Origin of the sequence: Flavobacterium maritimum (genome assembly GCF_040049085.1) — a bacterium.
GTDB lineage: Bacteria > Bacteroidota > Bacteroidia > Flavobacteriales > Flavobacteriaceae > Flavobacterium > Flavobacterium maritimum.
The window spans coordinates 393594-451264 of record NZ_JBDLZY010000005.1; the positions used below are offsets into that span (position 1 = coordinate 393594).

Sequence of the window (57671 nt, forward strand, 5' to 3'; positions counted from 1 at the left end):
AAATTTCAAATTCTAATTTTTGATTTTTGGCAATATCCTGAAAAATAAAACTTTTGTCTTTATAATAAATAAATTGATGGTCATTAATAATAACTATCGAATCAAAATCGGGAAGTTTAGCTTTTGAAGTTATCTTTCCAAATATGTCACAAGAATACCAATGATTGTTTTGGTCTACCCAATAAAAGGAATTGAAGTCGGATTGGAATAATTTTATACTTTCGGGGAATGAAGTGGAAATGGATTTATAGCTGTTTTTTAAATAATCATAAAGACCAATTTGCTGTGTCAAACTATTATAAATCCATAATTGATTCTGCGACGCCATCCCTGTTGCAGTAACCACAATGGGGGTTGAATTCTCTGAAAAATTTATTTTTTGGGTTTCGTTTAGTTGATTGTCTAATAAAATAACGGTATTAAAGTCCTCGTAAAATAGAACGATTTTGAGTGGGCTTTGCAGATCGACCCTTGTTATTTTTCCCAAAGAAGGATTTTTGTATTCAAATGATTCAGAACCTTTAGTTTTGTACAAAACATTATTCTTTATGGAATAGAAATAGCCAAACTGATCGTATCCCAAAAAGTCATCTGCGGATAGCGTTATGGAATGATGCTCTGTAGCTATGAGTCTTTGGTTCTGTCCATAAGTTATAGCTAATGAGAGAATAAAGAAAGATAGTAATAGGTTTTTCATAAGTGCAGCAAATTACAAAAAAGAAATGTATTTTGTTTCTTACAAATGATAAAGGGCATAAAAAAAAACCATTCGTACTTGCCGAATGGTTTTTTTGTTTATGAATTTCGAGATAATTACAATCCAAAAGCTGCTTTTACCTGATCAACAAAATCTAGTTTTTCCCAAGTAAATAATTCAACTGTAACTGTTTTTTCATTTCCTCCTGGTGCAGAAAAAGTTTTTGTAACGGTTTCTGGCGTACGTCCCATGTGTCCGTAAGCAGCAGTTTCGCTATAGATTGGATTTCTTAATTTTAAACGTTGCTCAATAAAATAAGGACGCATGTCAAAAATAGCTTCTACTTTTTTAGCAATTTCTCCATTCGTTAAATTTACTTTTGATGTTCCATAAGTTTCGATAAAAATACCCATTGGTTTAGCTACACCAATAGCATAAGAAACCTGTACTAAAATCTCGTCTGCAACTCCTGCAGCAACTAAGTTTTTAGCGATATGACGCGTAGCATATGCAGCGCTTCGGTCTACTTTACTTGGGTCTTTTCCTGAGAATGCACCACCACCGTGAGCTCCTTTTCCACCGTAAGTGTCCACAATGATTTTTCTTCCTGTCAAACCAGTATCTCCGTGTGGTCCTCCAATTACGAATTTCCCGGTAGGGTTGATATGGTACTGAATTTTATCATTAAATAAATGAGCATGTGTTGGATTTTTTGCAATAATCCTTGGGATCAATATTTCGATGATGTCTTTTTTGATTTTGGCAAGCATCGCTGCTTCTTCGTCAAAATCATCATGTTGTGTTGAGATAACAATAGCATCAATGCGAGTTGGCTTGTTGTCATCACTGTATTCTAAAGTTACTTGAGATTTTGCATCCGGACGCAAATAAGTAATCTCTTTATTTTCACGTCTTAAAATAGCTAATTCCTGTAATAATTTATGCGATAAATCAAGTGCCAATGGCATATAATTTTCAGTTTCATTAGTAGCGTAACCAAACATCATTCCTTGGTCTCCAGCTCCTTGCTCTTCAGGGTTAGCTCTGTCAACTCCTTGATTAATATCGGCAGATTGTTCGTGAATAGCTGAAAGAATACCACAAGAATTGGCTTCAAACATGTATTCGCTTTTTGTATAACCAATTTTTTTGATTACGTCACGAGCAATTTGTTGCACGTCTAAATAGGTGTTTGATTTTACTTCACCAGCCAAAATTACTTGACCAGTTGTAACCAAAGTTTCGCAAGCTACTTTTGAGTCAGCATCAAATGCCAAAAAGTTATCAATTAATGCATCCGAAATTTGATCTGCAATTTTGTCTGGGTGCCCTTCACTTACAGATTCTGACGTAAATAAATATGCCATAATAATTTATTAGTTTAAAATTAATCGAGAAAAATCGGTTGCTAAAAAATACTAAAGGAGAGTTTCTGCTTTAGCATTTTTTCTACTGAAAAATTTTCAGCATCCATAATGAATTCGTTTCATTATGAAGAGGTTGCAATCAGTTCAAATTTTTCCTCTTGTATTCGGGTGCAAATGTATGAAACCATTTTGAATTGCAAATTAATCTTTTGTTTTTTTTAATTTATTTGGAAGTAATTTAACATATTCTACTAATTCTATAGAATTAACAAAAATAAATCGGTTTTTGTTTGGTAGAATAAAAATTAGTTTGCAAATTTGCCTCATCAAAATACCAGAAAAATGAATTTATTAGTTGGTAAGATGTCTTGTATGATGCCGGAAACTTCAGCAGAGTTCTCTATTGTGTAGTTTTAAACTTTTAAAATAAAACAATGAAGATCTCTGCAAACAGAAGGGTTTTTTGTTTCATTTCGGATTCATTTCGAGGAAGATAAAGAAAATAGTCAAATTAAAAAAAAGCTGAAAAATTAGGATCGGCAAAAATAAAAATGGTTAAAACAATAGAAAACAAAATGATAATGTGTTGTATGATGTATATGTGCATCCCAACTTGCTATTGCCAAAAGTGAAAGATTTAATCTTAGTTATAGTTCAACTATAAGCCCTTTTGGTAAACGTTCCAAAAGGGCTTTTTTTTCTCCTGTTTCTAGACGTCAGGATATTTCAAAATCTAAAAATCACTATTAAATAAAATTATAAAATTAAAAGATAACATTTAAAATCTAAAAAATCATGAGCACACAAAAATTTGCAACAAACGCATTACACGCAGGACACGACGTAACAAAAACAGCAGGAACAAGAGCTGTACCTATTTATCAAACCAGTTCTTATGTTTTTAATAATTCAGAACATGCTGCCAATTTATTTGGGTTGGCCGAAGCTGGATTTATTTACACAAGATTAAATAATCCTACTAATGATATTTTAGAACAGCGATTAGCAGCCTTGGAAGGAGGAATAGGTGCGGTGGTTACTGCATCGGGAACTGCGGCAATTGCCACAACATTACTGGTTTTGCTTAAAGCAGGCGATCATATTGTGGCTTCCAACAGTCTATATGGCGGAACTTATAATTTATTAAAAGTAACACTGCCAAGGTTAGGAATCACGACTACATTTGTCGATCCATCTGATCCTGAAAATTTCAATAGAGCAGCCAAAGATAACACAAGAGCTTTTTTTGTGGAATCTTTGGGGAATCCAAAATTAGATGTATTGGATTTAAAAGCTATTTCAGATCAAGCCAAAGTATTCAAGGTGCCCTTTATTGTTGATAATACGGTTGCATCCCCTTATTTATTGAACCCAATTCAGTACGGAGCTGACATTGTTATTCACTCTTTGACCAAATATATATCAGGGAATGGAACTTCTTTGGGTGGTGTTATTATTGATGCAGGAAACTTTGATTGGTCGAATGGAAAATTTCCAGAATTCACAGAACCTTCTGCAGGTTACCATGGATTGGTTTATCATGAAGTATTAGGAAATGCAGCTTTTATTGCCAAAGTTAGAATTGAAGGGCTACGTGATTTTGGTGCGGCATTAAGTCCTTTTAATGCATTTCAAATTATTCAAGGGTTAGAAACTTTACCTATCAGGATTCAACGACATAGTGAAAATGCTTTGGCTTTAGCACAGTGGTTAGAAAGCCAGGAAGAGGTGGCATGGGTAGATTACCCTGGATTAAAAACAAGTAAATACTATGTTTTGGCTCAAGAGTATTTGCCAAAAGGCCAAAGCGGTGTGGTTACTTTTGGATTGAAAGGCGGATTTGAAGCTGCTAAAAAAGTGGCCGATGGAACGAAGTTATTTTCGCTTTTGGCAAATATAGGAGATACTAAATCACTCATTATTCATCCCGCAAGCACAACACATCAACAGTTGACTGATGAGGAGCAGGTTGCAACGGGAGTTTTTAAAGATTTAATCCGACTTTCGGTAGGTTTGGAAGATGTTGAAGATTTGAAATCCGACCTGAAAGCAGTTTTTGAAAGTATAAAAACCAGTCAATTGGTATAAATTTTTGTTTTTTTGGTTAGTTAAGACTGTCTTTGGTGAATTGGTTAGGCCAAAGGCAGTTTTCTAAAAACAATCAAAATCTAAATTTTAATCAATTCAATCTTAAAATTATTTTAAATGGAAAATATAGAAAAAATTGATCTCTTTAATTTTGATTTAGAGATAGGCAAGCAAAAGGCTTACATTCCACTGTTTTATCAAACTTTTGGTCAGCCCCTCGGTAATTCCCCAATTATTTTAGTTAATCATTCATTAACTGGAAATTCCAATGTTTCTGGAGAAACTGGCTGGTGGAACGGAATGGTTGGAGCAAACAAACCCATCGATACAAACTATTTTACTGTAATTGTTTTTAATGTTCCAGGAAACGGGTATGATAGTGATATTGGGAATCTTATCGCTAATTACCGTGATTTCACTATTCGGGATATAGCAAGGATTTTTTGGGAAGGGCTGTTTTTTTTGAAAATTGAAAAGCTTTTTGCTGTTATTGGTGGAAGTATAGGGGGTGTAATTGCTTGGGAAATGGCAGCTTTACAACCTGATAAAATTGAAAATCTCATCCCAATTGCAGCTGATTGGAAAGCTACAGATTGGGTAATAGCAAATGTTTTGATTCAAGATCAGATTCTCAACAATTCAGATGATCCAATTGTCGATGCCCGATTACACGCTACCTTATTATATAGAACGCCCGAATATGTAAATCAAAGGTTTAAAAGAAATAAACTGGATGACTCATCCATTCTTCAAATCGAGAATTGGTTACTCGATCATGGGTTTAAATTGAAAAACAGGTATCGATTAGCTGCTTATAAATTGATGAATCATCTGTTGAAGACAAATGATATTACGCGCAATAGGAAAGATTTTTTGGCTGTAGCCAATAGTATTCAGGCTAATATCCATTTAGTTACAATCGATACGGACTGCTTATTTATTGCCGAAGAAACCCGCAAAACGTACCGAGAGTTGAAAAATGTAAAACAAAATGTTTTTTATCACCAAATCCAATCAATTCATGGACATGATGCTTTTTTAATAGAATTCAATCAATTATCAGACATTTTGAACCCGATCTTGAATAATCATAAACAACAAAATTATGTCAACGCTTAGAATAAATATAGTGCTTTTTGGGATAGGGAATATTGGAGGTGCCTTAATACAACAGGTTCTGGAAAGTCAGCAATTTTTTCTTGAAAAGAGGAATATTGAATTGCGTTTTCCTATAATCACCAATTCTACTTTAGCTTTTTTTGAAAAAGAAGGGGTAAAAAATACATGGGAAGCCAATTTTGCACAATCTGCAATACCTTTCAGAGTTGAGGATATCATTGAATATGCATCATACCAGGGTTTAGAAAATCTAATCGCCATTGACGCAACTGACAGTTCAGAATTAGTAAAATCCTATATTTCGTTAATTCAGAATGGGTTTCACATTGTATCGTCTAATAAAACCGCCAATACATTACATTATGATTTTTACAAAGAGATTCGTCGAAACCTAAAGAAGTTTGATAAAAATTATTTTTATGAAACAAGTATTAGTGCAGGTTTGCCGGTTATAAATACAATTAGGGAGTTGCATTTTTCGGGAGAAAAAATCACAAAAATACGGGGTGTTTTTTCGAGTTCCTTAAGTTATATTTTCAACCGATTTGGAAACGAAAATCTTCCATTTTCAAAAATACTGCAGGATGCTGAAAAATTGGGGTATACTAAGGCTGATTCCAGAGATGATTTATCGGGGAACGATGTGGCGGAGAAATTATTGATTTTAGCTAGAGAAATTGAATTGCAATTTGAGCTTTCAGATGTAAAAATCACTTCTTTACTGCTTCCGGAGCTAAATATTAAAAATACAAAATCGGAATATGCGCTCAATAAAGGTCTATTTGATTCCCCTTATAAAATTGCAAAACTGACTCAAAATGAAAATCACGTGCTAAGATATATAGGAGAGTTAGATGTGGAAAGTGGAAAATTAGAGGTTAAGTTAATTTCTGAACCAACGAATTCAGCTCTTGGTCAATTAAAGGAAAGGGATAATTTGATCGAAATTTATACCAAATCGAATGGTGTAAACCCAATCATAATTCAGGGTGCTGGTGCAGGAAAGCAAATTGCAGCACGTAGCGTACTCAACGATATTTTGAAAATATCAGATCGAATTAAACAAAAAGAGACCATTTGGGTATAATGTCAAAAGGAAATAATCATATTTTTTTAATTACCATTAGGAAAGTTTAAAAATAATTTGCATATTTGCTTCAACAAAAAAAAGAAAAAATGAAATTTAATGTGTGCAATATGTCTAAAGCCATTCAGGAAGTATCCTGCGGGTCGTCTATTGCTTAATTTAAATTAAAAAATATATAGCAAAAGCTTCCCGCAAAACGGGAGGCTTTTTTTTTGAATCATAATAATCACAATATTTAAAATAAAAAAATGAACAATTTAAAATCACAACAAATGAATAAGTGCAATGTCAAAACCATGATATGTGCCAAAGCCATTATGTGTTTTTGCGTCTGTTGATTCCGAAAGTATAAGTTTATAGCATAACTTAAAACCCTTTTGGATACGTGTCTAAAAGGGTTTTTTGTTTTTCTGTCCCGAAACGCTCGGAATTTCAGAATCTCAAAATCAAGAAAATATCAAGAAACTGAAACGAGTTCAGTTTAAACAAAATAAAAATCTAAAAAACTAAAATTATGAGTACTCAAAAATTTGCAACAAACGCATTACATGCAGGACACGATGTTACTAAAACAGCAGGAACCAGAGCGGTGCCAATTTATCAAACCAGTTCCTATGTTTTTAATAATTCGGAGCATGCGTCTAATCTGTTCAGTCTTGCAGAAGCGGGTTTCATTTACACACGATTAAATAATCCAACCAATGATATTTTAGAACAACGTTTGGCGGCACTCGAAGGAGGTATTGCTGCAGTTGTCACGGCATCTGGTACGGCAGCAATTGCAACGACACTTTTGGTACTGTTAAAATCAGGAGATCATATTGTAGCTTCGAACAGTTTATATGGAGGGACTTATAATTTATTGAGTGTCACTTTGCCAAGATTAGGGATTACAACCACGTTTGTAGATCCATCTGAGCCCGTCAATTTTGCGAAAGCGGCGAAAGAAAATACTAAAGTGTTTTTTGCAGAATCCTTAGGGAATCCAAAATTAGATGTATTGGATTTGGAAGCCATTTCTGCAGAAGCTAAAGCATTAAAAGTGCCTTTTATTGTTGATAACACGGTTCCATCGCCATATTTGCTAAATCCAATTGCCTTTGGAGCGAACATTGTCATTCATTCGCTGACCAAATATATTTCCGGAAACGGAACTTCATTGGGAGGAGCAATCATAGATGCCGGGACTTTTGACTGGAGCAGTGGAAAGTTTCCTGAATTTACTGAACCTTCTGCGGGTTATCATGGTTTAGTGTATCACGAAGCACTCGGAAATGCCGCTTTTATTGCCAAGGTTCGAATAGAAGGTTTACGGGATTATGGCGCCGCTTTGAGCCCGTTCAATGCTTTTCAGATTATCCAGGGACTGGAAACCTTGCCGATTCGTGTCCAGAAGCACAGTGAGAATGCTTTGGCACTGGCCCAATGGTTAGAAAATCAAGAGGCTGTGGCTTGGGTGAATTATCCGGGATTGAAGTCGAGTAAATATAATGATTTGGTAATCAAGTATTTACCTAAAGGACAGAGTGGAGTAGTAACTTTCGGATTGAAAGGTGGATTTGAAGCTGCTAAGAAAGTGGCTGATGAAACCAAGCTATTTTCACTATTGGCCAACATTGGAGATACTAAATCTTTAATTATTCATCCCGCAAGTACCACGCACCAGCAATTATCTGAAGCAGAACAGGCGGCAACGGGAGTTAGCAAAGATTTAATCCGACTTTCTGTAGGGATAGAAGATATTGAAGATTTGAAAGCCGATTTACAGGCCGTATTCGAAACACTAAAAAACTAAACGCATAGAATCTTAGGAAACTGGATTTTATGTGTTGAAAAATCAAAAGATTACAAAACAATTAAAATAACAACTAAAATTTAATATCATGAACACATCAAAATATATTTCAAGAGCAATTCAGTTTCTAAAAGATTCTATGGCGAAAAATAATAAAGAAATTCAATCAAAAAATGAATTGATTCATCCAAGATTTGAATTATCATCAACGAATGATTTGGAAAACACAAAAGTGCCAGATTCATTATTGTTTCTAATGTATTCAAAAGAAAACGAGACACTTTTTATTTAAAATAGTGAAAATAAAATTTGATTTTGAGTCTTTGGAATTAGTCATTTTGATTAAAGGGGAAGCCAAGTGAGTGGTTTCTCCTTTATTGAAATGAACTATGTAGTAGGGTATGTTTTGACCTGTTCGTTAAAGGAAAAATAAAAATCAAATTGTCTAAAAATTTGTTTGTTTGGGAAATTAGTAGTTAATTTGTGCCTTTAAGTTCAGAATCGTATTGAAATGTTATAAAGAAAGGTAGAGGGATTAGACCCGATGAAGCCTTAGCAACCCTTCGATAAATCGAAGAAGGTGCTGCATTCTACCACGTCCAGCGTGGAAAGATAACACAAAGAATTCTGCTAGTATACTTCTAGCTTTCTTTCTAATATTTCCAGACACAAATCAAAAATCATAAAAGATTTGAAATTGGAAAATAAACCAACTCATATTGCATTACAAAATTTCACCACCGAAAGTGGGGCTTTCTATGCTAGCATAAACTTAAGTTTTCAAGTTTTTGGCCAGGCATTACATACTGCTCCAATAGTTTTGGTAAATCATGCCCTGACCGGAAATTCACAAGTTGTGGGTGTTACGGGTTGGTGGAATGATTTAATTGGAGAAAATAAAACAATTGATACCCAAAAATATACCATTTTAGCCTTTAACGTTCCTGGAAATGGATTCGATGATTTTCTAATAGAAAAGTATACAGATTTTACTGCCAGAGATGTTGCCAGAATGTTTATCGACGGGATTAAGTTTCTTCAAATCAAGCAACTGTATGCTATAATTGGTGGTTCTGTGGGAGGTGGAATTGCATGGGAAATGGTCGCATTAGAACCTAAAATTACACAACATTTAATTCCGATTGCAACTGATTGGAAATCAACTGATTGGTTGATCGCCAATTGTTTTTTGCAAGAGCAAATCTTAAATAATTCGGCAAAACCTATTGAAGATGCCCGTATTCATGCGATGTTATGTTACAGAACACCGGAATCTTTTACAGAGAAATTTCAAAGAACCATTAATGAGGAATTGGCCATTTTTAATATTGAAAGTTGGTTAGATCATCATGGGAAAAAATTGCAAAAACGTTTTCAGCTTTCTTCTTATAAAATGATGAATCAGTTACTGAAAACAATTGATATTACCAGAAATAAAGGTTCTTTTGAAGAAATAGCATCAAAAATAGAAGCCGATATTCATATCATAGGAATTGATTCTGATTTGTTTTTTACACCAAGAGAAAATAGAGCAACCTATGAAGAATTAAAAAAATATAAAAAAAATGTTTCGTATCAGGAAATTGTATCCATTCATGGACATGATGCTTTTTTGATCGAATACAAACAATTAGATAATTTGCTGGCGTCCATTTTTTAGACCCAACAACGAAAAAACGAATAAAATGAAAGTATTAAAATTTGGAGGAAAATCGTTATCCAACGGAGAAGGAATAAATAAAGTCGTTGCTATAATTACCGATAAAGTAAACCAGGGAGAAAAAATTGCAGTTGTCGTATCCGCTAGAGGAAATGCTACAGATGAGTTAGAAGGAATTCTGGAAGTTGCATCTAAAAACGGAGATTACAAAACTTTATTTGAGAAATTTAAAGAAGAACAACAATCGGATTATACAGATGTCGATTTGTCTGCGGAATTCAATGTGCTAGATAAACTTTTCGAGGGAGTTAGTTTAATTGGAGATTACAGTAATAAAATAAAAGACCAAATTTTGTCGAAAGGTGAATTACTTTCTGCAAAATTGGTAACAGCTATTTTGATAAAAAATGGTGTTAATGCCCGTTTTGCCGATTCGAGAGAATTGATAAAAACCGATTCTAAATTTGGAGATGCGCAACCTTTGGAACAGGCCTCTAAGAAAAATGTTATTCAGTTTTTCAAACAAAATGATGAAACGGTAAATATTATTACTGGTTTTATCGGTTCAAATTCAAAAAATGACACCACAACTTTAGGAAGAAACGGCAGTAATTATACAGCTTCCTTGATTGCGAATTATCTGGATGCAGAAGAACTTCAGAACTATACGCATGTTGACGGAATTTATACGGCAAATCCTGATTTGGTTCCTGATGCCAAAAAAATTGATTATCTGACTTTTAATGAAGCCAATGAGTTAGCCAATTTTGGAGCAACAATATTACATGCCAAAACGATTATTCCTTTATTGGAAAAAAATATTCCGCTACGTATTTTAAATACATTCAATCACGAAAATAAAGGGACATTAATACGATCAACAGCCAGTAAAGAAGGAATTAAAACACTGTCTGTTTTAGAAAATGTGTCTTTAGTGAATTTGGAAGGAAGAGGATTGCTTGGAAAAACTGGTGTCGATGCCCGAATTTTTAGAGTGATGGGTGATAATGATATCAGCGTAAGTATTATTTCACAAGGTTCTTCAGAAAGAGGAATTGGGTTGGTGGTTGATGCCGATAAAGCGACCAAAGCAATGATTGAACTAGAGAAAGAATTCGAAAATGATTTTTATTCGAAAGACGTTAATAAAATTTCAGTAACTGATGATGTCTCCGTAATTTCGATCATTGGTCAGGACCTAAGTACGTTTCATAAGCCTTATACGGCATTGATAAAAAATAAAATTGTTCCAATTCTTTTCAATAATACCGTAACGGGTAAAAATGTGAGTTTGGTGGTTAATAAATCGCAGCTTCACAAAGCTTTGAATGTAATCCACGGAGAGATTTTCGGGGTTTCAAAGAAAATAAATATTGCAATTTTTGGACATGGATTAGTAGGAGGCACTTTGATTAATCAAATCTTGGAATCTGCTGCATCTATTGAAAAAAGAAAAGATGTCAAACTGAATGTTTTTGCTATCGCCAACTCAAAAAATGTGCTGTTGAACAAAAACGGAGTGACACCAAATTGGAGAAATGAAATTCAGAACAATGGTTTTTCATATACAATTGACGATATTATCGCTTACGCAAATGAGCATCATCTAGAGAATTTAATTGCCGTTGACAATACGGCTAGTGCTACTTTTGTAGAAAACTATGTTCCTTTGGTAGAAAGTAGTTTTGATTTGATTTCTTCTAATAAGGTGGCGAATACTTTGAGTTACAGTTTTTACAAAAAATTGAGAAAAGTATTAGCTGATAATCAAAAGACTTATTTGTATGAAACCAATGTTGGTGCAGGATTACCTCTAATTGATACCATCAAATTATTGCATCTTTCAGGTGAAAATATTACAAAGATAAAAGGGGTGTTTTCAGGAACACTGAGTTATTTGTTTAATAACTTTTCTGCCAAGGATGTTCCATTTAGCGAAGTATTAAAAGAAGCTATTGATAATGGTTATACAGAACCGGATCCAAGAGAAGATTTATGCGGGAATGATGTAGGCAGAAAATTATTAATTTTGGCTAGAGAACTGGATTTGCAAAACGAATTTGAAGAAATCGCTATTCAGAATTTAATTCCGGAACATCTACGAGAAGGAAGCGCTTCAGAATTTTTAACCAAATTAAAGGAATTTGATTCGGTTTATGCAAAAATCAAAAATGAACAAGAGCCTAATCACGTGTTGCGATACATTGGGGAATTGTCGGGAGATTTACAAGGAGACAAAGGAAATCTGGAAGTTAAACTGGTTTCTGTTCCTAAAGATACTGCCCTGGGAGGCTTAAAAGGATCGGATTCTTTCTTCGAAATTTACACTGAATCGTATGGCGACAGACCAATTGTAATTCAAGGAGCCGGTGCAGGATCAGCGGTTACAGCCAGAGGTGTTTTTGGAGATATTTTGAGATTGTCTGATAAAGGATAGTTTTAGTATTCAGTGTTCAGTTTTGAGTGTTCAGATATTAAAAAAAATAAAAATCCGCGTTTGAAATCCGTTTCATCCGCGTTGCATAAATAATAGTAAGATGAAAATAACATTAGACAGAGTAAACGAGAACTTCCATTTTGAATTAAAAAACGAGCGTGGTCACATTGTAAATGTAGATGCCAGACCCGATTTTGGAGGCAATGATATGGGGCCAAGCCCAATGGAATTAGTATTAATGGGTGTTGCAGGATGCAGCGGAATTGATATGATTTCAATTCTGAAAAAACAACGTCAGGAAATTACTTCTTTCAAAGCTGAAGTAGAGGGAGAACGAGTGCAAGTAGGGGAGGCAAAACCATTTAAGGAAATTAATGTTGTTTTCTTTTTGGAAGGACCAATTAATGAAGAAAAAGCGCTTAGAGCAGCACAACTTTCTTTCGAGAAATATTGCTCAGTTTCTAAAACAGTAGAGCCAACAGCAACAATTAATTATAAAGTAGTTTTAAATGGAGTGGAATTGGGTAAATAATCAATTCCAACACCTTTAAACCTTAAACTTTAAACTTTTTAAACAATTACAATGAACGAACAAGAATTTGGTTTTGAAACCCAAGCTATACGTACGCAAATAGAAAGATCACAATATTTAGAGCATTCTGTGCCTTTGTATTTATCCTCAAGTTTTGTATTCGAAGATGCAGAAGACATGCGCGCTTCTTTTACGGAAGAAAAAGACAGAAATATTTACAGTCGTTTCAGTAATCCAAACACTACTGAGTTTGTGGAGAAAATCTGCAAAATGGAAGGAGCTGAAGCAGGATATGCTTTTGCAACTGGTATGGCTGCAGTCTATTCGACTTTTGCTGCATTATTGAACGCTGGTGATCATATCGTTTCTGCAAGTAGCGTTTTTGGTTCTACACATGCTTTGTTTACGACTTATTTTCCAAAATGGAATATTGAAACTTCGTATTTCGATATCAATGAACCGGAAACAATTGAAAGTTTTATTAAACCAAATACTAAAATTCTGTATGCAGAATCGCCGACAAATCCTGCAGTAGATATTATTGATTTGCAGTTATTGGGAGATATTGCTAAAAAACACAACCTAATATTAATTATTGATAACTGTTTTGCAACACCTTATATCCAACAGCCTATTAAATTTGGAGCACACCTAGTGGTGCATTCTGCAACAAAATTAATTGATGGACAAGGAAGAGTTTTAGGAGGAGTTGCAGTAGGAAGTGAAGACCTAATCAGAAAAATTTATTTGTTCTCCAGAAATACAGGACCGGCTTTGTCACCATTCAATGCCTGGGTTTTATCCAAAAGTTTAGAAACTTTGGCTGTTCGTGTGGAGAAACACTGTGAAAATGCGTTGAAAGTAGCCGAATTTTTGGAAAATAATCCAAATGTAAACAGTGTGAAATATCCTTTCCTGAAATCACATCCGCAATATGAAATAGCCAAAAAGCAAATGAAATTGGGAGGAAATATTGTCGCTTTCGAAATCAAAGGTGGAATTGAAGCTGGAAGAGCATTTTTGGATAAAATACAATTGTGTTCGCTTTCGGCAAATTTAGGAGATACCAGAACGATAGTTACACATCCTGCTTCTACCACACATAGTAAATTATCTGTTGAAGAACGTTTGGCAGTTAGTATTACGGATGGTTTGGTACGTGTTTCTGTTGGTTTAGAAACAGTGAAAGATGTGATTGCTGATTTGGAACAGGCATTGTCATAAAAGTTTTAGAATGAAGAGTAACGATTTTTGACTCGCGTGAAGCATTACCAGATTTATGGTGCGTTCAAAATCGTTACTATTCAATCATTATTTTTCAAATTGATAGACTAATTTTAAAAAATGAAACCAAAATTAATTATCCTTTCCGATTTATGGGGTTTGAAAAATGGAGATTGGATGAAAGAGTATGTTGCAATTTTAGAATGCAATTTTGAAATTGTGGTGTACGATAGTTGTCTTTTGGGAGAAATTGATGCAACAAATTATTACGAAGTTAAATTACATGAGCAGTTTGTTAATGGAGGAATAGAAAGAGCAGTTGCCAATTTATTGATATCTGAAAAAGAGAAAATAAATATCCTTGCGTTCAGTGTCGGAGGAACTATAGCGTGGAAAGCAGCTTTGAAGGGGTTAAATGTTGAAAATCTCTTTGCCGTTTCATCAACAAGATTGCGGTATGAAAATGAAATTCCAAATAGTACAATAAAACTCTATTTTGGAGAAAATGACAACAACAAACCAACTGATGATTGGTTTGAAAAGATTTCAGTAGACTTTGAAATTATTAAAAATAGAGAACACGATTTTTATACAGAAATGGATTTTATAACATCAATCTGCGATGAAATTTTAAAATAATTTTATTTAAAGGAGATAACGAAAATTAAAGTTTGTAGTTTCGTGTAGAAATAGAGTTTTGTAATTCTGCAAAAAAAGTTAATCTTTATTTTATATTTTTGACTCTATTATCTCAAAGACTATCATTTATTATCTTTTCAAAAACATGCTCTCAAAAAAAACAAAATACGGAATAAAAGCACTGACCTTTTTGGCTCGCCAAGAAGATAATTCACCTGTACAAATTGCTGAGATAGCAAAGAGTGAAAATATTTCGATTAAGTTTTTGGAAAGTATTTTACTACTATTACGCCACTCCGGTTTTTTAGGAGCCAAAAAAGGAAAAGGCGGAGGATATTATTTGATTAAAGATCCAAAAGATATTAATATGGCCCATGTCTATCGAATTCTCGAAGGGCCAATCGCATTATTGCCTTGTGTGAGCCATAATTTTTACGAGAAATGTGATGACTGTATTGATGAAGCCAGTTGTTCTGTTCATAAATTAATGACAGAAGTGCGTGACAATACTTTGATGATTTTGGAGAATAACACCCTGGCAGACATCTCTTTTTAGCCAATAAAATTTTAATTAAGTTTTGTAGTTAATAAAAAAGTCTTATTTTTGTACTTTAATCCAGTATCCCGATAGGGTAATAGATTTAAAAAAAATTAATAATTGAATTTTAAAATCATGAGTAAAGAATCAAAAGATAATAATGTTACAATAAAAACGGAAACGACTTTCGCAGAACGTTTGTGGGTTCTAATTCCAGTTGTTTTGTTAATTGGATTATTCTCGACATTGGTATACAACCATTATGATGAATTTTCCTGGAATGGTTTTGTAGGAGGGTTTAACCAGGAATTTTTAATCTTTTTCTGTATTGGAATCTTTGCTCAGTTGGTAGACGGAACTTTAGGTATGGGGTACGGAGCCACGTCCACTTCTTTTTTATTGGCATATGGAATTCCACCAGCAATTAGTAGTACAGGAGTTCACGTTGCTGAAATGTTTACAACCGGTGCATCTGCCATTTCTCATCATAGATTTGGTAATATCAATAAAAAATTAGTACGACACCTTTTAATTCCTGGAGTTTTAGGATCAATCACCGGGGCTTATTTGTTGTCTGATGTAATTGATGGGGATGTTATTAAGCCTTTTATTGCAGTGTATATGATTGTTTTGGCTTGTATTATCATCAGAAAAGCATTGAAGAAAAATATCATTAAAAAGAAAACAAGAAAGTTAGGTGTCTTGGCTACTTTCGGAGGTTTTATGGATGCTGTAGGTGGTGGCGGTTGGGGACCAATTGTTACTTCTACTTTGTTAGGAAATGGCAGACATCCCAGATATACGATTGGTTCTGTAAATGCGGCCGAGTTTGCGGTAGCTTTTGCCAGTGGTGTAACTTTTATGCTTTTTGGAGGAATACAAGGATGGCAAGTAATTATAGGATTGATTTTAGGCGGTGTGATGGCAGCTCCTATTGCGGCTGTTTTGGTCAATAGAATCAAAAGAAAACCTATGATGATTGCAGTTGGGATATTAATTATCATTTTAAGTTTAAAAACCTTATCTAAATTATTATAATGAGTACAGCAATTGTAAATACTTTATTAGAAAAAACGAAAGATTTCAGCATAGAGGAAACGCTTTCATTTTTAGCTGATGAATACAAGGACAAAGTAGTTTTTTCTACTTCATTTGGGCAGGAAGATCAAGTGATTACGGCTTTAATCGGTCAAAATGATTTACCGATTACCATTTTTACTTTAGATACAGGAAGATTATTTCAAGAGACTTACGATGTTTTTCATAAGACATTGAAAAAATATAAAAAAGAGATTAAAACGTATTTTCCGGAAGCTGCTTCAGTGGAGGAATTATTAAATAAAAAAGGCCCAAACAGTTTTTACGAATCAGTTGAGAATAGAAAAGAATGTTGTTTTATTCGAAAAGTGGCGCCGCTGACAAAAGCATTAAAAGGAAATGCAATTTGGATTACCGGTTTGCGTGCGGAACAATCAGAAAACAGAAGTGATTTAGCCACTTTTGAATATGATGCCCATTTTGATATCATAAAATTCAATCCATTATTGAAATGGACTTTGAAAGAAGTGGAAGACTATTTAGAAAAAAATAATGTACCACAAAATGTCCTGCATAAAAAAGGATTTGTGAGCATTGGTTGTGCACCTTGTACCAGAGCGATTGCTCCAGGAGAAGACATAAGAGCGGGAAGATGGTCGTGGGAATCTAGTCATAAAGAATGTGGTTTACACCAAAAATAAAAAGTTTAATCGTTTAGGTGTTTGATCGTTTAGCCGAATAAACAAATAAACAAATTACCAAATAATAATGAGTTCAATATTAAAAACAAATGCTTTAGAAAGCGAAGCAATATATATTTTCAGAGAAGTTATTTCTCAATTTGATAAACCAGTATTGCTTTTCTCTGGTGGGAAAGATTCTATTACATTGGTACGTTTAGCACAAAAAGCCTTTTTTCCTGCTAAAATTCCTTTTCCTCTTTTACACGTTGATACAGGACATAACTTCCCTGAAACTATTGAGTTTAGAGATAAATTGGTAGCTGAATTAGGATTGGAATTAATCGTTCGTAATGTTCAGGATGCTATTGATGAAGGTAAAGTAGTGGAAGAAACAGGTAAATATTCGAGTAGAAACAGTTTGCAAACGACTACTCTTTTGGATGCTATTGAAGAATTTAAATTTGATGCTTGTATTGGAGGAGCGCGTAGAGATGAGGAGAAAGCAAGAGCAAAAGAGCGTATTTTTTCTGTTCGTGATGACTTTGGTCAGTGGGATGAAAAAAATCAACGTCCGGAGTTGTTTGATATTTTGAACGGAAAAATTGAAAATGGTCAAAATGTTCGTGTTTTTCCAATTTCGAACTGGACTGAATTAGATGTTTGGAGTTATATTGAAGAAGAAGGAATTGAAATTCCATCAATCTACTTTTCACACAAACGTAAAGTGTTCTTAAGAGACGGTTTAATCTGGTCACATTCTCCATTTGTGTATCAGGAAGAAGACGAAGAAATCGAAGAAAGAATTGTTCGTTTCAGAACAGTTGGAGATATGAGTTGTACTGCAGCAGTGGAGTCTTATGCAGCAACTATTAAAGAAGTAGTTGGTGAGATCAGATCTTCTACTATTTCTGAAAGAGGTGCCAGAATTGATGACAAACGTTCTGAAGCTGCCATGGAAAAAAGAAAACAGCAAGGATACTTTTAGAAAACAATTATAAATTATGAATTTTAAATTATGAATTGTTCCGAGACATTTAAAATTTAAAATTCAACATTTAAAATAATAAAATCAAATTTAGAAGTTTACATAGAGGTGTTTGGAAAAACTTGAAACCTTAAACTTTTAAGCTTTAAACAAAAAACAAGAATGGAAGTTTTAAAAATAGCAACAGCAGGAAGTGTAGATGACGGAAAAAGTACATTAATCGGAAGATTATTATACGATACAAAATCCTTGACTACAGATAAGATTGAAGCAATAGAAAAGAGCAGTAAACAAAAAGGATACGATTATTTAGATTTTTCTTTGGCTACCGATGGTTTGGTTGCCGAGAGAGAACAAGGAATTACAATTGATGTGGCGCATATTTATTTTTCGACTGCCAAAAAAAGTTACATCATTGCCGATACTCCAGGTCACGTTGAATACACACGTAACATGGTTACCGGAGCTTCAACTTCACAAGTGTCCATTATTTTGATTGATGCTAGAAAAGGAGTGATTGAGCAAACGTACAGACACTTTTTTATCAATAATTTATTGCGTGTAAAAGAAGTAATTGTTGCGATAAACAAAATGGATTTGGTTGATTATTCAGAAGAAGTATTCAATAAAATTAAATCTGATTTTCAGGCTTTAAATGCTAAAAGTTCTTTCAAAGAACAAACCGTTAGTTATATTCCTTTGAGTGCTATCAACGGAGGAAATGTAGCTGATAGATCAGAAAACATGCCTTGGTATACAGGACAAACAGTTTTGGAGCATTTGGAAGCCTTAGAGCCGGAAGATGTATTTGAAACAGGTAAAGCACGTTTCCCTGTTCAAACGGTAATCAGACCAAAAACAGAGGAATACCATGACTTTAGAGGATATGCTGGTAAATTATATGGGAACAATATTAAAGTTGGGGATGCGGTAACCGTGCTTCCTTCTTTAACGAAATCTAAAGTGAGCAACATTCACTTCTTCGATAAACAATATGACGAAGCTACTGCAGGTTCATCCATCACAATCGAATTAGAAAATGATATTAATGTGACCAGAGGGGATATGATTGTAAAATCAGATGAACTTCCTAAAATAGAAAAAGACATCAACACAACTATTTGTTGGATGGACAGCAAAAAGTTAGTTCCAGGAACAAAATATTTAATACAACACAACACGAACAGAGTTTTAGCAAAAATTGACAGTATAAAAAATGTAATCGCAACTGATTATTCAGGTTCAGTACCAGCCACTCAATTAGCTATTAATGAAATCGGAGAAGTGACTATTAAATTGAGTAAACCTTTATATTTTGATGCTTACAATGACAATAAATCAAATGGAGCATTTATTTTAATTGATGTGGCAACGAATACAACCGCAGGAGTAGGATTTATTAAATAAAGGCGATAAGCTTTAAGCAGTTGGCTTTAAGCAGGAAGTAATTATTAATTAAGGTAGAGGCAAACGAGTTTACAGCTTACAGCCTGAAGCCTATAGCTAAAAAGATATGCAAAGTTTTAGAACCGAAATAGAAGACCCGATTGTCCAAAAAGAGATTATCGATTTAGAGAAAAAGATTTATTCATTCCGTAATGGACAGATTGACGATGAGCGTTTTCGTAGTCTTCGTTTGGCACGTGGTATTTACGGCCAACGTCAGGAAGGTGTGCAAATGATTCGTATTAAATTGCCTTATGGAAAAGTAACCAGTGAGCAATTAAAAAGAATTACTGAAGTTTCAGACAAGTATTCTACAGGTCGTTTGCATATTACAACGCGTCAGGATATTCAGATTCACTATGTGAGTTTAGACAGAACTCCAGAGCTTTGGTCAGAATTAGCAAAAGACGATATCACATTGAGAGAAGCTTGTGGAAACACGGTACGTAATATTACTGCCAGTGAATTAGCAGGTGTTGATGTTAATGAACCTTTTGACGTAAGTCCTTATGCTCATGGTTTATTTCAATATTTATTGCGTAACCCAGTTTGTCAGGAAATGGGTCGTAAGTTTAAAATATCATTCTCCTCATCAGATGAAGATACAGCCTTAAGCTATATGCACGATTTAGGGTTTATTCCAAAAATTGTAAATGGAGAAAAAGGATTTAAAGTAATGCTTGGAGGAGGATTAGGTTCTCAACCAAGTCATGCGGAACTTCTTTCAGAATTTGTGCCGGTTAATCAAATTATTCCAACTGCCGAAGGGGTAATCAGAGTTTTTGACCGTTACGGAGAAAGAGCAAAACGTTTAAAAGCACGTTTGAAATTCTTAATTAAAGATCTGGGTAAAGAGGAATTTTTACGTTTAGTTGAGCAAGAGAAAAAAGCTTTGCCTAATCTAACCTATGAAATAGATACTACCGCTTTTGAAGGAGCTATTACAGAGCCGTTGTTGGCGGTACCAACAGTAACTCTTGAAGATGTTGAAGCTTTTGAAGCATGGAAAAAATCAAATGTAATTCCACAAAAGCAAGCAGGATATGTAGCTATTGGAATTAAAATACTTTTAGGGGATTTTTATACGGATAAAGCCAGATTGTTAGCGGATTTAATTAAAAATTACGGTGCTAATGAATTGCGTTTTTCATTACGACAAAACATTGTTATCCGTAATATTAAAGAAGAGAATTTAGCTTTCTTTTATCAGGAATTAGCCAAACTGGATTTCGTTTCTTTAGGCTATAATACCATTGGTGATATCACCGCATGTCCAGGTACAGATACCTGTAACTTAGGGATTGCGAGTAGTACTGGTATTGCTGAAGAATTAGAAAAAGTTTTAAAAATAGAATACCCTCAATTTGTTAATAATAAAGAGATTGCTATCAAAATTAGTGGTTGTATGAATGCCTGTGGGCAACACAATATGGCTGAAATTGGTTTTCAGGGAATGTCAATCAATGCAGGGAAATTAGTAGCGCCAGCATTACAGGTATTATTGGGAGGTGGAATATTAGGAAACGGAAACGGAAGATTCTCTGATAAAGTAATCAAAATCCCTAGCAGAAGAGGTCCAGAAGCTTTACGACTAATCTTAAATGATTTTGAAGCGAATGGAAATGGAGCGCGATTCTTAGATTATTATGATGCAAAAGGAGAGAAATATTTCTATGAGTTTTTGAAACCATTAGCAGATGTAACCAACCTAACGGAAGCTGATTTCGTAGATTGGGGTAATGCTGATAATTATGTGAAAGCTGTTGGAGTTGGAGAATGTGCAGGTGTTGTAATTGATTTAGTCGCTACATTACTATTCGAAGCTAAAGACAAATTAACTTTTGCGCATGAAGCTTTTGATGATAAAAAATGGGCAGATGCAATTTATTTAGCCTATGCAGGTTTTGTAAATGGAGCGAAAGCTTTATTGTTAGCTGAAAATCAGAAAACGAATCACCATGCAGGAATTATCAGTTTGTTTGATACTGTTTTCATCGAAAGCAATAAAATCGAGTTGAATTCAACTTTTGCAGACTTGGTATATCAAATCAATCAGAATGAACCTTCTGAAGCATTTGCACAAAAATACATTCAAGAAGCAGTTTCGTTTTTTGAAAATTTAGAAACTTACAGAGCCAAAGATTTAGCTAATGCATAAAATAATAGAACCCAAAGTAACTTTAGTGGGCGCTGGTCCGGGCGACCCGGATTTACTTACTCTAAAAGGAGTGAAGGCACTTGCTGAAGCGAATGTGGTTTTGTATGATGCCTTGGCCAATGAAGAGATAATGAACCATGCCCCGGAAAAGGCAATACGAATATTTGTTGGCAAAAGAAAAGGCTGTCACGAATATACGCAGGATCAAATCAATCAGTTGATTGTGGACAATGCGCTTACGTATGGACACGTTGTTCGATTAAAAGGGGGCGATCCATTTATTTTCGGAAGAGGAAGTGAAGAGGTAGAATACGTAGAAAGCTTTGGAATTCCTACATTTGTAGTTCCTGGAATCTCTTCATCGATTGCAGTTCCCGCTTACCAAGGAATTTCTTTGACAAAAAGAGGAGTTTCGGAAAGCTTTTGGGTAATAACAGGAACAACTTCCGACAGAAAATTGTCAAATGATATAGCTCTTGCAGCGCAATCATCTGCAACTGTTGTAATTTTGATGGGAATGAGTAAATTGTCACAAATTGTTACTTTATTTCAAAAGGAATCCAAAGGAGAAACTCCCGTTGCGATTATTCAAAACGGAACGACTGTAAATGAAAAAATAGGTGTTGGAACAATAAATACCATTCAACAGATAGTCGCCGAGAACAAATTAAGTTCTCCTGCAATTATTGTAATTGGAGAAGTAGTCAAAGAAAGCAATCAGTTAAAAGGATTTTACGAAGAGTTTATATCAAAAGAAATTATTTCGTAGGGTCGGTCGAGATCCGACATTATCGACGAAAACACATAGGCAACAATGGAAAGAAACGAATTATATCCGGCTTTTTTAAAACTGCACAATCTTAATGTATTGATTGTAGGTGGCGGAAATGTGGGCTTAGAAAAATTGTCTTTCATGTTAAAATCCAGTCCAAATGCTAATGTTGAGGTAGTGGCACCAAGGTTTTTACAAGAATTAGAACTGTTAGTTGAAAAGCATCCGTCGGTGAAATTGACCAAAGCCAAGTTCAAGAAAAAAATGCTGAAGAAGCGACACATGGTGATTGCCTGTACCGATGATCTGAAAATCAATAAACGGGTATACGATTTGTCCAGGAAAAGATACCTGATTTGCAATATTGCCGATACACCGGATTTATGTGATTATTATTTGGGAGGGATTGTTACCAAAGGAAATGTGAAAATTGCCATTTCAACCAATGGGAAATCACCAACAACAGCCAAAAGATTACGCGAATTTTTTGAAGAAATAATTCCGGATGATATTAATAAAATGGTAGAAAACCTAAATGAATATCGCAAAACGCTGAAAGGAAATTTCGAAGATAAAGTTCAAAAAATGAATGAAATTACAGCAGCGTTAAAGAATAAGGAATAAACAGAGTGATAAAGTAAGGGATGATAATTATCATCTTAAGAAACAAAAATCATCCGTTTATTTGCCGCACCAAAAAATAAAAAAATAAAATTGCCCACAAATGCGAATCAGTGGGATAAAAATAGAATCATAATTATATAAAGAATAGAAAAATGGTTAAAACAGACATACTTATAATAGGAGCCGGACCAACAGGTTTATTTGCAGTTTTTGAAGCAGGATTGTTAAAACTAAAATGTCATATTTTAGATGCACTGCCACAAGCTGGAGGACAACTATCCGAATTGTATCCTAAAAAACCTATATACGATATTCCGGGATTTCCTGAAGTATTGGCTGGTGATTTAGTTGATAACTTAATGGAACAAATTAAGCAGTTCGAGCCAGGTTTTACTCTTGGGGAACGTGCTGAAACCATTGAAAAACAAGAAGACGGAAGTTTTATCGTGACTTCAAATAAAGGGAAAAAATTTCACGCGCCTGTAATTGCAATTGCTGGTGGGTTGGGAAGTTTTGAACCAAGAAAACCACTTATTGAAGATATCGAGTTTTATGAAAATAAAGGAATTAAGTACTTTATCAAAAACCCAGAGAAATTCAGGGATAAAAGAGTAGTTATTGCCGGAGGAGGAGATTCTGCTTTGGACTGGAGTATTTTCTTGTCTAATGTAGCATCCGAAGTGACTTTGATTCACAGAAGAAATGAATTTAGAGGCGCATTAGATTCTGTAGAAAAAGTGCAAGAATTAAAATCGGCCGGAAAAATAAAAATGATTACTCCAGGTGAAGTAGTCGGTTTAAATGGCGCAGAACGTTTGGAATCTGTTGTTGTTGAAGACGATAACGGGGCTCAAAGAACCATTGCTACTGATTATTTTGTTCCACTTTTTGGATTAACTCCAAAATTAGGACCTATTGGTAACTGGGGATTAGAGATTGAAAAAAATGCAATTAAAGTAAATAACGCATTGGATTATCAAACAAATATCCCGGGAATTTTCGCCATTGGTGACGTAAATACGTATCCAGGAAAGTTGAAATTAATCCTTTGTGGGTTCCATGAAGCTACAATAATGTGTCAGGCAGCCTACCAAATCATCAATCCAGGTAAAAAATATGTGTTGAAATATACCACAGTAAGTGGTGTAGACGGATTTGACGGAACTCGAAAAGAGGCTCCAAAAGCGGTGGTGAAAGCTATTGTGTAAAAGAGTTGCTGAGTTACTAAGGTTCTGAGTTGCTAAGTTTAATTAAAAATCTTAGTAACTCAGAACTTTTTTCATTAGTACTTTTAACTTAGCAACTTAGGAACTCAGTCTCTTAGAAACTTTTAAAAAAACTTGCAATTGTTGGCGCTATGTGTTTACTTTGCACTGTTCCTATTTTTATTGAAAGTTATCACGAAAGGCGGAGGGAAAGACCCGATGAAACCTTAGCAACCCTTTACTTTTAAAGAAGGTGCTACATTCTACCATCTAATATATGGATAGATAACACAAGAATACTTCCTCAGTATTTCTCAAACCTTTTCCTGACAACATTTCAATTTTTATATACTGAATTCATTTCAGTATCAGAAGCGAATGATTTGGCATTTTTTTTGCCGAAAAATTTCCTGCTGTACGCTATATCTTTTCTGCCGAACGCCGGCATAAAAGGATATTGCTTCCATCAGGGCTAGATAGCTTAAATGGGGATTTTTAAATAATAATCAATGCTTTGCGCCTTAAGCGTCATTGCGATTTAAATAATTTTATGTCAACAATTCAAGAAGCCATTAAAAAACACATTCTCGTACTCGATGGAGCTATGGGAACGATGTTGCAACGATATAATTTTTCAGAAGAAGATTTCCGTGGGGAACGTTTCAAGGATTTTCCTCATTCTTTAAAAGGAAACAATGATTTATTATCACTCACACAACCACAAGCTATTCGAGATGTGCATGCCGCTTATCTTGAAGCTGGCGCTGATATCATAGAAACCAATACTTTTTCGGGTACTACTATCGGTATGGCCGATTATCATTTGGAGGATATTGTTTATGATTTGAATTACGAATCTGCAAGAATTGCCCGTGAAGTAGCCGATGAGTTTACAGCAAAAAATCCAGACAAACCTCGTTTCGTTGCCGGTTCAATCGGACCGACAAACAGAACGGCGAGTATGTCTCCGGATGTAAACGATCCGGGTTACAGAGCAGTAACTTTTGATGATTTGCGCATTGCCTATAAACAGCAAGTCGAAGCATTGATGGATGGAGGTTGTGATTTATTATTGGTAGAAACCATTTTTGACACATTAAATGCCAAAGCGGCACTTTTTGCTATCGAAGAAGTTAAAGACGAACGCAATATCGAAATTCCAATCATGGTTTCAGGAACCATTACGGATGCTTCAGGAAGAACACTTTCAGGTCAAACTGTGGAGGCTTTCTTGATTTCGGTTTCACATATTCCATTGTTAAGCGTAGGGTTTAATTGTGCTCTAGGAGCAGATTTACTTAAACCGTACCTGAAAACTTTGGCGCAGAACACCGCATTAAATGTTTCGGCACATCCTAATGCAGGTTTGCCAAATGCTTTCGGACAGTACGATCAAACTGCCGAAGAAATGCAACAGTTGATAAAAGAATATTTGGATGATAATTTAGTAAACATTATCGGAGGCTGTTGCGGAACGACACCGGAACATATTCGATTGATTGCAGAAGTGGCTAAGAATTATAAACCACGTGTTTCAACAGCAACAATGTAAAGGTAGAGAAGCGATTTAACTACAGTTTTTTAGACCGTAGACAAAACAATAAAAACTCAGAATCTAAGCTACTTAGAAACTCAGTAACTCAAAATTAAAAAATGGCACAAGCAGAAACTAGAAGAAACTTGGTATTATCGGGATTAGAGCCTTTAATCATTACGCCCAACAGCGTCTTTGTGAACGTTGGTGAAAGAACGAATGTAACAGGTTCTAGAAAATTCCTTCGATTAATCAAGGAAGAAAAATATGAAGAAGCGCTCAGTATTGCCAAAGAGCAAGTAGAAGGAGGCGCACAAATCATTGATATTAATATGGATGAGGGGATGCTTGATGGCGTTTATGCTATGACGAAATTCCTGAATTTGATTGCCGCAGAACCAGATATTTCCAGAGTACCAATCATGATTGACAGCTCTAAATGGGAAATCATCGAAGCTGGTTTAAAAGTCGTGCAAGGAAAAAGCGTGGTAAACTCTATTTCTTTGAAAGAAGGGGAAGAGCAATTTATTCATCATGCCAAACTAATCAAACGTTATGGTGCTGCTGTTATTGTAATGGCATTTGATGAGGTAGGACAGGCAGATAATTACGAAAGACGAATCGAAATCTGTAAGCGCTCGTATGATATTTTGGTCAATAAAGTAGATTTTGCACCACAGGATATAATTTTCGATTTAAATATATTTCCGGTAGCGACAGGAATGGAAGAGCACCGCTTGAACGCCTTGGATTTCTTTAGAGGAACCAAATGGGTTAGGGAAAATTTGCCTCATGCACACATCAGCGGAGGCGTTAGTAATGTTTCGTTTTCTTTCAGAGGAAATGACACGGTTCGTGAAGCCATGCATTCTGTTTTCTTGTACCACGCCATTCAACACGGAATGACCATGGGAATTGTAAACCCGGAGATGCTTTCTATTTATGATGAAATTCCTAAGGATTTATTAGAGCATGTTGAAGATGTAATTCTTAATAGAAGAGACGATGCTACCGAGAGACTTTTAGACTTTGCTGAAAATGTAAAAGGTGATGTCAAAAGTAATGAGAAAGCTGTTCAGGAATGGCGCTCAGGAACGATTCAGGAACGATTGACGCATTCGTTGGTAAAAGGAGTTGATGAATTTATAGAACAGGATATTGAAGAGGCCAGATTAGCTGCTTCAAAACCAATTGAAGTAATCGAGATAAATTTGATGGCCGGAATGAATGTCGTTGGAGATTTATTCGGAAGCGGAAAAATGTTTTTACCTCAGGTCGTAAAATCGGCTCGTGTAATGAAAAAAGCTGTGGCCTATTTGCTACCTTTTATTGAAGCCGAAAAAGACGGAACTTCTCAAAGTGCCGGTAAGATTTTGATGGCAACCGTAAAAGGAGATGTTCATGATATCGGGAAAAACATTGTGGCTGTAGTTTTGGCTTGTAACAACTACGAAATAGTTGATTTAGGCGTAATGGTTGCCCCAGAGAAAATCATTGCGGCTGCCATTGAACACAAGGTAGATATTATTGGACTGAGCGGACTGATTACGCCTTCGCTTGACGAAATGGTGTATTTAGCCAAAGAATTAGATAAACTGGATATAAAAATCCCAATTATGATTGGTGGAGCAACAACCTCACGCGCTCATACTGCCGTGAAAATTGCTCCTCAATACAGGGAAACAGTGATTCATGTAAATGACGCTTCCAGAGCGGTTACTGTTGCAGGAAGTTTACTGAATAGTGATAAAAAAATATATGCGAGTGAAATCAGAGCAGAATATGATGCTTTCCGTGAAACGTTTTTAAATCGTTCACGAGATAAAAATTTCCTGACTATTGAGCAAGCCCGCGTTAATAAATTAAAATTGGATTGGGAGAATTACAACCCAGTGAAGCCAAATTTCATCGGAACAAAAACCATCGAAGTGGACTTAGATGTTTTGGTTCCGTATATTGACTGGACGCCGTTTTTCAGAACCTGGGAATTGTTCGGAAAATATCCGGCTATCCTAACTGATGAAGTGGTTGGTGAACAAGCAACAGCGGTTTTCAAAGATGCACAGGAAATGTTAGAAGTAATCTTGAGAGAAAAGAAACTGACAGCCAAAGGAATCTATGGAATTTTTCCTGCGAATCAAGTGAATGATGACGATATTGAATTACGTGATGAAAACGGAAATGTATTAGAAAAATTCTTGACGTTACGCCAGCAGTCCCAAAAAACAAAAGGGGCACCGAATATCGCATTAGCCGATTTTATTGCTCCAAAAGAGAGCGGAAAAACAGATTATATGGGAGCATTCTGTGTAACTACCGGATTTGGTGTGGATGAATGGGCAGCTGAATTCGAAAAGAATTTAGATGATTATAATTCGATAATGGTCAAAGCATTGGCGGACCGTTTTGCAGAAGCTTTTGCCGAATATTTACACGAAAAGATTCGTAAAGAAATTTGGGGTTATGCAGCTGATGAGAATTTAAGTAATGAGGCGATGATTGATGAGGCGTATAAAGGGATTCGTCCAGCACCTGGTTATCCGGCTTGTCCAGACCATCTAGAAAAACCGACCATCTGGAAATTATTGAATGTGGCAGAAGAAATAGGAGTGACTTTAACGGAAAGTATGGCAATGTGGCCGGCCTCTTCAGTTTCAGGTTATTATTTTGGAAATCCGGAAAGCAGATATTTTGGACTCGGAAAAATAAAAGAAGACCAGGTGGTTGATTACGCCAAACGAAGAAATATCTCCACAGAAGCAGCTATGAAATGGTTGAATCCGAATATTGCAGATTAAAAATAGTTTAAAGTTGAAATTTTGTTTAAAGTTTAAAGTCGTTCGAGAGAAGCTTAAACCTTAGACTTCAAACTAAGAAAAATGAAAGTAACAGAACATATAGAAGCAGCCAAAGGAGAAACATTATTCTCTTTTGAGATTATACCGCCACAAAAAGGCAAAAGCATTCAAGAATTATATGATAATATTGATCCGTTGATGGAGTTCAAACCGCCATTTATTGATGTTACTACTTCTCGCGAAGAGTATATTTATGTAGATAAAGGCAACGGTTTATTAGATAAAAAATTAACCAGAATGCGCCCGGGAACCTTGGGTATTTGTGCTTCCATAAAACACAAATACAATGTAGACACTGTGCCACACTTGCTTTGTGGTGGTTTTACAAAGGAGGAAACAGAGTATATGTTGGTTGATTGTCATTATTTAGGAATAAATAATATTATGGCATTACGAGGTGACGCGATGAAAGACGAACAATATTTCATTCCAAAAGATGGAGGGAATCATTTTGCGGTAGATTTAGTGAGACAAATCAATCATCTTAATCAAGGGAAATATTTGCATGATGTGATGGACAAGGATAATAAAGCTGATTTTTGTATTGGTGTGGCAGGTTATCCAGAAAAACACTTGGAATCTCCTTCTTTACAATCCGATTTAAAAAGGCTGAAAGAAAAAGTAGATGCCGGTGCGGATTATGTAGTAACACAAATGTTTTTTGACAATGCAAAATACTTTGAATTTGTAGCCAAAGCCAGAGAAATTGGAATTACAATTCCTATTATTCCGGGGATCAAACCAATTGCGGTGCAACGACATTTACAAATATTGCCGCAAATTTTCCGTATCGATTTGCCTGAAGATTTAATTAATGCTGTAGATCAATGCAAAAATAATACAGACATTAGACAAGTAGGTATCGAATGGGCGATTCAACAATCATTAGAATTGAAGGCGGCGGGTGTTCCCGTTTTGCATTATTATTCTATGGGTAAATCTGAAAATATACGACAAATTGCGAGTCAAGTTTTTTAATTGATTATAACATTTAAAAGGGCTGATTCTTCAGCCCTTTTTTTATATAAAAAAACCAAACCAAAATGAATTCAATACTTCAAGAAGACCTAAAAGACATAGAAAATATCCTTGAACAAGTAAAACAACAAGGAATTGATTTTTTGCATTCGATTGATGCAGTTCCTACTTCAACCCAGAATTCTATCACAACGGATAGAGGTCTAAACGATTTAGGTTTGGGTGCTCTGTCCGCTTTAGAAGAGTTCAATCAACGCTTAGCGCCCTTGATGGTTTCACAGGCCGGACCCCGTTATTGGGGGTTTGTAACCGGAGGAGCAACGCCGGCTTCAATTGTTGGAGATTGGCTGACCACTATTTATGATGCAAATACCCAGGCAACAAAAGCACAAGGTGGTGTTTCGGCTTTGATAGAAATAGAAACTATTAATTTGTTGTTGCAATTGTTAGATCTGCCTAAATCCTTTTTAGGGGGATTTGTGACTGGAGCAACGATGTCGAATTTTACCTGCTTGGCTGTAGCCAGACAATGGTTCGGAACTCAGATAGGGAAAGATTTTGCTAAAAACGGAATTTCGGAACCCATTACGATTCTTACCGCCACACCGCATTCTTCGTCTGTAAAATCATTGGCAATGTTAGGGATTGGAAGTCAAAATTTTACTAAAATAAAAGCAATTGAAGGAAACCGTGAAGCTATTGACATTGCGGATTTGGAGAAAAATATCGAAAGCTTAAATGGGAAACCATTCATTCTAATTTCTAGTGCAGGAACGGTAAATACAGCTGATTTTGATGATTTCAATGCAATAACTAAACTGAAAGAAAAATACAATTTTTGGTGGCATATTGATGGAGCTTTTGGTGGTTTTGCTGCTTGTTCTCCCAAATTCAAACACCTGATAAGTGGCTGGGAAAATGCTGACAGTATTACAATTGATTGTCATAAATGGCTGAATGTACCTTATGAAAGTGCTTTTTATTTGGTAAAAGAACAACATAAAAATCTTCAAGTTGAAACCTTTCAGAATTCAAATGCACCCTATTTAGGAGATCCGTTGGAGAATTTCAGTTACTTGAATTTCTTGCCGGAAAACTCCAGACGTTTAAAAGCATTGCCTGTTTGGTTTTCGCTATTGGCGTATGGGAAACTGGGATTTCAAGATATTGTAGAAAATAGCGTTGCGATGGCATTGCAATTTGACAGCTTTATTGTCCAAAATAAAAACTTCGAATTATTGGCGCCAACCCGTTTGAACAACGTTTGTTTTACTTTGGCGGGAGACCATAATCAGGAAAAAGTAAATTTGTTTTTGACCCATGTTAATGACAAAGGCAAAGTATTTATGACGCCAACAGTGTATCAAAACAGAAAAGGAATCCGTGCTTCGTTTGTAAACTGGAGAACTACTGAATTGGATATTCAGATTGCGATAGAGGAGATGAAAAAGAGTGTTTTGGAGTTGGGGATTGAGTAAAATTTAATAGTAAAATTATTTCGTTTAGCTTTTTTCGGATAAAAAATAAGCCCGTTTAAATCCATTTTAAACGGGCTTATTTTTTTTGATAAACTGAGACTGAAAATTGAGACTGGAAACTACTAACTACTTCGTAATCTCTCTAAATACAGTTTCCAGATTTTTATTCTTCTGATTGAGTTGTAAAGTTTTTAAACCATTGGCATTTGCAAAATCAAAAACGGCTGGGCGCATGTCTTTGTCGGTGGTAAAGGTTAACTCCCAAATCTTGTCCTGCGTATTTTTATAAGAAGAAAGATTCTCGATTTTGGCAATTAGTTGCTCTTCGACCGTGTTGTCAAATTCGACTTCAATAACTTGTTCTTTGCCTTCAGTAATTAAATTATCCAGTTTTTTATCGGTTACAATTTTACCGTTATTGATGATTATGACACGCTCGCAAATGGCTTCCACTTCTTGCATAATATGTGTTGAAAGGAAAACAGTTTTGTCTTTTCCTACGTTTTTAATCACATTACGAATTTCAATCAATTGATTTGGATCCAAACCAGTAGTAGGTTCATCCAGAATCAAAACATCGGGATTGTGCAATAAAGCATTAGCTAATCCCACACGCTGACGGTATCCTTTGGATAATTGGCCTATTTTTTTATGACTTTCGTTACTTAAACCGGTCAATTGAATGACTTCTTCGATTCGGGATTTTGCTACTTTGTAAACATCTGCATTAAAAGCCAAATATTCTCTCACATATAAATCCAGATACAGGGGATTGTGTTCCGGTAAATAACCAATAGAAAGTTGAACGGCCTTAGGATCCGTGTTTACATTATGACCATTCACTATTGCTGTACCTTCATCGGCATTGATGTAGGTGGTCAATATTTTCATTAAAGTAGATTTTCCGGCTCCATTCGGGCCTAAAAAACCAACGATTTCTCCTTTGTTGATAGAGAATGAGATATTGTCTAATGCCTTTTGGGCACCATAGCTTTTGGAGATATTATTTACTTCTATTGACATGGAATTTTATTTGTTGCAAAAGTAAACAGAAAAAGCATTAATTTATTGTTTTTTTATATCTCAATGCCTGAAAAGAGCTTTCTAGAAGTTTTAAACTTTTTAAATTGGTGATGTCATTCGCCTATAGATTTATATATTTACCGTAAACTTTTAATGATATGAATTCGAGGAATGGACAATCATCTGGTTTTTTGAAAAACTACAGCAGTATTTTATTGCTGTTGGGAGGGATTTTAGCCGGAAGCATATTGGGTTTGGTTTTTGGAAAAGGGGTGGAGGTGATTAAGCCATTGGGAGATATTTTCTTGAATTTACTCTTTACAGCTATTATTCCGTTAGTTTTCTTTACCATCGCTTCTTCGATTGCCAGTTTGGAAAAGACAGAAAAACTGGGAAAATTGTTCGGAATTGTTATCGGTGTTTTTTTAGGAACGGTAATTATTTCAGCCATTTTGATGATTGTCGCCGTTTTGTTTTTTCCGGTTCACCAAGATATTATTATTTCTAAAATTCCATTAGAGACGATTCAAGACAGCAGTCCCGGTTCTCAAATCACGCAATTGTTTACAGCAAATGATTTCTTTGAGTTGTTGTCCCGAAAAAACATGTTGGCTTTGATAGTATTTTCTTTTTTGACTGGATTTGCCTGTTTGCGTTCGGGTGAAAAAGGAAAAGAATTTAGAGGTTTTCTCAATTCAGGAAATGAAGTGATGAAGCAGCTGCTACATCTTATCATGAAAACCGCTCCAATCGGCTTGGGAGCATATTTTGCGTATCAGGTCGGGATTTTTGGGCCACAATTATTTGGAGCCTACGCCAAACCATTAGGTATTTATTATGCGACTTGTAGTTTTTATTTTATAGTGTTTTTCAGTTTGTATGCTTTTATGGCAGGTGGAAAAACGGGCTTAAGTGTGTTTTGGAAAAACAATATTACACCCGCATTAACTGCGTTGGGGACTTGCAGTAGTATTGCTACAATACCTGCCAATCTGGAAGCGGCAGAAAAAATGAATATCCCTAATCATATCCGAAATGTGGTTATTCCTTTGGGAGCACCTTTGCATAAAGATGGTTCAAGTATGTCGTCTATTATAAAAATAGCCGTTATTTTTGCTATGTTTGGTAAAGATTTCACAGATCCTTTTACCTTGCTGATGGCAATCGGAATTACGGTAATCGTTTCAGTAGTGGAAGGTGGTATTCCAAATGGGGGTTATATAGGAGAGATTCTGGCAATAACCGTTTATGGATTTCCAATGGAACAAGCTTTACCGGCGGCAATGATTATCGGCACTCTGGTAGATCCAATAGCGACTTTATTAAATGCTAATGGTGATTTGGTTTCGGCTATGCTGGTGACAAGGATTTCAGAAGGAAAAAAATGGATAGCAGCGTCTCTTAAATGATCTGTTTAGAATAAAAACATAATAGTATTTGCAATTGTAACAATGACTTAAAATTAAATCTTCTATGAAAAATAAAGGTATTTTGATGTTTTTCTTGTTTGGATTTTTCGTTCAGGCACAAGAAAAACCAATGATTCTAAGCCAGGAGGTTGTCAGAATTGAAACGAAATTAGCTTCGGATGAAATGCTGGGTAGAGCTACTTTTACAGCCGGTATTGATTTGGCTTCCAATTTTATTGAGAAAGAATTTAAAGGAATTGGATTGGGTCATTATAATGATTTAAAGACCTATCGTCAGGAATTTGTGGTTAAGGGGAAAAAAGCAAACAACGTAATCGGTATCCTTCCAGGAAAATCAAAATCTGACGAGTATGTGATTTTTTCAGCCCATTATGATCATTTAGGTGTGGAAAACAGTGGCGATGACAAGGTTTATAACGGTGCGAATGATGATGCATCGGGAACTACCGCAGTAATTGCTTTGGCAAAATATTTTAAGGAATTAGGTCAAAATGAAAGAACAATTATATTCGTGGCTTTTACCGGTGAAGAGATTGGAGGATATGGTTCAGCTTTTTTTACAGAAAGTTTGAATCCGGATAAAGTGGTCGCAATGTTCAATATTGAAATGATTGGTACAGAAAGTAAGTGGGGTAAAAATTCGGCTTATATCACAGGTTTTGAAAAATCTGATTTTGGAATAATTTTGCAGAAAAATCTAAAAGGAACCGATTTTAATTTTAACCCGGATCCATACCCAAGCGAACGACTTTTTTATCGTTCTGATAACGCCAGATTAGCATTTCTGGGTGTACCTGCTCATACCATTTCGACTTCAAAAATGGATGTGGAGCCCAATTATCACAAATTAAGTGATGAGGTTTCTACCTTGGATCTAGATAACATGACCGAAATCGTGAAGGCAATTGCCATCAGTTCCTGGTCAATTATTAATGGGGAAGACACGCCATCTAGAGTTAAAAAGATAAATCGAGATTAGTTTTTATAAAAAGTGACTTTTAAATCAATAAAAAACAGCTTTTCAAAGAGTACTTTTTTGTATATTATATAAAAAAAACTCGTTTTCACAAAGAATTCTTTTTTTGTTATATAAAAACATATTTTTTTTTGTGTTGATTTGAAATATGTCCTACATTTGCAAAGAATTTATTAAAAAACAGAGAATACAATGTCTAATAACCGTTTTTATTTTAGCAACACTTTTTATTTCTTCTTTAGGAAGTAAGGGATTGTGCTATGGTTATTTGAAAAACAAGAAACAAATAAAACTAATATACAATCCTGATGAAAATCAGGATTTTTTTTTGAATAAATGAGAACAAAAATTGCAATACAAGGTATAAAAGGATCTTTCCATCATCAGGTGGCACAAGAATACTACTATCAGAATGTAGAAGTAGACGAATGTTTATCCTTTGAAGAATTGGTGGATAGTTTATTATCGGGTAAATCGGACCAAGCGGTTATGGCTATCGAGAATTCTATAGCGGGTCCAATTATCCCTAATTACGCTTTGATTGATAAGAATAATTTGCACATTGTTGGAGAGCATTATTTGGATATTCATCAAAATTTAATGGCTTTGAAAGGTCAGAAAATTGAAGATATTTTGGAAGTGCATTCTCATCCTATGGCTTTGTTGCAGTGTATGGAATTCTTAAAGAAATATCCAAACATCAAATTAGTAGAAGATAAAGATACTGCTGAAACAGCCAGAAGAATTCATGAAAAACAATTGACAGGAATTGCCGCAATTGCCAGTAAAACAGCTTCTGAAATGTATGATTTAGAAATTTTGGCTCCAGAAATTCAGACGATAAATAATAATATGACTCGTTTTGTTATTATCAACAGAGAAGAAAATTTTGTGTCGAAAGATGAAATAAACAGAGCCTCTATCAAATTTGAATTGGATCATAAACGTGGCAGCTTAGCAGCAGTTTTAAATGTGATGAGTGATTGCAAGTTGAATTTGACAAAAATTCAGTCTTTGCCAAAGATCGAGACACCTTGGAAATATTCATTTTTTGTGGATATTACTTTCGAAAAATATGAGGACTACGCAAAGGCAAAAGCATTATTGACAATTATGGCTGAATATTTTAAAGTATTAGGGGAGTACAAAAACACAAAACCTTAATAAATCTAAGGTTGAAAGTCGTAAAGTCGAAAGAATTTAAAATATAAAAAATGATTACAACAGCGAAACGTCTGGATATAATTGAAGAATACTATTTCTCATCAAAACTAAGAGAGGTTAGACAACTCGCTTCTGAGGGGAAACCAATTATCAATATGGGGATTGGTAGCCCGGATTTGAACCCTTCACAAGCAGTTATTGATGCGATGGTTTTGGGAATGCAGGATGAAAATGCACATCAATATCAAAGTTACCAAGGGTTACCGGAATTAAGAAAAGGGATGGCTGATTTTTATCAAAACAATTTTAAGGTAGCATTAAATCCGAATACTGAAATTTTGCCTTTAATGGGTTCCAAAGAAGGAATTATGCATATTTCATTGGCTTTTCTAAATGAAGGAGACCATGTTTTGATTCCGAATCCAGGATATCCGACCTATACTTCGGTGACGAATTTAGTAGGAGCCATACCCGTTTATTATGACTTGAAAGAAGCGAATAACTGGGAACCGGATTTTGAAGCTCTGGAAAAATTGGATTTATCGAAAGTTAAAATCATGTGGATTGGTTATCCTCACATGCCAACAGGAGCCAGAGGGAGTGTAAAGTTGTTTGAGAAGTTAGTTGCTTTCGCCAAAAAACATAACATCTTATTAGTCAATGACAATCCGTATAGCTTTGTTTTAAATGACAATCCGATGAGCTTGTTGCAGGTAGAAGGAGCGAAAGAAGTGGCTTTGGAATTGAATTCTTTGAGCAAAACTTTCAATATGGCTGGATGGAGAGTTGGAATGGTTTTAGGAAATGCAGCTTGTATTGATGCAGTTCTGAAAGTAAAAAGCAACATGGACAGCGGAATGTTTTACGGAATACAAAAAGGAGCGATTGAAGCTTTGAAAAGTGATCAATCATGGTTTGATTCCATGAATGCAGTTTACAAAAAAAGAAGAGTTCTTACGGAGAAGTTAGCCGAGAAATTGGGATGTGAAGTATATAAAGAAGGAGTTGGCTTATTTGTTTGGGCTAAATTACCGGAAGGAATAACATCAGCCGAAAAGTTCATTGATGAGATATTATATGAAAAACATATTTTCATTACTCCGGGAACTATTTTTGGCAGTAATGGAGAAGGTTACATCCGATTTGCACTTTGTGTAAAAGAAGAAAAAGTACAAGAGGCAATTGACAGATTTGCTGTTTAAAATTGGAATTGATTTTTGCAATTGAAATTGAATAAAATGAAAGTATACGTAATAGGAATAGGATTGATAGGTGGTTCGATGGCATTGGACATCAAAACGCTATACCCTGAAGCCAAAATTTATGGAATTGACGCTAATGAAAACCATTTGAAGGAAGCCATCGCTTTAGGGGTGGTTGAGGCTGGCGCGACTTTTGATGAGTTGGTCGATGCGGATTTTGTAATCGTTTCTGTTCCAGTTGATGTAGCTTTGATTGTTCTGCCAAAAGTATTGGATGTAGTAGGAGAAAAAACGATTGTTTTTGAAGTGGGATCGACTAAAACACCAATCTGTGAAGCAGTTGCCAATCACCCGAAACGAAGAAACTTTATTGCAACACATCCTATTGCAGGAACGGAGTTTTCAGGACCTTCAGCGGCAATAAAAGGATTGTTTAAGGGGAAAACAAATATTATTTGTGAGGTGGAAAAAACCACTTTCAAATTACAGGAAAAAGCCTTGCAACTTTTTACTGCCATGGGAATGAGGATTCGTTATATGGACCCGAAATCACATGATAAACACATTGCTTATGTGTCGCATTTGTCTCATATAAGCGCCTTCATGTTGGGAAAAACGGTCATCAATAAAGAAAAAGACGAACAGGATATTTTTGATATGGCGGGTTCGGGATTTGAAAGTACTGTTCGTTTGGCTAAAAGTTCGCCAGCCATGTGGACACCTATTTTTAAGCAAAACAGGAAGCAAGTGGTAAAAACTTTGGACGAATATATTTCGAATTTATCAAAATTCAAGGAATTGTTAGAAAACGAAGATTACGATGCGATTTACAATGAAATGCAAAGCGTAAATAAAATAAAGGAAATATTAAACGGAATAAACATAAAAAAATAACTGTTTTTGAAGACAGGCGCAGTCTACGAAAAACAGTTTTGAAAAGAAGAACAACACAGAATAAAATAATAAAAAACTAGAAAAGATGGAAAACAAGAAAGAAATGAGAAATTGGTTGAATGAATTCAATTTGACTCATCCATTTGTGATCGCAGGACCTTGTAGTGCTGAAACAGAAGAACAAGTATTGAAAATAGCTCATGAATTGAAAGATTCAGATGTAAATGTTTTTAGAGCTGGAATATGGAAACCAAGAACTCGTCCGGGAGGATTTGAAGGAGTAGGAGAAATTGGTTTAAAATGGTTGAAAAAAGCAAAAGAAGAAACTGGATTGCTAATGGGTACGGAAGTGGCTAATGCAGCTCACGTAAAATTAGCTTTGGAATATGATATCGATGTATTGTGGATCGGAGCAAGAACAACTGTTAACCCTTTTGCTATGCAAGAAATTGCAGATGCTTTAGCGGGAACTAAAAAAATTGTATTGGTAAAAAACCCTGTAAACCCTGATTTGTCTTTATGGTTAGGTGGAGTAGAGCGTTTATACATGGCAGGTATTGAAAAATTGGGTGTAATACACAGAGGTTTCTCTACTTACGAAAAAACAAAATACAGAAACATTCCAGAATGGCAAATTGCAATCGAATTGCAAAATAAATTCCCTGATTTGCCTTTGATTATCGATCCTTCTCATATTACAGGAGATCGTAAGATGATTCTTGAAGTAACGCAAGAAGCATTAGATTTGAATTATGATGGTATGATTATCGAAACACATATTGATCCGGACAATGCTTGGAGTGATGCTGCACAACAAGTTACACCAGATGCTTTAAAACAAATCTTTCTTGATTTGAAAGTAAGAAAGCAAAATGATGTATCCGATGAGTTTACTCAAAAAATGTCTAAATTGAGATCTAATATCGACGTTCTTGATGCAACTTTGTTGGATTTGTTAGGAAAACGTATGAAAGTAGCTGACGAAATTGGTCAGGTGAAAAAAGACGCTAACGTGGCAGTATTGCAAAACAATCGTTGGAATGAGATTTTAGGAAAAATGATTTTGGAAGGGGAGAAAAAAGGTCTTACAGAAGAATTTGTTCTTAAAATGTTCAAAGCTATTCACCAGGAAAGTATTGGTCACCAAGAAAAAATCTTGAATGCATAAATAATTGCATTTGTTAAATTCTGAAAAAACTCCACAGTATAAAAGCTGTGGAGTTTTTTTTTGAGCAAACTCTATTTTTAATAAGTTTTTATTTACTTTTGGCCAAATATAAAATTTTAAAAATGAAAAAAATTACATTTGCTTTTTTATTGCTTTGTTTAAGTTTCAACTTATCAGCACAAAACAAAATTGATAAATTGAATATGACTTACGGTGAGGAATTGCCCGATGACAAACAGAAAATTATAAAAATCGTTGGGGAATACAATAATGAGATTTATGCCTTGGCTTTAGAGGGGAAAGAAAATTATTTTTTAAAAATATTTGAATCTAAATCCATGAGGTTAATTTCTTCGAACCCAATCATTATTCCTCAAATTGCTAATAGAGAAGTAGATTTTGAAGAACTATTTTTATTAAATGGACATCTCTATGCAATAGGAAGTGTTTATGATAAAAAAGACAAAACTTTTAATTTAGTAGGAACAGAAATTTCCGATAAAGGAGTTTTAAGCAAAAATACGATTCAGTTATTTAATTCAGTTGTTGCTAAAAAATCGGAACGAGGAATGTTTTATTTTAAGCTATCCCCTGATGAGGGCGCTTTGTTAGTAATGCATACTTCTCTTTTTTCTAAGGAAGATTCTGTGCAATATGAGGTCAAATTATTCGATGAGAAATTGGATGTGCTTTTTTCTACTGCTGAAAAAGTAAAATTTGATGACAGTAAAAAAGATTATGAATTTACGATTGCTGATTTTGAATTGAATTTCCAAGATGATGTTTTTTTAGTGATCAATGAGAGTTATAGGGATTCAAAAAAGAAGGAGCAGATAGAGAAATTTCAAATTCATGCCTTTAAAAGAGCCAACAAATACAAAAAGGAAGTTGTTGAGATTAATAGTAAAGGAAAAGAAATTATCAACTGTTCTATGATTTCAACATCTAAAAATACCCTAAAATTAGTTGGTTTCTATTCCAGTGTCCGCGAGAATGGTAAAGCGAATAAAAATTTAATGGGAGTTTATAATGCAACAATCGATCTTGCGACAAATAATAATGATAATCTGAAATTTGAGGAGTTTGACTACGAAACTAAGGTCAAGTTATTAGGAGAGCGAAGAGCTAAAAATGGAAAAGAGGTTAAGCCATTATATAATATTACTACAATTATCGAAAAAAATGATGGTGGTTTAATAGTTCTTTCGGAATTGCAATATGTTTATGTGGGACAGACTTCAGGAATAGGGCCGTTAGCTTTTACTCCAGTTACTTACACCAAAAACGAAATAATAGTAACCTGTCTTAAACCAGACGGTTCACTGGATTGGAGTAATGTTTTGCCTAAAGAGCAAGTTGCGACCGTGACAACATTATCTTTTGCCTTTGGAATTGTAGGCGGAAATGGCAGTTTTGCAGTTGGAGGTTCTTTAATGATTCCGCTGGCACAAATGGGTAAGGGGCCCGAGTATCTAGGTGCAATGCCTATTTATAAAAATGGACAGTTAAATATCATTTTTAATGACAATATTAAGAACAAGGGAATTACTGATATTGAAAAAATAAAAGCGCTCGGAAATTATAATAATGCCGTGCCTTCTCTTTTTATATTTGATAACAAAGGGGGAATTACAAGAAAAGACCCTGAAGAAGTTATTAAGAACGAGCTAGTGATTCGTCCAGGGGTTTATTACAGGAAAAATGAAAACGAATTAATTATGTATTCATCAAGAAAAAAGCAGGACAAACTTGGAAGATTGATCTTAGAAGACTAAAAACTGAAAGGTTGTGAATAATTTCACAACCTTTTTTATTACTTATAACTTACTTTAAACAGTAAACCTAAAACAAACTAATTATCTTTGCAAAGTTTGGATTTCAAATCTAATATCTAAAATCCAATATTTAAAATCAAGAAATGACAGGAACCGTTTATAAATCTACAGGAAGTTGGTACACCGTAAAATCAGAAAAAGGAGATTTTATTGAGTGTAGAATGAAAGGAAAGTTTAGGATGAAAGGCATCAAAAGCACCAATCCTATTGCTGTGGGAGATATTGTGGATTATGAACTCGAAGAAACATCAGATACTGTAACAGGAACCATTAATAAAATTCACGATAGAAAGAATTATATCGTTCGGAAATCAGTGAATTTGTCCCATCAGATGCATATTATTGCGTCGAATATTGATCGGGTTTTCTTGTTGGTTACAATCAATAATCCACCGACTACTTTTAATTTCATAGACCGATTTTTGGTTACTGCCGAAGCTTATGGTATTGAGACGATTTTGGTTTTTAATAAAATTGACACCCTAGACGAAGTTACATTAGACGAACAATTGTACATGCAACATGTGTATGAGCAAATTGGGTACAAGTGTTTACGCGTTTCTTCTACGGAGATGAAAGGAATTGAAGCTTTAAAAGAATTGATGATTGGTAAGGTAAGTATGTTTTCAGGACATTCAGGAGTTGGAAAATCAACTTTGGTCAACGCCTTGGAACCTTCTTTGCATCTAAAAACGAAAACAATTTCTGAAGCAAGTAAACAAGGACAACATACTACGACTTTTGCCGAAATGTATGATTTGTCTTTTAATGCCAGAATCATTGATACTCCCGGAATCAAAGGTTTTGGAATTGTCGATATGGAAAAAGAAGAAATAAGTGGTTATTTTCCTGAATTTTTTAAATTGAAGGATCAATGCAAGTTTAATAATTGTTTGCATAAAGACGAACCGCATTGTGCGGTCAAAGCGGCTCTGGAAAGAGACGAAATTGCCTGGTCTAGATATAATAGCTATTTGAAAATCCTGGAAGGCGACGACGAACATTACCGTACCGATATTCATAACGAAGATCGAATAATAAGTGATAAAACAAGAGAGTAGTAGAGACGCAATTTATCGCGTCTATTTATAGGTAGATAATGAAAGTTGTAATTCAAAGAGTTTCCTCAGCCTCAGTAACCATCGATTCTAAAATCGTAGCTGATATCGAGAAAGGCTTGCTTGTTTTAGTAGGAATCGAAGATGCCGATACACAAGAGGATATAGATTGGTTAGCGGGTAAAATTACTCAAATACGTATTTTTGGAGACGAAAATGACGTGATGAATCTTTCTGTTCAGGATGTTGATGGAGATATTATTGTAGTGAGCCAATTTACACTACACGCTTCTACCAAAAAAGGCAATAGACCATCTTATATCAGGGCCTCAAAACCTGAAATTGCCATTCCAATTTATGAAAGTTTTGTAAAGAGTTTAGAAAAGAAACTGCTGAAAAAAGTACAGACAGGTGTGTTTGGTGCTGATATGAAAGTGGGTCTCTTAAACGATGGTCCTGTAACCATAATTATTGATAGTAAAAATAGAGATTAAGTTTTCTTTAGTCGAAAAATTCTGATATTTTTGATAAAAAAAAGAATTTATGGCTCTTAAGAATCTGTCTTTACTGTTTTTATTTTTCTCTTCCTTTATTTTTGCTCAAAAAGCCGAATACAGTTCGTTAACAATCTCCGATAGTTTAAAAGAAAATGCCAATGCTGTGGTTCGTTTGAATCAAATTGATATTGTTATTACTTCCCAACGAAGTATGAATATCAAGACTAAAAGGGTGGTTACGGTGCTGAATGAAAAAGGGCTTACCTCTATAGATGCTGTTGAAGGTTATGATAAAAGAACAACAATTAACAACATTGAAGCTACAGTTTTTGATGCTGCAGGAAAAGAAATTAAAAGAATAAAAAGGAAAGATTTCAAAGACCGAAGCGCTGTTGACGGCGGAACACTTTTCTCTGATAGTCGCTATATTTATTTGGATTACACCCCGATCCAGTATCCATTTACAATCATTTACGATAGTGAATCTCAAACTTCAACAACTGCCTTTGTGCCGCAATGGTATCCCTTAACCGACTATTTTTTAAGCGTTGAAAAAAGTGTTTTGAATGTTAGTTATCCTGCTAATTTGGGTTTCAAAAAAATGGAATTCAATTTTTCCAATTTCAACATACAAAAAACAGTAGATACTGCAACACAACTTTCTTATACTGCCACCAATATTTTAGCTTTTAAACGGGAAGATTATAGCCCCGCTTTTGGTAGTATTTTTCCAAAAGTGATGATGGGATTAGAATTATTTCATCTGGAAGGCATAGATGGGAATGCTAAATCCTGGAAGGAAATGGGACTGTGGTTTTCAGATAAAATATTGTCCGAAACAATGGATTTAACTCAAGAAACCAAAATAAAAATAAAGCAATTAGTAGGAGATGAAAAAGATCCTATAAAAAAAGCCAAAATAATTTATAACTATGTTCAGCAAAAAGTACGATACATAAGTATTCAAGAGGGAATTGGAGGTTGGAAGCCCATGCAGGCAAGTGATGTAGACCGATTAGGGTATGGTGATTGTAAGGCCCTGACAAATTACACGAGAGCACTTTTGCAAACAGTTGATGTTCCTTCATACTATACAAGATTGTATGGTGATAGAAATAAAAAAGATGTTGTTGCTGATTTTGTTTCTATGCAGAGTAATCATGTCATTTTAGCCATTCCAACCGGGGATAATTATATTTGGCTAGAATGTACTAGTCAGGACGATCCATTTGGCTATCAGGGAACTTTTACAGATGACAGAAATGTTCTAATCATGAAGCCAGAAGGAGGTGAAATTGTAAGGACCAAAATTTACGAAGATAAAGGGAATTTACAAATGAGTAAGGGAACATACACTTTAACATCCGATGGTGCTTTTTCCGGTAAAATAGCTATTGCTTCCGAAGGCTCTCAATACAGTCAGAAAGTATCTGTCGAACAATTGCAACCAACCGATAAAGAGGCGCATTATAAAAGTTACTGGAGTAATATTAATAATTTGAAAATAAATAAAGTAATATTTTCAAATGATAAAGAAAGCATTCGTTTTACGGAAAATGCGGATATAAGTGCTGTCAATTTTGGAACTCTTACCAATGGTAAAATGATGTTTACCGTAAATGCATTCAATCAATTTTCTGAGAGTGTGAAAAGGATTAGAAACCGTAAAAACCCATTTGAAATTCAAAGAGGTTATTTGGATACCGATGAAATAGCTATCGTGTTACCTTCAGGCTTCTCAGTTGAATTTCTTCCTAATAATTTTGAATTAAGCACAAAGTACGGAGAGTACAAAACTGAAATTGTAAAAAAGGATGCTACCAATCTGGTTTACAAAAGGACTTTATTCGTAAAAAAAGGATTGTATTCCAATAAAGAATATGATGAGTACCGACTCTTCATGGAGCAAATTTCAAAAAATGACAACGCTAAAATCATTCTAACCCAAAATAAATAAAACCATGCAATTAAAAAAATCACTTTTCGTTTTATTACTTCTTGTCTCGTTTTCAAAAATAAACGCTCAAAATTTTGAATTAGGGAAGGTTTCGATTGAAGAACTTCAAGAGAAAGTACACCCGACTGACACTGCTGCTGTTGCAGCAATTTTATTCGAAAAAGGGGATGTGGATTTTGAGTACAATCAAGATGAAGGTTTTGTAATGGTAACAGAGGTAAAAACCAGAATAAAAATTTATAAGAAAGAAGGTTATGATTGGGCAAATAAAAAAGTTAGTTATTATATAGGTGGTAGCTCAAAAGAGAACATTTCATTTTCTGATGCGATAACGTATAATCTGGTGAATGGAAAAATCGAAAAAACAAAACTGAAAAGTGATGGGGAGTTTGATGAAAAAGTGAACAGGTACTGGGGACAAAAGAAAATTGCCATGCCTAATGTCAAGGAGGGATCTGTAATTGAATACAGATATAAAATTCGATCTGGCCGTTTCGGGGAATTAACGGAATGGAGTTTTCAATCTAGCATTCCTGTTAATTATTCGGAATTTAAAACATTTATTCCTGAATATTTTGTCTACAAACCTAATATGAAAGGATTTATTTCTCCGAAGATAAGTGTAGAAAAAAAGAATAAATCCATCAGTTATTCCTATCGAGAGAAAATCCAACCCGGTGGAACTTTTAATTCTTCCTCTTCCCAAGAAAAATTAGAGTTTGAAGAAACAAAAACGACGTATAGTGCTCAAAACATGCCTGCAATGAAAGACGAGGCTTATGTTAATAATATAGGTAATTATACAACAAGTGTTTCACATGAGCTTTCAATTATAAGATATCCAAATCAACCTTTCAGAACATTTTCAACTGATTGGAATGCAGTAGTAAAGACGATTTATGATTACGAAGATTTTGGTCCGGAATTGAATAAAACAGGGTACTTTGAGGAGGATTTAAAAGGTGTAATTGCCGGACTAAACACGTCCGAAGAAAGAATAAGCGCTATATTGAATTATGTTAAAGCTACAGTAAAATGGAATGATTATACAGGCTATAGCTGTAATGACGGTGTGAAAACGGCCTACAAAAACAAAACAGGTAATATTGCCGAAATTAACCTGATGCTCACTGCAATGCTTCGTCACGCGGGACTAACAGCGAATCCGGTTTTGGTAAGTACACGTTCTAATGGGATAGCATTGTTTCCTAACAGAGGTGCTTTTAATTATGTAATTGCAGCGGTTGAAACTTCTAATGGATTAGTTTTGCTAGATGCTTCAGATAAATTTTCAACTCCAAATGTTTTGCCTTTCAGAGCTTTGAACTGGATAGGAAGATTGATACGAAAAGACGGAACATCCCAAGAGGTTGATTTAATGCCTAAAGTAGCATCTAATGATACGGTAACGATGAACTATGCCATTGATGAGAGTGGAAAGGTGTCAGGGAAATTAAGGAGGCAAAGAACAGATCATAATGCTATGATTTTCAGAAAAAATATTGAAGACGAAAAAGAGGACGCTTATCTTGAGAAACTGGAAAATGATAACAATAAAATTGAAGTAATTGAATATTCCAGAGCCAATGAAAAGGATGTTAAGATGCCTGTAGTCGAAACATTTTCGTATACAGGTTCTGATTTATGTGAGATTATCGGAGGTAAAATTTATGTAAATCCATTGTTGTTTTATACTCAGGAAGCAAATCCGTTCAAACAAGAAAACAGAGAATATCCCGTTGATTATGGTTTCCCTTTTATGGATAAATATGCTGTTAATATTCAAATTCCGGAAGGATATAAAGTGGAAACATTGCCGACTTCTTCAGTGATTGCCATGGAAGATAATCTAGGGAATTTTAAGTTCATGACAAGTCAGAATGGGAATACAATCCAGTTGTCAGCAATGGTTCAAATGAACTCAGCTATTATTTCATCAGAGTATTATCCGACATTGAAAGAGTTTTATCAAAAAATGATTGACAAACAAAATGAGAAAATCATTTTAACGAAAATATAAAACTAAATGCGGTCCACTAAAACACTTTTCATTTTGTTGTTATTTGTCGCTTTTTGTAAATCAGAAGCGCAAAATTATGAATTGGGAAAAGTATCCAAAGCAGAATTAGAAGAGAAAGTCCATCCCAGAGATTCTGCTGCTGTGGCGGCAATTGTATTTAAAAAAGCAAGAACTTTTTTTACTTATAATGAGAAAACCGGATTTACGGCTAATCACGAATGTCAAATCAGAATAAAAATCTACAAAAAAGAAGGTTTGGGTTGGGCGAATTTTGAAGTGCCCTATTATGTAGGTTATGAGGACATGAATGATGATATGGTGAAGTTTTCGAATGGAGTGACTTATAATTTAGAAAATGGAGACATAGTTAAAACAAAACTGAATAGTGAGGGAAGTTTTAAGAAGAATGTAAACGAGTATTGGAATGAGGCCACTATAACATTGCCAAATGTAAAAGTAGGGTCTGTTATAGAGTTTAAATATATTTTGAAAACGGAAAACATTGTTAGGTTTCCTGTTTTTAATTTTCAATATGAGATACCAGTTAATTTTTCGGAATATAAAACAGAACTGCCGGAATATTATGTTTACAAACCTATTTTGACGGGCTATGTCCCAGTAAAGTCAGATATGAAAGTAGTAAATGGTTTTCAGAATTTTGAAGATAAAAACATGCAATCAACCAGTTTGAGGTACAAGCAGATCAATGCCATATATACTGCCGAAAATGTACCGGCACTTATGGAAGAAGATTATGTGGATAACGTAAAAAATTACAGGTCGTCAATTCAACAGGAATTGGAAAGAATACGGTATCCGGATAAACCGGAGAAAGACTATTCCTTAACTTGGCAAGGAGTTGCGAAAACAATTTATGAGGATAAAGATTTCGGGAAAGAACTCGGAGAACGATCCTATCTGATGCAAGATATAAAGACCATTTTAAAGGACGCAACAACCGAGACCGAAAAGATGGAAATCATATTTAAGTTTATCCAGAATAAGATGAATTGGAATAATGATTACGGATATTATACCAATAAAGGAGTAAAGAAGGCTTATATTGATCAAACCGGAAATGTCGCCGAAATTAATTTTATTCTAATTGCAATGTTAAAATTAGCGGGATTAAATGCGAATCCGGTTATAACGAGCACAAGAGAACATGGAACTCCTGTTTTTCCCGGCAGAACGGTTTTTAATTACGTTATTGCAGCTGTCCAAATTGAAGACAAACAGATTTTATTGGACGCTACAAATAAATTGACCAGTCCCAATATTTTGCCTTTAAACGTATTGAATTGGACGGGAAGGCTCATAAAACAAGACGGAAGTTCCCTGGAAATCAATTTGGTTCCGGCTGTGTCCTCGAAGAAAACAGGTACTTTGATAGCAACAGTTGATGGTTTTGGGAAGATAACGGGTAAATTCCGAATTCAAAAAACAGATTATGAAGCGTTTAGTTTTAGGGATAAAAACGCAAAAATTAATAGAGATAGTTATCTGGAAAAAATGGAGAATGAATTAAATGGAATTGAAATAAGTGACTATACCGTTGAGAATAATAATACTGATTTGTCTAAACCCGTTAAGGAAATTTTTACTTTTGCAACAGATAATCACTGTGAAATCATAGCTGATAAAATGTTTATTAATCCGGTTTTATTTTTTACCCTGGACAAAAACCCATTCGTTCAGGAAAAAAGACAAATGCCTATTTATTTTGGGTATCCAAAACAGGAGAAATATGTTATTAATTTTGAAGTCCCAAAAGGGTTTGTTGTGGAATCTGTTCCAAAAGCGATAACACTTTCAACTCCGGATAATGTAGCTTTGTTTTCAATGAATATCCTGTCACAAGGGAATAATATTCAGATTCAGATGAACAAAGAAATAAACATGGCGAATGTTTCAGCAGATTTTTATGATATATTGAAAGATTTTTATCAAAAAATGATTGAGAAACAAAACGAGAAAATAGTCCTAAAAAAAGTATAAAGATGAACCTGAAAAATGCGCAACTGGAAGTAGAAAATTGGATAAATGAACATGGTGTTCGTTACTTTAATGAATTGACCAATATGGCTCAACTTACAGAAGAAGTTGGAGAAGTAGCCCGTATCATTGCCCGCCGTTATGGAGAACAATCAGAGAAAGAAAGTGATAAAAACAAAGACCTGGGCGAGGAACTTGCTGATGTGGTCTTTGTAGTGTTGTGTTTGGCGAATCAAACAGGAATAGATTTGCAGGCGGCTTTTGATAAAAAAATGGATTTAAAATCTATTCGCGACAAAGACCGTCACAAAAACAACGATAAACTAAAATAATGTGATAACATAAGGTAAAACTTTGGGGTGTGGTTTTTTTAAAATAAATTTGCGCTCTATTACCAAACAACCACCCAAAATGAATTTACTGTTACAAACTTCCCATTCCAATTTACAAGCTCAGATTGCAGTTACCGGCTCAAAAAGCGAAACGAACCGTTTGTTACTATTACAAGCTTTGTTTCCTAATATTACTTTGGCCAATACTTCCAATTCTGATGACAGCGAAGTAATGCAAAAAGCCCTGAAAGGGAACGATGAAATTGTTGATATACATCACGCAGGAACGGCGATGCGTTTTCTTACGGCTTACTTTGCGGTGAACGAAGGTCGTGAAGTGATGTTGACAGGTTCCAGCAGAATGCAGGAGCGTCCTATTAAAATTTTGGTGGAAGCCTTGGAACAATTAGGAGCAAAAATATCCTATGAAAAGGAAGTTGGTTATCCGCCTATCAGAATTAAAGGTCAAAAAATAGCCGCTTCAAAAGTTACCATGGCAGCAAATGTGAGCAGCCAGTATATTTCGGCTCTATTGCTAGTAGCTCCAAAATTAGAAAACGGTTTAGAATTGACATTAGAAGGAGATATTACTTCGATTCCCTATATCAAAATGACTTTGGCTTTGCTGAATGATTTAAATATAAAAACCAGCTTTGAAGGAAACGTAATCAAAGTTTATCCAAAACCGGAAGTAGAATCAAAAGTGATGACTGTAGAATCCGATTGGAGTTCTGCATCTTACTTTTTTAGTTTGGCAGCTCTGTCTGAACAAGCTTCTATTTCATTGACCAGTTACAAAGAAACCAGCTTGCAAGGGGATTCAGCTTTGATTGAAATTTATCAGAAAATGGGCGTTGAGACCCGTTTCGAAGGAAATAAAATGACGCTGACCAAAAAAGAAAATTTCAATTTTGAATCTGTAAATTTTGAATTGAATAATACTCCCGATATCGCCCAAACTATTGTGGTTACTTGCCTTGGTTTAGGAATAGGTTGTCATTTGACAGGTCTTCACACATTGAAAATTAAAGAAACAGACAGATTGGAAGCCTTAAGAATCGAATTGACAAAATTAGGCGCTAACATATCGGTGACGAATGATAGTTTAACATTGGTTGCTTCAAATCATATTAATTCAAATGTTGCAATCGCAACTTATAATGATCACAGAATGGCAATGGCTTTCGCTCCATTAGCTGTACGAGTGCCCATAATTATTGATAATGCTGAAGTAGTTTCAAAATCGTATCCTGATTTTTGGAAGGATTTAGAAAATTTAGGGTTTCAAATGTCCGAGAAGTAAGAGGTTTAAATACTAGTGAATCAGCTGCTTTTGAAAATAAACAGCAAAACACTTGACAACGCCTATCTCACAATCGTATATTTGCAACCTAAATAAATAGACTACATGAAATTATCACACTTTCAATTCAATTTACCGAAAGAACTTCTTGCAGAATTTCCAGCTGAAAACAGAGATGAATCTCGTTTGATGGTTATAGACCGTAAGAAACAAACCATTGAGCATAAAATGTTCAAGGATATTATCAATTATTTTGATGATGGTGATGTTTTAATTCTGAATAATACTAAAGTTTTTCCAGCTCGTTTGTATGGAAACAAAGAAAAGACAGGAGCAAGAATCGAGGTTTTTTTACTAAGAGAATTAAATGCCGAACAAAGACTTTGGGATGTATTAGTAGATCCAGCCCGTAAAATTAGAATTGGTAATAAATTATATTTTGGTGATGACGACTCATTAGTGGCCGAGGTAATTGATAACACAACTTCCCGTGGAAGAACATTGCGTTTCCTTTATGACGGTTCTTATGAAGAGTTCAGAAATAAGTTGACTGAACTTGGGGAAACACCAATCCCAAAATACATCAGTAGAGACGTAACTCCTGAAGATGCCGAGCGTTACCAAACAATTTATGCTAAAGAAGAAGGAGCTGTAGCAGCGCCAACTGCAGGATTGCACTTCTCTAAACATTTGTTGAAAAAACTGGAAATCAAAGGAATTAAATTTGCTGAAGTAACCCTTCACGTTGGTTTAGGAACTTTCAATCCTGTTGAGGTTGAAGATTTATCAAAACACAAAATGGATTCAGAGGAGTTAAAAATTACTCAAGAAGCCTGTGATATCGTTAATGAAGCAAAACAGAAAAAGAAACGTATTTGTGCTGTAGGAACTACTTCTATGCGTGCTATAGAAAGTTCAGTTTCTTCACAAAACACATTGAATCCTTTTGACGGTTGGACAAATAAATTTATTTTTCCTCCTCATGATTTCAGCGTTGCAAATTGTATGATTACCAATTTCCATACACCAAAATCAACCTTATTAATGATGATTTCTGCATTTTGTGGGCATGATTTAATGAAAAAAGCATACGAAGAAGCTATCAAAGAAGGGTACAAATTCTATTCTTACGGTGATGCGATGTTAATCATCTAAAAAAGTATAAAAAGTTAATTCAGAATCTCGTCAGCAATGGCGAGATTTTTTTTGCTTAAATTTCTTCCAAAAGGTACAATGTTATAGATAGATTTAGAATACTCCAACTTAAATGAACTTACATATTTATATGGTTTTAAAATAAAATCAAAAATTTTTTTACCAAATGGTTTTTTGATTTAGGGCGTGACCACAAGGGTCGGGCTATCCGTTACAAGTCCTCGTTCCGCGAAGTTTGCAACTTAGCGCAACTGTGGGCTTTTCACTTCTATCCCTCACGCAGACCGTTGCGATATTCAAAACGTTTCTAATTCCAAGGAGGTTGTTGTTGCGTTTTTCTCATTAAAAAAAGCAGTTTCTTTGCAAAAAAATAAATAATTTGCGGGCAGGTCATGACCAGTAATTGCTTTTTGCTATTTTTGCCATACAAAATCCAAACAATGAATTTCGAAAATACACTTAAATTTGCGCAGGAACTCGATGCACAAGATCCATTACATAAATATCAGAGTGAATTTATTTTTCCACAAGTCAACGGAGAAAAAGTAATTTATTTTACAGGAAATTCATTAGGACTGCAACCCAAACGAACCAAAGCCTATGTTGATGAGGTTATGAATGACTGGGCAGATCTTGCTGTAGAAGGTCATTTTTATGCCGAAAAGCCTTGGTGGGATTACCATGAACGCTTTGCAAATCCATTGAGTAAAATTGTGGGTGCCTTGCCAACTGAGGTTACTGTAATGAATACCTTGACAGTAAACCTTCATTTATTGATGGTATCTTTTTATCGACCAACTAAGACAAGATACAAAATCATTTGTGAAGAGAAAGCCTTTCCTTCGGATCAGTATATGTTTCAAAGTCAGGTTCGTTTTCATGGATATAAACCAGAAGATGCTATTGTCGAAATCAAACGCAGAGAAGGCGAGCACAACATTCGCCTGGAGGATGTTTTGGCGAAAATTGCGGAAGTGGGAGACGAGTTGGCATTGGTTTTAATAGGAGGAGTCAACTATTACACAGGACAGGTTTTTGATATCAAAACCATAACCGAAGCAGGCCATAAAATGGGTGCTTATGTAGGTTGGGATTTAGCGCATGCTGCAGGAAACATCAAACTAGAACTGCATGATTGGAATGTTGATTTTGCGGCTTGGTGTAGTTACAAATACATGAATTCCGGACCAGGAAATGCTTCGGGCTGTTTCGTTCATGAAAAGCATCATAATAATTCGGATCTTCCAAGATTTGCCGGTTGGTGGGGACATAACAAAGAGCGTCGTTTTAAAATGGAACCTACATTCGATCCGATTCATGGTGCTGATGGATGGCAAATAAGTAATTTACCGGTCCTTTCTTTAGCGCCATATTTAGCTTCTGTAGAACTCTTTGATGAAATCGGAATGGAAACTTTAATTCAAAAAAGAGATAAAATCACGGCTTATTTAGAATTTATACTTCATGAAATAGACAAACAAGTCACCAGTACTTTTGAGATTATTACGCCTTCAAACCCTGCTGAAAGAGCTTCGCAATTATCAGTTTTTCTTCATGGAGAAGGTCGTAGTTTGTTTGATTATTTAATGAAAAACGGAGTGATTACAGATTGGCGTGAACCGAACGTTATCCGTTTGGCTCCCGTTCCTTTGTATTGTTCTTTTGAGGATATGTATAATTTTGGACAAATCCTGAAACGTGGAATTTTAGAAAAAACAACTTAAAAAAAATAATGTTTAAAGAATCATAAAAGTCGGCTTGAAAAAATATTTCAAGTCGACTTTTACTTTACTAATTCACACAATATATAGTGGTGAACGACAAAATATAGTTTTAAGCAAAGACTAATTCAAAATTTTTGTATTCTCCTTAATAGCACTTAATATCTCAGATTTTACCAGTATCATTACGAATTAAGTCTGTTAAGTTTCGCCATATTTTTTCGTTTACCAAATCGGATGTCAATCATGATTTTAATTGTAAAATGATTGACTTTTTTTTAATTATTTCACGCCAATTCTAGTTTTGGAAGTTCAATAGCTGTCAGTTCTGTTTTATAATTGTCAAGTTGTCTTTGAATTTCTTTTAGACCGTTTTCAAAGAAATGTGTAGATGAAAATAAATTTTGATAATATTCAATTCCTTCCAGCATATTGTTTTTGAAAGCTTGTAACTTTTTCATTTGAGGAGTTGTAATCTCCTCTGCCACTTCTTTTATTTCATTCTTGAAATAGTCCATGTACATTTTCAGTTCTTTTACGAACATATTTGGACGGTCGGTCACTCGTAGTACAGAATCATTGCCATAAATATGTTGTACCATTTTTGAAAGTGAAACTTCTTGGTCAAAATAAGCCATATTTGGACCTGGACAAATAACAACTCCTTGTGCCTGTCCTTTTATTTTAATGTCGTTTTCTAAATAAGATGCATTAGCCAAACCTACACAAAGACATGATTTTTCAGTAATACTGTCTTTTATTTTAATGTAAGTTTCTGCAGAAACACTGTCTTTTTTATCTTCTAATTCTTGAAGTTTTCCATCTTGATATTTTTTTGAAGCGGTACAAATGGCGTTTCCTTCAGCATCTTTGTTCAAGGCTAGAAATTTCTTTGGACAAGAACTTCCGGCTTTGTTTTCCTGAATCCTTTTTTGTTTCATGATTTCATTTGTGGTACCTCTCAACGTGTTAAAAGGAACACCTAATGGTGAAATATGACTTAAATACAAATCTTCTTCTTTGGCTTTTGCCAATAATTTTCGAGTGGCATTATCAACAGAAGTAGCTTCAGGAACTAATAAAAAAGGAGATCCCCATCCCACAGAATCGACTTTATATTCGTCTAATAAAAAAGTATGCTCTTCTGAAGTTCCAACGCCACCTTGTACAGTTATTTTTAAATCTAAAGGGTTTTCTGGCGTAGGCAATTCTTTTTGTCCAAGCGCTTTTACCATCAAATCATGTGCTGATTGAATCAATTGGTCTTTTTTCTGTTTGAATTCTTCTAAAATTGGACCTAATAAAAAACCATCGGTAGCGAAAGCATGTCCGCCACAATTTAGTCCGGATTCGATTCGGTATTCAGAAACCCAAAGACCTTTTTTGGCTAAGAAATTCCCTTGAATCATCGCTGAACGGAAATCGCTTACTTTTAAGGTTATTTTCTTTTGAAGTCTATTGTTAGCATCTGGGAAAAATACTGGAAAGTTTTCGAAATAGCTGTACAATCTAGGATTCATTCCTGCCGAAAGAACAACAGAAGATTCCAATGTGCTATTTGCAAAACCGCGAAGTGCTGCGTGGGCATCATTAAAAGCAACCGGTAATTGTTCTTTTTTATTGAAATTGTCCTTATCCAGTTTAGTCATGATATTTACATCGATATCGCCAGGAGCTAAATGACTCTCCAAATAATTCTTGATATTGTCCTTAAAAGCAATTCCGTCTTCCATCAAATTTTGCAATCCTTTTTTTATTTCGGATTTGTTTGGCAACATGGCAATGTAATTATCCAAGGCCAATTTGCTCTCTGCTAGTTCTGTTTTGAAGCTTTCGAATTTTTCTTTTACGATTTTGTCAACCAAATTTAAATAGGAAGTAATACGTTCTGCACGATAATCATGCATTTTTTGTGTTATTTCTTGGTAAGGAAGATCAAATTTTTCATGATAAAAAGCATTCATTTTTTCTATCAATTCATCATCGGCAATCGATATCACAGAAGAAATGCCATATTTAGCCACGCGAATCGGGCTATCTATCGTATACGCCAATCCCATAACCGGAATGTGGAACGTATGTATTGGTTGTGTGTTTGTTGTCATGGAAATGAATTCTTTTTTAATATGATGCAAAGATTATAAAAAGCATTCATTTAAAACCTGATAAATATCATGAGCTATTTTTGATGAAAAAACGATTTGGTTTAGTAAAAAAACAGATACACTAAAATAATCTACAAATCATATATATTTGTTAACCAAAATGTAATCAAAATGAAAAAAATTAAAAAAGTACTCTTTGTCCTGCTTTCAATTGTAGCTTTATTTATTCTGTTTTTACTGGTGTATGGTTTTTATTTAAAACCAAAATACGAAGGTGAAGTGCAACTTGAAAATATTCATAAAGAAACAACTGTTTATTTTGATGAATTTGGAGTGCCTCACATCTATGCCGATAATCCCAAAGATGCGATGGAAGCTTTGGGGTATGTTCATGCGCAAGACAGACTTTGGCAAATGGAATTGATGCGTCGAATTGCACCAGGACGATTATCAGAAATTTTTGGTTCGGTTGCCTTGAAAAACGATAAATTTTTCGCAGGATTAGGAATTGAAGAAGCTTCGGCAAAAGCAATCGCAGCTTTGGATAAAAACAGTCCAAGCTACCAATTGACGATGGCCTATTTAGATGGTATTAATCAATATATAGAAGAAGGAAAAACGCCAGTTGAGTTTCAGATAATTGGCGTAAAAAAAGAAAAGTTTACCATTAAAGACGTTTATAATATTTTTGGGTACATGTCTTTTAGTTTTGCTATGGCTCAAAAATCAGATCCATTATTAACAGATATTCGTAATAAATATGGCATGGAGTATCTAAGGAATTTTGGAGTTGATGGTTCTTTCAATACTACCCGAATTAAAAATGCTGCTGCAAAACCGCAGGAATATATAGCGATATCCAAGTCCATTGCTTCGTTATTGGATCAATCACCAATTCCGCCATTTGTGGGAAGTAACAGTTGGGTTATTGCTCCTGAAAAAACCAAGAATGGAAAAGTTATTTTTGCAAATGATCCTCATATTGGCTTTTCGCAACCAGGAACTTGGTATGAAGCACATTTGGTAACCCCGGATTTTGAATTATACGGCTGTTATTTAGCCGGAACACCATTTCCTTTGTTAGGGCATAACCGTGAGTATGCTTACGGTTTGACCATGTTCGAAAATGATGATATTGATTTGTATCAGGAGGAAAATAATCCAGACGATGGAAATAAATACAAAACTCCAACTGGTTTTAGTAATTATAAAATTAGTCAAAAAACGATAAAAGTAAAAGATACTTCAGATGTGGTTTTAAATCTGAAAGTGAGTCGTCATGGACCCATTATGAATGATTTGATTGATGGTTTAAATAAAGACAAACCAGTTGCTCTGTCTTGGATTTATACGCAACAGCCTATACGTATTCTGGATGCTGTGTACACAATTTCTCATGCTAAAAACAAGGAGGATTTCCAGAATGGGGTTGCTTTGATTGCTGCGCCGGGACTGAATGTAATGTATGGTGATGCGAAAGGAAATGTGGCTTGGTGGGCAACAGGAAAATTGTACAAACATAAAGCGGGAGTAAATCCTAACTTTATTTTGGATGGTGCCAACGGTGAAGATGATATTGCTGAATATTTTGATTTTTCAAAGAATCCTTCTGCGGTAAATCCAGATTGGAATTTTGTGTATTCGGCTAATAATCAACCGGAACCTATTGATGGTTTTTTGTATCCTGGTTATTACCTTCCTGAAGACCGCGCTAAGAGAATCACGCAATTATTGCAACCAAAATCCAATTGGGATAAAGAAGCGGTAAGCAAGATGATTTTTGATAATACTTCGTCTGTAGCTCCTGATGTGGTTAAGAAGTTAATTTCTGAGGTGAATTATAAGACGCTTTCTAAAAACGAAAAAGAAGCCATTGCTGTTTTGAAAGCTTGGAAAGGATCTAACGATTTGGAGGATGTTGCGCCAACAATTTACAACAAATGGATTTATTTGTATTTGAAAAATACTTTTGAAGATGAGTTGGGAACAGCCAATTTTAAGCAATTTTTAGGGACACATCTGATGAAGCAAATTATTGCAAAACAAATTGAGAATGAAGAGTCTCTCTGGTGGGATAATATTAAAACTAAAAAACTGAAGGAAACCAGAGGCCAAATTCTGTCTCAATCGTTTAAAGAATCAATTAATGCCTTGGAAAAACAATTGGGAAGTTCTATCTCTTCTTGGACCTGGAATAAAGTACATACGGTAGAACACCAGCATCCATTGGGGAAAGTGGCGGTTTTGAGACCATTTTTTAATGTAGGACCATTTGAAGTTTCAGGTTCAACAGAGGTTATTAATAATTTATTTTTTGATTTTGTTGAGGATGGGAATTATGCGGTAAAAGGAGGTCCTTCTACACGAAGAATTATTGATTTTTCGGATATTGAAAACAGTTGGAGTGTTTTACCAACAGGTCAATCGGGGAATCCTATGAGTAAGCATTACAATGATCAGGCGTCTCTTTACAATTCAGGAAAGTTCAGAAAAATGAAATTGAATAAGGAAGAAATTGTTAGATCTTCAACAAAATTGGTTTTTATTCCACAGAAAAAGTGATTGTTTTTAAAGCCCCTAAAATAATAAATCAGTAATTTTGCCTAACTTTTTTATAAAAATTTAATGCAAAATCCTCAAAAAATTGCTGTTGTAGGTTCTGGATTAGTAGGCTCTTTGCTTGCTATTTATTTACGTAAAGCGGGTCACATTGTTCATGTCTATGACAGAAGTCCGGATATTCGTCAAATTCAGTTTTCTGGACGGTCAATTAATTTAGCTATGTCTAACAGAGGTTGGAAAGCTTTAGATGGAGTAGGGGTTGGTGATGCGGTAAGAGAGATTGCAATTCCAATGGATAAAAGAGCGATTCATCTTGTGGATAAGCTTAATTT

Annotated in this window: 45 protein-coding genes and 2 riboswitches (2 of these 47 cut by a window edge); of the genes, 41 read left to right on the forward strand and 4 right to left on the reverse strand. The window is 34.9% G+C overall.

Translation table 11 applies throughout. From position 1 onward, the window contains the following. Window positions 1-697 carry the 5' portion of a hypothetical protein gene (locus ABEB23_RS12985; protein ID WP_348813030.1) on the reverse strand. 95 nt of this gene lie to the left of the window's left edge, so the window shows 697 of its 792 coding nt (coding positions 1-697); it begins with the start codon at window positions 695-697; its stop codon lies beyond the left edge, outside the window. Window positions 698-813: 116 nt separating this feature from the next. Then, complete coding sequence (metK, locus tag ABEB23_RS12990) at window positions 814-2064, reverse strand: methionine adenosyltransferase (protein ID WP_348813031.1); 1251 nt, start codon at window positions 2062-2064, stop codon at window positions 814-816. Between the two features lie 795 nt (window positions 2065-2859). Between metK and ABEB23_RS12995 the strand changes: the two genes are divergently transcribed. From ABEB23_RS12995 to ABEB23_RS13105, 23 genes are all read left to right on the forward strand, one after another. Continuing rightward, on the forward strand, window positions 2860-4152 hold the full coding sequence (locus tag ABEB23_RS12995) for an O-acetylhomoserine aminocarboxypropyltransferase/cysteine synthase family protein (RefSeq protein ID WP_348813032.1): 1293 nt from the start codon (window positions 2860-2862) through the stop codon (window positions 4150-4152). A 117-nt stretch (window positions 4153-4269) separates the two neighbouring features. Continuing rightward, a complete protein-coding gene (locus ABEB23_RS13000; RefSeq protein WP_348813033.1) occupies window positions 4270-5271 on the forward strand; it encodes an alpha/beta fold hydrolase in 1002 nt (333 codons plus the stop codon). Then, window positions 5258-6358 carry a homoserine dehydrogenase family protein gene (locus tag ABEB23_RS13005; RefSeq protein WP_348813034.1) on the forward strand — a complete coding sequence of 367 codons (1101 nt, stop codon included), beginning with the start codon at window positions 5258-5260 and terminating at the stop codon, window positions 6356-6358. The genes ABEB23_RS13000 and ABEB23_RS13005 overlap by 14 nt, the downstream gene beginning before the upstream one ends. 514 nt (window positions 6359-6872) lie before the next feature. Next, complete coding sequence (locus tag ABEB23_RS13010) at window positions 6873-8153, forward strand: O-acetylhomoserine aminocarboxypropyltransferase/cysteine synthase family protein (protein ID WP_348813035.1); 1281 nt, start codon at window positions 6873-6875, stop codon at window positions 8151-8153. An 88-nt stretch (window positions 8154-8241) separates the two neighbouring features. After that, window positions 8242-8445, forward strand: a complete 204-nt coding sequence (locus tag ABEB23_RS13015) for a hypothetical protein (protein ID WP_348813036.1) — start codon at window positions 8242-8244, stop codon at window positions 8443-8445. Window positions 8446-8664: 219 nt separating this feature from the next. Further along, window positions 8665-8772, forward strand: a riboswitch (SAM riboswitch). A gap of 78 nt (window positions 8773-8850) precedes the next feature. Then, a complete protein-coding gene (locus ABEB23_RS13020; protein WP_348813037.1) occupies window positions 8851-9813 on the forward strand; it encodes an alpha/beta fold hydrolase in 963 nt (320 codons plus the stop codon). Between the two features lie 25 nt (window positions 9814-9838). Beyond that, window positions 9839-12250, forward strand: a complete 2412-nt coding sequence (thrA, locus tag ABEB23_RS13025) for a bifunctional aspartate kinase/homoserine dehydrogenase I (protein WP_348813038.1) — start codon at window positions 9839-9841, stop codon at window positions 12248-12250. A 100-nt stretch (window positions 12251-12350) separates the two neighbouring features. Continuing rightward, window positions 12351-12782, forward strand: coding sequence for an OsmC family protein (locus ABEB23_RS13030; RefSeq protein ID WP_348813039.1), 432 nt, complete (start codon window positions 12351-12353; stop codon window positions 12780-12782). A gap of 51 nt (window positions 12783-12833) precedes the next feature. Next, window positions 12834-14006 carry a trans-sulfuration enzyme family protein gene (locus tag ABEB23_RS13035; protein ID WP_348813040.1) on the forward strand — a complete coding sequence of 391 codons (1173 nt, stop codon included), beginning with the start codon at window positions 12834-12836 and terminating at the stop codon, window positions 14004-14006. A gap of 120 nt (window positions 14007-14126) precedes the next feature. After that, a complete protein-coding gene (locus ABEB23_RS13040) occupies window positions 14127-14645 on the forward strand; it encodes an alpha/beta hydrolase (protein WP_348813041.1) in 519 nt (172 codons plus the stop codon). A 145-nt stretch (window positions 14646-14790) separates the two neighbouring features. Beyond that, window positions 14791-15201, forward strand: a complete 411-nt coding sequence (locus ABEB23_RS13045; protein WP_348813042.1) for an RrF2 family transcriptional regulator — start codon at window positions 14791-14793, stop codon at window positions 15199-15201. Between the two features lie 117 nt (window positions 15202-15318). Further along, on the forward strand, window positions 15319-16221 hold the full coding sequence (locus ABEB23_RS13050) for a sulfite exporter TauE/SafE family protein (protein ID WP_348813043.1): 903 nt from the start codon (window positions 15319-15321) through the stop codon (window positions 16219-16221). Next, window positions 16221-16922 carry a phosphoadenylyl-sulfate reductase gene (locus ABEB23_RS13055; RefSeq protein ID WP_348813044.1) on the forward strand — a complete coding sequence of 234 codons (702 nt, stop codon included), beginning with the start codon at window positions 16221-16223 and terminating at the stop codon, window positions 16920-16922. Before ABEB23_RS13050 ends, ABEB23_RS13055 begins: the two co-directional genes overlap by 1 nt. A 67-nt stretch (window positions 16923-16989) precedes the next feature. Continuing rightward, on the forward strand, window positions 16990-17889 hold the full coding sequence (cysD, locus tag ABEB23_RS13060; RefSeq protein ID WP_348813045.1) for a sulfate adenylyltransferase subunit CysD: 900 nt from the start codon (window positions 16990-16992) through the stop codon (window positions 17887-17889). Between the two features lie 162 nt (window positions 17890-18051). Next, complete coding sequence (locus ABEB23_RS13065) at window positions 18052-19296, forward strand: sulfate adenylyltransferase subunit 1 (protein ID WP_348813046.1); 1245 nt, start codon at window positions 18052-18054, stop codon at window positions 19294-19296. 106 nt (window positions 19297-19402) lie between these two features. Beyond that, window positions 19403-21493 carry a ferredoxin-like domain-containing protein gene (locus ABEB23_RS13070; RefSeq protein WP_348813047.1) on the forward strand — a complete coding sequence of 697 codons (2091 nt, stop codon included), beginning with the start codon at window positions 19403-19405 and terminating at the stop codon, window positions 21491-21493. Continuing rightward, a complete protein-coding gene (gene cobA, locus ABEB23_RS13075) occupies window positions 21486-22262 on the forward strand; it encodes a uroporphyrinogen-III C-methyltransferase (protein ID WP_348813048.1) in 777 nt (258 codons plus the stop codon). Before ABEB23_RS13070 ends, cobA begins: the two co-directional genes overlap by 8 nt. Before the next feature lie 45 nt (window positions 22263-22307). Beyond that, window positions 22308-22889 carry a precorrin-2 dehydrogenase/sirohydrochlorin ferrochelatase family protein gene (locus tag ABEB23_RS13080; RefSeq protein ID WP_348813049.1) on the forward strand — a complete coding sequence of 194 codons (582 nt, stop codon included), beginning with the start codon at window positions 22308-22310 and terminating at the stop codon, window positions 22887-22889. 152 nt (window positions 22890-23041) lie between these two features. Further along, a complete protein-coding gene (locus tag ABEB23_RS13085; RefSeq protein ID WP_348813050.1) occupies window positions 23042-24097 on the forward strand; it encodes an NAD(P)/FAD-dependent oxidoreductase in 1056 nt (351 codons plus the stop codon). A 184-nt stretch (window positions 24098-24281) separates the two neighbouring features. Then, a riboswitch (SAM riboswitch) is annotated at window positions 24282-24386 on the forward strand. A gap of 258 nt (window positions 24387-24644) precedes the next feature. Further along, window positions 24645-25646: a homocysteine S-methyltransferase family protein gene (locus tag ABEB23_RS13090; protein WP_348813051.1), complete on the forward strand. Its 1002-nt coding sequence runs from the start codon at window positions 24645-24647 to the stop codon at window positions 25644-25646. 101 nt (window positions 25647-25747) lie between these two features. Beyond that, entirely contained in the window at window positions 25748-28426 is a 2679-nt protein-coding gene (metH, locus tag ABEB23_RS13095) for a methionine synthase (protein ID WP_348813052.1), read from the forward strand. Between the two features lie 81 nt (window positions 28427-28507). Then, window positions 28508-29464: a methylenetetrahydrofolate reductase [NAD(P)H] gene (metF, locus tag ABEB23_RS13100; protein ID WP_348813053.1), complete on the forward strand. Its 957-nt coding sequence runs from the start codon at window positions 28508-28510 to the stop codon at window positions 29462-29464. A 65-nt stretch (window positions 29465-29529) separates the two neighbouring features. Continuing rightward, window positions 29530-30942: a pyridoxal phosphate-dependent decarboxylase family protein gene (locus ABEB23_RS13105; protein WP_348813054.1), complete on the forward strand. Its 1413-nt coding sequence runs from the start codon at window positions 29530-29532 to the stop codon at window positions 30940-30942. 126 nt (window positions 30943-31068) lie between these two features. Here ABEB23_RS13105 and gldA read toward each other — a convergent pair whose 3' ends face one another. Next, the gene (gldA, locus tag ABEB23_RS13110) at window positions 31069-31965 is read right to left on the reverse strand and encodes a gliding motility-associated ABC transporter ATP-binding subunit GldA (RefSeq protein WP_348813055.1); all 897 of its coding nucleotides are present in this window, start codon (window positions 31963-31965) and stop codon (window positions 31069-31071) included. Between the two features lie 158 nt (window positions 31966-32123). Between gldA and ABEB23_RS13115 the strand changes: the two genes are divergently transcribed. From ABEB23_RS13115 to kynU, 16 genes are all read left to right on the forward strand, one after another. Beyond that, window positions 32124-33374, forward strand: a complete 1251-nt coding sequence (locus ABEB23_RS13115) for a dicarboxylate/amino acid:cation symporter (RefSeq protein ID WP_348813056.1) — start codon at window positions 32124-32126, stop codon at window positions 33372-33374. Window positions 33375-33438: 64 nt separating this feature from the next. Continuing rightward, entirely contained in the window at window positions 33439-34374 is a 936-nt protein-coding gene (locus ABEB23_RS13120) for a M20/M25/M40 family metallo-hydrolase (RefSeq protein ID WP_348813057.1), read from the forward strand. 333 nt (window positions 34375-34707) lie between these two features. Continuing rightward, window positions 34708-35535 (forward strand): prephenate dehydratase, encoded by an 828-nt coding sequence (locus tag ABEB23_RS13125; RefSeq protein ID WP_348813058.1) that lies wholly within the window; start codon window positions 34708-34710, stop codon window positions 35533-35535. A gap of 50 nt (window positions 35536-35585) precedes the next feature. Continuing rightward, window positions 35586-36737 carry an aminotransferase class I/II-fold pyridoxal phosphate-dependent enzyme gene (locus tag ABEB23_RS13130; RefSeq protein ID WP_348813059.1) on the forward strand — a complete coding sequence of 384 codons (1152 nt, stop codon included), beginning with the start codon at window positions 35586-35588 and terminating at the stop codon, window positions 36735-36737. Between the two features lie 36 nt (window positions 36738-36773). Next, window positions 36774-37631: a prephenate dehydrogenase gene (locus tag ABEB23_RS13135; protein WP_348813060.1), complete on the forward strand. Its 858-nt coding sequence runs from the start codon at window positions 36774-36776 to the stop codon at window positions 37629-37631. Between the two features lie 85 nt (window positions 37632-37716). Further along, the gene (locus ABEB23_RS13140; protein WP_348813061.1) at window positions 37717-38799 is read left to right on the forward strand and encodes a chorismate mutase; all 1083 of its coding nucleotides are present in this window, start codon (window positions 37717-37719) and stop codon (window positions 38797-38799) included. 122 nt (window positions 38800-38921) lie between these two features. Next, window positions 38922-40574, forward strand: coding sequence for a hypothetical protein (locus tag ABEB23_RS13145; RefSeq protein ID WP_348813062.1), 1653 nt, complete (start codon window positions 38922-38924; stop codon window positions 40572-40574). Window positions 40575-40717: 143 nt separating this feature from the next. Next, on the forward strand, window positions 40718-41695 hold the full coding sequence (gene rsgA / locus ABEB23_RS13150) for a ribosome small subunit-dependent GTPase A (RefSeq protein WP_348813063.1): 978 nt from the start codon (window positions 40718-40720) through the stop codon (window positions 41693-41695). A 38-nt stretch (window positions 41696-41733) separates the two neighbouring features. Next, window positions 41734-42186, forward strand: a complete 453-nt coding sequence (dtd, locus tag ABEB23_RS13155; protein ID WP_348813064.1) for a D-aminoacyl-tRNA deacylase — start codon at window positions 41734-41736, stop codon at window positions 42184-42186. 49 nt (window positions 42187-42235) lie between these two features. Then, window positions 42236-44146, forward strand: coding sequence for a DUF3858 domain-containing protein (locus tag ABEB23_RS13160; protein ID WP_348813065.1), 1911 nt, complete (start codon window positions 42236-42238; stop codon window positions 44144-44146). Between the two features lie 4 nt (window positions 44147-44150). Further along, window positions 44151-46166 carry a DUF3858 domain-containing protein gene (locus ABEB23_RS13165; RefSeq protein WP_348813066.1) on the forward strand — a complete coding sequence of 672 codons (2016 nt, stop codon included), beginning with the start codon at window positions 44151-44153 and terminating at the stop codon, window positions 46164-46166. A gap of 6 nt (window positions 46167-46172) precedes the next feature. Continuing rightward, window positions 46173-48164: a DUF3858 domain-containing protein gene (locus ABEB23_RS13170; protein WP_348813067.1), complete on the forward strand. Its 1992-nt coding sequence runs from the start codon at window positions 46173-46175 to the stop codon at window positions 48162-48164. A 2-nt stretch (window positions 48165-48166) separates the two neighbouring features. Continuing rightward, complete coding sequence (locus ABEB23_RS13175) at window positions 48167-48493, forward strand: nucleotide pyrophosphohydrolase (protein ID WP_348813068.1); 327 nt, start codon at window positions 48167-48169, stop codon at window positions 48491-48493. A 79-nt stretch (window positions 48494-48572) separates the two neighbouring features. After that, window positions 48573-49796 (forward strand): 3-phosphoshikimate 1-carboxyvinyltransferase, encoded by a 1224-nt coding sequence (gene aroA / locus ABEB23_RS13180; protein WP_348813069.1) that lies wholly within the window; start codon window positions 48573-48575, stop codon window positions 49794-49796. Window positions 49797-49901: 105 nt separating this feature from the next. Beyond that, entirely contained in the window at window positions 49902-50951 is a 1050-nt protein-coding gene (gene queA / locus ABEB23_RS13185; RefSeq protein WP_348813070.1) for a tRNA preQ1(34) S-adenosylmethionine ribosyltransferase-isomerase QueA, read from the forward strand. 440 nt (window positions 50952-51391) lie between these two features. Then, window positions 51392-52675 (forward strand): kynureninase, encoded by a 1284-nt coding sequence (gene kynU / locus ABEB23_RS13190; RefSeq protein ID WP_348813071.1) that lies wholly within the window; start codon window positions 51392-51394, stop codon window positions 52673-52675. Between the two features lie 284 nt (window positions 52676-52959). On the opposite strand, the gene ABEB23_RS13195 is transcribed toward kynU, so the two are convergent. Continuing rightward, window positions 52960-54777 (reverse strand): hypothetical protein, encoded by a 1818-nt coding sequence (locus tag ABEB23_RS13195; protein ID WP_348813072.1) that lies wholly within the window; start codon window positions 54775-54777, stop codon window positions 52960-52962. A gap of 171 nt (window positions 54778-54948) precedes the next feature. Here ABEB23_RS13195 and ABEB23_RS13200 point away from each other — a divergent pair, with 171 nt between their 5' ends. Beyond that, the gene (locus ABEB23_RS13200) at window positions 54949-57339 is read left to right on the forward strand and encodes a penicillin acylase family protein (protein WP_348813073.1); all 2391 of its coding nucleotides are present in this window, start codon (window positions 54949-54951) and stop codon (window positions 57337-57339) included. A gap of 63 nt (window positions 57340-57402) precedes the next feature. Then, window positions 57403-57671 carry the start of an FAD-dependent oxidoreductase gene (locus ABEB23_RS13205; protein ID WP_348813074.1) on the forward strand. Its footprint extends 1072 nt past the window's final position, so the window shows 269 of its 1341 coding nt (coding positions 1-269); it begins with the start codon at window positions 57403-57405; its stop codon lies beyond the right edge, outside the window.

Excerpts from the sequence above, each read along its gene's own strand:
- ABEB23_RS13010 (WP_348813035.1), top strand. The coding sequence starts at position 6,873 with ATGAGTACTCAAAAATTTGCAACAAACGCATTACATGCAGGACACGAT.
- ABEB23_RS13160 (WP_348813065.1), top strand. The coding sequence starts at position 42,236 with ATGGCTCTTAAGAATCTGTCTTTACTGTTTTTATTTTTCTCTTCCTTT.
- cobA (WP_348813048.1), top strand. The coding sequence starts at position 21,486 with ATGCATAAAATAATAGAACCCAAAGTAACTTTAGTGGGCGCTGGTCCG.
- ABEB23_RS13040 (WP_348813041.1), top strand. The coding sequence starts at position 14,127 with ATGAAACCAAAATTAATTATCCTTTCCGATTTATGGGGTTTGAAAAAT.
- ABEB23_RS13105 (WP_348813054.1), top strand. The coding sequence starts at position 29,530 with ATGAATTCAATACTTCAAGAAGACCTAAAAGACATAGAAAATATCCTT.
- kynU (WP_348813071.1), top strand. The coding sequence starts at position 51,392 with ATGAATTTCGAAAATACACTTAAATTTGCGCAGGAACTCGATGCACAA.
- ABEB23_RS13030 (WP_348813039.1), top strand. The coding sequence starts at position 12,351 with ATGAAAATAACATTAGACAGAGTAAACGAGAACTTCCATTTTGAATTA.
- metK (WP_348813031.1), bottom strand. The coding sequence starts at position 2,064 with ATGGCATATTTATTTACGTCAGAATCTGTAAGTGAAGGGCACCCAGAC.
- ABEB23_RS13015 (WP_348813036.1), top strand. The coding sequence starts at position 8,242 with ATGAACACATCAAAATATATTTCAAGAGCAATTCAGTTTCTAAAAGAT.
- ABEB23_RS13200 (WP_348813073.1), top strand. The coding sequence starts at position 54,949 with ATGAAAAAAATTAAAAAAGTACTCTTTGTCCTGCTTTCAATTGTAGCT.
- ABEB23_RS13145 (WP_348813062.1), top strand. The coding sequence starts at position 38,922 with ATGAAAAAAATTACATTTGCTTTTTTATTGCTTTGTTTAAGTTTCAAC.
- ABEB23_RS13115 (WP_348813056.1), top strand. The coding sequence starts at position 32,124 with ATGAATTCGAGGAATGGACAATCATCTGGTTTTTTGAAAAACTACAGC.
- dtd (WP_348813064.1), top strand. The coding sequence starts at position 41,734 with ATGAAAGTTGTAATTCAAAGAGTTTCCTCAGCCTCAGTAACCATCGAT.
- ABEB23_RS13080 (WP_348813049.1), top strand. The coding sequence starts at position 22,308 with ATGGAAAGAAACGAATTATATCCGGCTTTTTTAAAACTGCACAATCTT.
- ABEB23_RS13120 (WP_348813057.1), top strand. The coding sequence starts at position 33,439 with ATGAAAAATAAAGGTATTTTGATGTTTTTCTTGTTTGGATTTTTCGTT.
- ABEB23_RS13140 (WP_348813061.1), top strand. The coding sequence starts at position 37,717 with ATGGAAAACAAGAAAGAAATGAGAAATTGGTTGAATGAATTCAATTTG.
- ABEB23_RS13005 (WP_348813034.1), top strand. The coding sequence starts at position 5,258 with ATGTCAACGCTTAGAATAAATATAGTGCTTTTTGGGATAGGGAATATT.
- ABEB23_RS13055 (WP_348813044.1), top strand. The coding sequence starts at position 16,221 with ATGAGTACAGCAATTGTAAATACTTTATTAGAAAAAACGAAAGATTTC.
- ABEB23_RS13165 (WP_348813066.1), top strand. The coding sequence starts at position 44,151 with ATGCAATTAAAAAAATCACTTTTCGTTTTATTACTTCTTGTCTCGTTT.
- ABEB23_RS13065 (WP_348813046.1), top strand. The coding sequence starts at position 18,052 with ATGGAAGTTTTAAAAATAGCAACAGCAGGAAGTGTAGATGACGGAAAA.
- ABEB23_RS12995 (WP_348813032.1), top strand. The coding sequence starts at position 2,860 with ATGAGCACACAAAAATTTGCAACAAACGCATTACACGCAGGACACGAC.
- ABEB23_RS13000 (WP_348813033.1), top strand. The coding sequence starts at position 4,270 with ATGGAAAATATAGAAAAAATTGATCTCTTTAATTTTGATTTAGAGATA.
- ABEB23_RS13035 (WP_348813040.1), top strand. The coding sequence starts at position 12,834 with ATGAACGAACAAGAATTTGGTTTTGAAACCCAAGCTATACGTACGCAA.
- ABEB23_RS13085 (WP_348813050.1), top strand. The coding sequence starts at position 23,042 with ATGGTTAAAACAGACATACTTATAATAGGAGCCGGACCAACAGGTTTA.
- ABEB23_RS13125 (WP_348813058.1), top strand. The coding sequence starts at position 34,708 with ATGAGAACAAAAATTGCAATACAAGGTATAAAAGGATCTTTCCATCAT.
- ABEB23_RS13130 (WP_348813059.1), top strand. The coding sequence starts at position 35,586 with ATGATTACAACAGCGAAACGTCTGGATATAATTGAAGAATACTATTTC.
- ABEB23_RS13050 (WP_348813043.1), top strand. The coding sequence starts at position 15,319 with ATGAGTAAAGAATCAAAAGATAATAATGTTACAATAAAAACGGAAACG.
- thrA (WP_348813038.1), top strand. The coding sequence starts at position 9,839 with ATGAAAGTATTAAAATTTGGAGGAAAATCGTTATCCAACGGAGAAGGA.
- ABEB23_RS13175 (WP_348813068.1), top strand. The coding sequence starts at position 48,167 with ATGAACCTGAAAAATGCGCAACTGGAAGTAGAAAATTGGATAAATGAA.
- cysD (WP_348813045.1), top strand. The coding sequence starts at position 16,990 with ATGAGTTCAATATTAAAAACAAATGCTTTAGAAAGCGAAGCAATATAT.
- rsgA (WP_348813063.1), top strand. The coding sequence starts at position 40,718 with ATGACAGGAACCGTTTATAAATCTACAGGAAGTTGGTACACCGTAAAA.
- ABEB23_RS13170 (WP_348813067.1), top strand. The coding sequence starts at position 46,173 with ATGCGGTCCACTAAAACACTTTTCATTTTGTTGTTATTTGTCGCTTTT.
- aroA (WP_348813069.1), top strand. The coding sequence starts at position 48,573 with ATGAATTTACTGTTACAAACTTCCCATTCCAATTTACAAGCTCAGATT.
- ABEB23_RS13070 (WP_348813047.1), top strand. The coding sequence starts at position 19,403 with ATGCAAAGTTTTAGAACCGAAATAGAAGACCCGATTGTCCAAAAAGAG.
- queA (WP_348813070.1), top strand. The coding sequence starts at position 49,902 with ATGAAATTATCACACTTTCAATTCAATTTACCGAAAGAACTTCTTGCA.
- ABEB23_RS13090 (WP_348813051.1), top strand. The coding sequence starts at position 24,645 with ATGTCAACAATTCAAGAAGCCATTAAAAAACACATTCTCGTACTCGAT.
- ABEB23_RS13045 (WP_348813042.1), top strand. The coding sequence starts at position 14,791 with ATGCTCTCAAAAAAAACAAAATACGGAATAAAAGCACTGACCTTTTTG.
- ABEB23_RS13135 (WP_348813060.1), top strand. The coding sequence starts at position 36,774 with ATGAAAGTATACGTAATAGGAATAGGATTGATAGGTGGTTCGATGGCA.
- ABEB23_RS13195 (WP_348813072.1), bottom strand. The coding sequence starts at position 54,777 with ATGACAACAAACACACAACCAATACATACGTTCCACATTCCGGTTATG.
- metH (WP_348813052.1), top strand. The coding sequence starts at position 25,748 with ATGGCACAAGCAGAAACTAGAAGAAACTTGGTATTATCGGGATTAGAG.
- metF (WP_348813053.1), top strand. The coding sequence starts at position 28,508 with ATGAAAGTAACAGAACATATAGAAGCAGCCAAAGGAGAAACATTATTC.
- gldA (WP_348813055.1), bottom strand. The coding sequence starts at position 31,965 with ATGTCAATAGAAGTAAATAATATCTCCAAAAGCTATGGTGCCCAAAAG.